This is a genomic window from Methanoculleus sp. UBA374 (genome assembly GCA_002508705.1).
GTDB classification, from domain to species: domain Archaea; phylum Halobacteriota; class Methanomicrobia; order Methanomicrobiales; family Methanoculleaceae; genus Methanoculleus; species Methanoculleus palmolei.
Genome location: DAYL01000024.1, coordinates 8,802 through 65,661, shown reverse-complemented (window position 1 = coordinate 65,661; position 56,860 = coordinate 8,802). Strand labels below are relative to the sequence as shown.

The 56,860-nt window shown below is 61.8% G+C and carries 53 protein-coding genes and 1 pseudogene (1 of these 54 running past the window's edge); 36 read left to right on the top strand and 18 right to left on the bottom strand.

Features of this window, described 5'->3' with window-relative positions:
* Positions 1-1,692 carry the 5' portion of an ATP-binding protein gene (locus tag BRA42_RS07980; protein ID WP_292408413.1) on the bottom strand. 708 nt of this gene lie to the left of the window's left edge, so 1,692 of the gene's 2,400 nt are visible here — the first part of the coding sequence; its start codon is at positions 1,690-1,692; its stop codon lies beyond the left edge, outside the window.
* Positions 1,693-2,115: 423 nt separating this feature from the next.
* On the opposite strand from BRA42_RS07980, the pseudogene BRA42_RS07975 reads away from it, so the two are divergent.
* Positions 2,116-3,429 (top strand): annotated as a pseudogene (locus tag BRA42_RS07975) (PAS domain-containing sensor histidine kinase); the annotation flags it as partial.
* Between the two features lie 78 nt (positions 3,430-3,507).
* On the opposite strand, the gene BRA42_RS07970 reads toward BRA42_RS07975, so the two are convergent.
* Positions 3,508-3,963 (bottom strand): DUF2124 family protein, encoded by a 456-nt coding sequence (locus BRA42_RS07970; protein WP_342770816.1) that lies wholly within the window; start codon positions 3,961-3,963, stop codon positions 3,508-3,510.
* 80 nt (positions 3,964-4,043) lie between these two features.
* Complete coding sequence (locus BRA42_RS07965) at positions 4,044-4,391, bottom strand: hypothetical protein (RefSeq protein ID WP_292393851.1); 348 nt, start codon at positions 4,389-4,391, stop codon at positions 4,044-4,046.
* 667 nt (positions 4,392-5,058) lie between these two features.
* On the opposite strand from BRA42_RS07965, the gene BRA42_RS07960 reads away from it, so the two are divergent.
* A complete protein-coding gene (locus BRA42_RS07960) occupies positions 5,059-5,991 on the top strand; it encodes a phosphotransferase (protein WP_292393849.1) in 933 nt (310 codons plus the stop codon).
* 50 nt (positions 5,992-6,041) lie between these two features.
* Here the strand turns inward: BRA42_RS07960 and BRA42_RS07955 are convergent, their stop codons facing one another.
* Both BRA42_RS07955 and BRA42_RS07950 read right to left on the bottom strand, forming a co-directional pair.
* The gene (locus tag BRA42_RS07955; protein ID WP_292393847.1) at positions 6,042-6,866 is read right to left on the bottom strand and encodes a hypothetical protein; all 825 of its coding nucleotides are present in this window, start codon (positions 6,864-6,866) and stop codon (positions 6,042-6,044) included.
* A gap of 42 nt (positions 6,867-6,908) precedes the next feature.
* Positions 6,909-7,394: a GTP-binding protein gene (locus BRA42_RS07950; protein WP_292393845.1), complete on the bottom strand. Its 486-nt coding sequence runs from the start codon at positions 7,392-7,394 to the stop codon at positions 6,909-6,911.
* A 292-nt stretch (positions 7,395-7,686) separates the two neighbouring features.
* On the opposite strand from BRA42_RS07950, the gene BRA42_RS07945 reads away from it, so the two are divergent.
* The 3 genes from BRA42_RS07945 (at position 7,687) to BRA42_RS07935 (ending at position 11,540) form a co-directional block, all read left to right on the top strand.
* Positions 7,687-8,040, top strand: coding sequence for a hypothetical protein (locus tag BRA42_RS07945; protein ID WP_292393843.1), 354 nt, complete (start codon positions 7,687-7,689; stop codon positions 8,038-8,040).
* 108 nt (positions 8,041-8,148) lie between these two features.
* Entirely contained in the window at positions 8,149-8,682 is a 534-nt protein-coding gene (locus BRA42_RS07940) for a HEAT repeat domain-containing protein (protein WP_292393841.1), read from the top strand.
* Positions 8,679-11,540 (top strand): M1 family metallopeptidase, encoded by a 2,862-nt coding sequence (locus BRA42_RS07935; RefSeq protein ID WP_292408410.1) that lies wholly within the window; start codon positions 8,679-8,681, stop codon positions 11,538-11,540. Before BRA42_RS07940 ends, BRA42_RS07935 begins: the two co-directional genes overlap by 4 nt.
* A 1-nt stretch (position 11,541) precedes the next feature.
* Here BRA42_RS07935 and BRA42_RS07930 read toward each other — a convergent pair whose 3' ends face one another.
* The 7 genes from BRA42_RS07930 to BRA42_RS07900 form a co-directional block, all read right to left on the bottom strand.
* Entirely contained in the window at positions 11,542-12,381 is an 840-nt protein-coding gene (locus BRA42_RS07930) for an MBL fold metallo-hydrolase (RefSeq protein WP_292393837.1), read from the bottom strand.
* Positions 12,382-12,647: 266 nt separating this feature from the next.
* On the bottom strand, positions 12,648-13,436 hold the full coding sequence (locus BRA42_RS07925) for a glycosyltransferase (protein ID WP_342770484.1): 789 nt from the start codon (positions 13,434-13,436) through the stop codon (positions 12,648-12,650).
* A gap of 5 nt (positions 13,437-13,441) precedes the next feature.
* On the bottom strand, positions 13,442-14,254 hold the full coding sequence (locus BRA42_RS07920) for a UbiA prenyltransferase family protein (RefSeq protein WP_292393835.1): 813 nt from the start codon (positions 14,252-14,254) through the stop codon (positions 13,442-13,444).
* 149 nt (positions 14,255-14,403) lie between these two features.
* Positions 14,404-15,015 (bottom strand): TetR/AcrR family transcriptional regulator, encoded by a 612-nt coding sequence (locus BRA42_RS07915; RefSeq protein ID WP_292393831.1) that lies wholly within the window; start codon positions 15,013-15,015, stop codon positions 14,404-14,406.
* A gap of 216 nt (positions 15,016-15,231) precedes the next feature.
* Positions 15,232-15,708 (bottom strand): SRPBCC domain-containing protein, encoded by a 477-nt coding sequence (locus BRA42_RS07910; protein WP_292393830.1) that lies wholly within the window; start codon positions 15,706-15,708, stop codon positions 15,232-15,234.
* Between the two features lie 93 nt (positions 15,709-15,801).
* Positions 15,802-16,464: a hypothetical protein gene (locus BRA42_RS07905; RefSeq protein WP_292393829.1), complete on the bottom strand. Its 663-nt coding sequence runs from the start codon at positions 16,462-16,464 to the stop codon at positions 15,802-15,804.
* Between the two features lie 73 nt (positions 16,465-16,537).
* Positions 16,538-16,738 carry a hypothetical protein gene (locus BRA42_RS07900; protein ID WP_292393828.1) on the bottom strand — a complete coding sequence of 67 codons (201 nt, stop codon included), beginning with the start codon at positions 16,736-16,738 and terminating at the stop codon, positions 16,538-16,540.
* Between the two features lie 435 nt (positions 16,739-17,173).
* Between BRA42_RS07900 and BRA42_RS07895 the strand changes: the two genes are divergently transcribed.
* The 4 genes from BRA42_RS07895 to BRA42_RS07880 all read left to right on the top strand — a co-directional run bounded on the left by BRA42_RS07895 (position 17,174) and on the right by BRA42_RS07880 (position 20,990).
* The gene (locus tag BRA42_RS07895; RefSeq protein ID WP_342772117.1) at positions 17,174-18,454 is read left to right on the top strand and encodes a COG1361 S-layer family protein; all 1,281 of its coding nucleotides are present in this window, start codon (positions 17,174-17,176) and stop codon (positions 18,452-18,454) included.
* Positions 18,451-19,662 (top strand): ABC transporter permease, encoded by a 1,212-nt coding sequence (locus tag BRA42_RS07890; RefSeq protein WP_342770487.1) that lies wholly within the window; start codon positions 18,451-18,453, stop codon positions 19,660-19,662. Before BRA42_RS07895 ends, BRA42_RS07890 begins: the two co-directional genes overlap by 4 nt.
* A gap of 5 nt (positions 19,663-19,667) precedes the next feature.
* Complete coding sequence (locus tag BRA42_RS07885; protein WP_292393823.1) at positions 19,668-20,354, top strand: ABC transporter ATP-binding protein; 687 nt, start codon at positions 19,668-19,670, stop codon at positions 20,352-20,354.
* Positions 20,355-20,456: 102 nt separating this feature from the next.
* Complete coding sequence (locus BRA42_RS07880) at positions 20,457-20,990, top strand: protease inhibitor I42 family protein (protein WP_292393820.1); 534 nt, start codon at positions 20,457-20,459, stop codon at positions 20,988-20,990.
* Positions 20,991-21,038: 48 nt separating this feature from the next.
* Here the strand turns inward: BRA42_RS07880 and ppcA are convergent, their stop codons facing one another.
* Entirely contained in the window at positions 21,039-22,496 is a 1,458-nt protein-coding gene (gene ppcA, locus BRA42_RS07875) for a phosphoenolpyruvate carboxylase (protein WP_292408403.1), read from the bottom strand.
* Between the two features lie 528 nt (positions 22,497-23,024).
* On the opposite strand from ppcA, the gene BRA42_RS07870 reads away from it, so the two are divergent.
* Positions 23,025-23,585, top strand: a complete 561-nt coding sequence (locus BRA42_RS07870) for a hypothetical protein (protein WP_292393816.1) — start codon at positions 23,025-23,027, stop codon at positions 23,583-23,585.
* A 501-nt stretch (positions 23,586-24,086) separates the two neighbouring features.
* Here BRA42_RS07870 and BRA42_RS07865 read toward each other — a convergent pair.
* Genes BRA42_RS07865 through BRA42_RS07855 form a run of 3 tightly spaced genes read right to left on the bottom strand, consistent with a single transcriptional unit; the run spans position 24,087 to position 27,352 of the window.
* Positions 24,087-26,279, bottom strand: a complete 2,193-nt coding sequence (locus BRA42_RS07865; RefSeq protein ID WP_292393814.1) for an elongation factor EF-2 — start codon at positions 26,277-26,279, stop codon at positions 24,087-24,089.
* A 31-nt stretch (positions 26,280-26,310) separates the two neighbouring features.
* Positions 26,311-26,916, bottom strand: coding sequence for a 30S ribosomal protein S7 (locus tag BRA42_RS07860; RefSeq protein ID WP_292393812.1), 606 nt, complete (start codon positions 26,914-26,916; stop codon positions 26,311-26,313).
* A gap of 7 nt (positions 26,917-26,923) precedes the next feature.
* A complete protein-coding gene (locus BRA42_RS07855) occupies positions 26,924-27,352 on the bottom strand; it encodes a 30S ribosomal protein S12 (protein WP_292393810.1) in 429 nt (142 codons plus the stop codon).
* 173 nt (positions 27,353-27,525) lie between these two features.
* Here BRA42_RS07855 and BRA42_RS07850 point away from each other — a divergent pair, with 173 nt between their 5' ends.
* The 8 genes from BRA42_RS07850 (at position 27,526) to sepS (ending at position 35,200) form a co-directional block, all read left to right on the top strand.
* Positions 27,526-27,939 carry a 6-pyruvoyl trahydropterin synthase family protein gene (locus BRA42_RS07850; RefSeq protein ID WP_292393808.1) on the top strand — a complete coding sequence of 138 codons (414 nt, stop codon included), beginning with the start codon at positions 27,526-27,528 and terminating at the stop codon, positions 27,937-27,939.
* A complete protein-coding gene (locus tag BRA42_RS07845; protein ID WP_292393804.1) occupies positions 27,926-28,534 on the top strand; it encodes a 7-carboxy-7-deazaguanine synthase QueE in 609 nt (202 codons plus the stop codon). The genes BRA42_RS07850 and BRA42_RS07845 overlap by 14 nt, the downstream gene beginning before the upstream one ends.
* Positions 28,534-29,199: a 7-cyano-7-deazaguanine synthase QueC gene (queC, locus tag BRA42_RS07840; protein ID WP_292393934.1), complete on the top strand. Its 666-nt coding sequence runs from the start codon at positions 28,534-28,536 to the stop codon at positions 29,197-29,199. The genes BRA42_RS07845 and queC overlap by 1 nt, the downstream gene beginning before the upstream one ends.
* Before the next feature lie 2 nt (positions 29,200-29,201).
* A complete protein-coding gene (locus tag BRA42_RS07835; protein ID WP_292393802.1) occupies positions 29,202-29,696 on the top strand; it encodes an NUDIX hydrolase in 495 nt (164 codons plus the stop codon).
* 105 nt (positions 29,697-29,801) lie between these two features.
* Positions 29,802-31,073, top strand: a complete 1,272-nt coding sequence (gene prf1, locus BRA42_RS07830; protein ID WP_292408400.1) for a peptide chain release factor aRF-1 — start codon at positions 29,802-29,804, stop codon at positions 31,071-31,073.
* Positions 31,073-32,737, top strand: a complete 1,665-nt coding sequence (gene argS / locus BRA42_RS07825; protein ID WP_342772116.1) for an arginine--tRNA ligase — start codon at positions 31,073-31,075, stop codon at positions 32,735-32,737. Before prf1 ends, argS begins: the two co-directional genes overlap by 1 nt.
* Positions 32,718-33,611, top strand: a complete 894-nt coding sequence (twy1, locus tag BRA42_RS07820) for a 4-demethylwyosine synthase TYW1 (RefSeq protein WP_342685825.1) — start codon at positions 32,718-32,720, stop codon at positions 33,609-33,611. The genes argS and twy1 overlap by 20 nt, the downstream gene beginning before the upstream one ends.
* Positions 33,608-35,200, top strand: a complete 1,593-nt coding sequence (sepS, locus tag BRA42_RS07815; protein ID WP_292408391.1) for an O-phosphoserine--tRNA ligase — start codon at positions 33,608-33,610, stop codon at positions 35,198-35,200. Before twy1 ends, sepS begins: the two co-directional genes overlap by 4 nt.
* On the opposite strand, the gene BRA42_RS07810 is transcribed toward sepS, so the two are convergent.
* Positions 35,178-37,436 (bottom strand): bifunctional alpha,alpha-trehalose-phosphate synthase (UDP-forming)/trehalose-phosphatase, encoded by a 2,259-nt coding sequence (locus tag BRA42_RS07810; RefSeq protein WP_342770490.1) that lies wholly within the window; start codon positions 37,434-37,436, stop codon positions 35,178-35,180. The two genes, sepS and BRA42_RS07810, sit on opposite strands and share 23 nt — an antisense overlap.
* 413 nt (positions 37,437-37,849) lie before the next feature.
* Here BRA42_RS07810 and BRA42_RS07805 point away from each other — a divergent pair, with 413 nt between their 5' ends.
* Positions 37,850-38,233, top strand: a complete 384-nt coding sequence (locus BRA42_RS07805) for a hypothetical protein (protein ID WP_292408387.1) — start codon at positions 37,850-37,852, stop codon at positions 38,231-38,233.
* A 52-nt stretch (positions 38,234-38,285) separates the two neighbouring features.
* Positions 38,286-38,492, top strand: a complete 207-nt coding sequence (locus tag BRA42_RS07800; protein WP_292408384.1) for a helix-turn-helix transcriptional regulator — start codon at positions 38,286-38,288, stop codon at positions 38,490-38,492.
* 315 nt (positions 38,493-38,807) lie between these two features.
* On the opposite strand, the gene BRA42_RS07795 is transcribed toward BRA42_RS07800, so the two are convergent.
* Positions 38,808-39,818, bottom strand: a complete 1,011-nt coding sequence (locus BRA42_RS07795) for a ribonuclease H-like domain-containing protein (protein WP_342771015.1) — start codon at positions 39,816-39,818, stop codon at positions 38,808-38,810.
* Between the two features lie 128 nt (positions 39,819-39,946).
* Between BRA42_RS07795 and BRA42_RS07790 the strand changes: the two genes are divergently transcribed.
* The 16 genes from BRA42_RS07790 (at position 39,947) to BRA42_RS07715 (ending at position 56,852) form a co-directional block, all read left to right on the top strand.
* Entirely contained in the window at positions 39,947-40,714 is a 768-nt protein-coding gene (locus BRA42_RS07790) for a TIGR01458 family HAD-type hydrolase (RefSeq protein ID WP_342771016.1), read from the top strand.
* Between the two features lie 4 nt (positions 40,715-40,718).
* Positions 40,719-41,822, top strand: a complete 1,104-nt coding sequence (locus tag BRA42_RS07785) for a hypothetical protein (protein ID WP_342771017.1) — start codon at positions 40,719-40,721, stop codon at positions 41,820-41,822.
* Between the two features lie 402 nt (positions 41,823-42,224).
* The gene (locus tag BRA42_RS07780; RefSeq protein ID WP_292408374.1) at positions 42,225-42,956 is read left to right on the top strand and encodes an ABC transporter ATP-binding protein; all 732 of its coding nucleotides are present in this window, start codon (positions 42,225-42,227) and stop codon (positions 42,954-42,956) included.
* 5 nt (positions 42,957-42,961) lie between these two features.
* On the top strand, positions 42,962-44,050 hold the full coding sequence (locus tag BRA42_RS07775) for a SufB/SufD family protein (RefSeq protein ID WP_292408371.1): 1,089 nt from the start codon (positions 42,962-42,964) through the stop codon (positions 44,048-44,050).
* Between the two features lie 12 nt (positions 44,051-44,062).
* The gene (locus tag BRA42_RS07770; RefSeq protein ID WP_292408368.1) at positions 44,063-44,728 is read left to right on the top strand and encodes a protein-L-isoaspartate(D-aspartate) O-methyltransferase; all 666 of its coding nucleotides are present in this window, start codon (positions 44,063-44,065) and stop codon (positions 44,726-44,728) included.
* Positions 44,725-45,345 carry a cyclase family protein gene (locus BRA42_RS07765; RefSeq protein WP_292408363.1) on the top strand — a complete coding sequence of 207 codons (621 nt, stop codon included), beginning with the start codon at positions 44,725-44,727 and terminating at the stop codon, positions 45,343-45,345. Before BRA42_RS07770 ends, BRA42_RS07765 begins: the two co-directional genes overlap by 4 nt.
* Complete coding sequence (locus BRA42_RS07760; protein ID WP_292408360.1) at positions 45,342-45,947, top strand: hypothetical protein; 606 nt, start codon at positions 45,342-45,344, stop codon at positions 45,945-45,947. Before BRA42_RS07765 ends, BRA42_RS07760 begins: the two co-directional genes overlap by 4 nt.
* A gap of 35 nt (positions 45,948-45,982) precedes the next feature.
* The gene (locus BRA42_RS07755) at positions 45,983-47,239 is read left to right on the top strand and encodes a phosphopentomutase/phosphoglucosamine mutase (protein ID WP_292408358.1); all 1,257 of its coding nucleotides are present in this window, start codon (positions 45,983-45,985) and stop codon (positions 47,237-47,239) included.
* Positions 47,240-47,246: 7 nt separating this feature from the next.
* A complete protein-coding gene (gene glmU, locus BRA42_RS07750) occupies positions 47,247-48,446 on the top strand; it encodes a bifunctional sugar-1-phosphate nucleotidylyltransferase/acetyltransferase (protein ID WP_342770712.1) in 1,200 nt (399 codons plus the stop codon).
* A gap of 4 nt (positions 48,447-48,450) precedes the next feature.
* Positions 48,451-49,602 carry a bifunctional sugar-1-phosphate nucleotidylyltransferase/acetyltransferase gene (gene glmU / locus BRA42_RS07745; protein WP_292408352.1) on the top strand — a complete coding sequence of 384 codons (1,152 nt, stop codon included), beginning with the start codon at positions 48,451-48,453 and terminating at the stop codon, positions 49,600-49,602.
* Positions 49,603-51,342: a glutamine--fructose-6-phosphate transaminase (isomerizing) gene (gene glmS / locus BRA42_RS07740; RefSeq protein WP_292408348.1), complete on the top strand. Its 1,740-nt coding sequence runs from the start codon at positions 49,603-49,605 to the stop codon at positions 51,340-51,342. It abuts the gene before it with no gap.
* On the top strand, positions 51,339-51,938 hold the full coding sequence (locus tag BRA42_RS07735; RefSeq protein WP_292408345.1) for an acyltransferase: 600 nt from the start codon (positions 51,339-51,341) through the stop codon (positions 51,936-51,938). Before glmS ends, BRA42_RS07735 begins: the two co-directional genes overlap by 4 nt.
* A complete protein-coding gene (locus tag BRA42_RS07730; RefSeq protein ID WP_292408342.1) occupies positions 51,935-53,023 on the top strand; it encodes a DegT/DnrJ/EryC1/StrS family aminotransferase in 1,089 nt (362 codons plus the stop codon). Before BRA42_RS07735 ends, BRA42_RS07730 begins: the two co-directional genes overlap by 4 nt.
* A gap of 112 nt (positions 53,024-53,135) precedes the next feature.
* Positions 53,136-54,065, top strand: a complete 930-nt coding sequence (locus BRA42_RS07725; RefSeq protein WP_292408339.1) for an SDR family oxidoreductase — start codon at positions 53,136-53,138, stop codon at positions 54,063-54,065.
* A 283-nt stretch (positions 54,066-54,348) separates the two neighbouring features.
* Positions 54,349-55,608 carry a nucleotide sugar dehydrogenase gene (locus BRA42_RS07720; protein ID WP_292408336.1) on the top strand — a complete coding sequence of 420 codons (1,260 nt, stop codon included), beginning with the start codon at positions 54,349-54,351 and terminating at the stop codon, positions 55,606-55,608.
* 122 nt (positions 55,609-55,730) lie between these two features.
* Positions 55,731-56,852 (top strand): glycosyltransferase, encoded by a 1,122-nt coding sequence (locus BRA42_RS07715; RefSeq protein WP_292408333.1) that lies wholly within the window; start codon positions 55,731-55,733, stop codon positions 56,850-56,852.
* Positions 56,853-56,860: the final 8 nt, after the last annotated feature.

Sequence of the window (56,860 nt, the reverse complement as noted above, 5' to 3'; positions counted from 1 at the left end):
CTGCTGGATACCGAGCGTCGGGAAGTTGATGGAGATGGCGTCGACGAAGTCCGAGGTGGCCCGGAGCGGGGTGATCTCGTCGATCTCCGGGTCGAGTTCCAGCGGGTTGAAGTAATACTGCCCGCCCTCGCGGATCTTGTAGGACCGGACATTCCCCGTGCTCGCGGCCATGTCGCCGTGGAAGTCGATCAGGACGACCGGCATCGCCTGTGCCGCCAGTTCCGCGGCGATGCATCGGATCGTCTCGGTCTTGCCGGCGCCCGAGCCGCCGAGGATGATCATGTGGCCGTTGTTGAGCCTTCCCGGCGACCAGTTGACCCGTCGCCCATCCTGAGCGTGGCCGAGAAAGACGTCGAGCCCTCCGGGGCGGGGAACAACTGTCGGAACATGCGACGGTTCGTCAGAACGCCGCTCCTCTGGAACGGCGTTCGAGCCCCGGAGGTGCGATTGACGATGTTCCGGAAGGACGGAACTGGAGAAGCCCGAAGGTGAGACCGACGGCGGTTCGTCGGCGTCTGATGAGGCAGGGGCGACCGGCTCATCCTCTTCTTCCTTCTCTTCTCCTTCATCGGCAAAGAGGGCGTCGTCCCATTCGTCAACCGCCTCTTTTGCCGGAGGCACGGGCGCTGCGATCGTGTCCTCTTTCGGGACAGGGGGCACCGCTTCTTTTGGGAAGGGCGACTCCACCACCGGTTCCGGTGCCGGCCGCTCGATGACGATCTTCGCGGCAACGTCGGTCATCAGCGTCCGCCCGAGGTCGCGGAGGTGTACATCGTAGAGATTACGGTCCTTGACGATGAACCGGGCGAGGTTAACCCCGTCGTCCTCGCGCACCCCTTCAAGGATGTAGATGGCATCGGTAAGCAGGGAAAGCACTCGTGAGAGTTCGCGACGGTGAGCCGGTAATGCCCGGATACGGTCGTAGTCTTCGCCGCAGGCGAGGTAACGCAGAACGGTGAACGTCGAGTAAAACGACTCGATGAGCATATCGTAGTGCTCCCGGACGCCGGGGTCGATCGTCTCGAGCATCTCCTTGAGGATGTACGCAAACTCCGGCGGGAAGGTATAGACGACACCGTCGGCCCCGCGTCCGTCGAGGTCGTAGGCGTAGGCGAGGACTGCGCACCCCGCAGCCTTGAGCCGGGCAGCGAACCGCTCGCACTCCGAAAACAGGCCGGGGGTGTTATTGAGGAGGAAACCGACGAACGTCTCTTCGGTGCGGGGGAGTGCCGATGGGAAGGTCTTGTTGACGTAGGACCCTTTCACCGTCCCTGCGAGGAGGACCGGGACGACTTCGTTGATCTCGTGAGCCAGGGCCGGGATGTCCAGCGCCCGGATCCGTGCCTCCACAAGCGGCCGGGCGATCGCTTCACCGGCGGGAGTTGCCCGGATCACCGTCGTTCCCTGCCAGGAGACGGACCTGATCAGGTCGACCTGCGCGAGGGCAAAGAGAGGCCCTGAGGTATAGGCGTAGCAACTCTGTTCGACCACGCCCTCCCCTTCTCCCCGGGACGATGCACTATTCTGGGCGATATAGATGTAGAGGAGGGTCTCGACGATGTCGCGGACCTCCTGCACCCTGAAGTCTCGCAGGGATTCGGTGACTGCGGGGGGAAATGATCTCACCAGAGCCGGGGTCTCTGTATCCGCATAGCCCATCGCTTTGAGTGCTTCGACAAGATCTGTTGACACGGGTTCACCAGTGGATGCGTTCTTGCGGCGCCGGGGCCGCTCCCGGGCAGGCACCTGCCGCGTGACGCTCGACAGTACCGCATCGCCCGACACGGGCCAGGGTGGGCAGCCGCTCCGGCGAAGCAGGCAGTGGGAATAGTTTTGCTGTGTGAACTATTAAAATAGGCTGTTTTGCATAAAATCGCCCGCATCCCGAAGAATACTCACATAGCAGAGAGACACCGCCCCCCGTCTCTGATTTCATGCCCTGCGCCCCATCTCCAATGGGACCATCTATTTTCTCCCGAAATTACCAAAAGATCTCTTTAAATCGGCAGATAACTATTATGGTTATAATTTTATATTATGTATATTATATATATCTGTAGTTGAGGTGGGCACCCCGTGACTACCCTTACCGAACAACAGCGCACGATCGTCATCATGATCCTCCTGGGGATATCGGTCTTCCTGACCTACTACTTCCACGCCGTCCTGACGCTCGGGACCGTCTTTTCACATTTCTTCTACATCCCGATCATCCTGACCGCGCTCTGGTGGGAGAAACGGAGTATATTGGTCGCTATCTTCCTCGGGGGGCTTGTCGTCGCGAGCAGCTTCCTCTACAGGCCGGACCTCCTGACCCTGAACGATTACGCACGGGTCCTGATGTTCGTTGTCATCGCCTTCGTCGTCGCCACCCTCTCCGAACAGCTCAAAGGACGGGAACGCGAGGTGAAGAAACAGAGGGACCTCGCGCAACGTTATCTGGATGTAGCAGGCGTCCTGTTTGTCGTTATCAACGCCGACCATACCATCCGGCTCATCAACCGGCACGGCTGCGAACTGCTCGGCTATCAGGAGGAGGAACTGCTCGGGAAGGACTGGTTTACGACCGTCGTTCCGGAAGCGGTCCGGGAGACGCGGCGGCAGATCTTTGACACCGCGCTCGCCGCCGGCACACCCCTGCCCGACCGGCGAGAGAGCCCGGTCATCACGCGGAACGGCGATGAGCTGGTCCTCGCGTGGCAGGACACCGTCTTTGCCGGCGACGACGGCCGGCCGGTCGCGATGATCGGTTCGGGAGCCGATATCACCGACCGGATCCGGGCGGAGGAAGCGTTGCGGGCGGCCCATAACGAGGCAAACCTCTACCTCGATATCATGGTGCACGACATTAACAACGCGAATGCCGTCGCTCTCGGTTACGCCGACCTGCTCTCCGAGCTCCTGGGAGAAAAAGAGAAGCAGATGGTTTGGAAACTTCGCAAAGGCATCAGCCGGAGCATCGAAATCATCCAGAACGTCACGACGATCCGGCGGCTGCATTCCAGCGAGACCGCGACGAGACCCGTCGACCTCGACACCGTCATCCAGGCGGAGATCGCCCACCACCCGGATGCCGGGATCGTCTATACGGGAAAGCCGGTCCAGGTCATGGCCGACGACCTCCTTCCGGAGGTCTTCTCGAACCTCATCGGCAACAGCATCAAGTTCGGGGAGCCCGGGGTCGAGGTCGCCGTCCGGGTCGAAGAGGACGATGAGACGGTCGAGGTCTCGATCGAGGATACCGGACCGGGGGTGCCAGATGAGGTCAAGCCCTCTCTCTTCACCCGGTTTATGCGGGGCACGAATGCCCGGAGCGGGAAGGGACTCGGCCTCTACATCACGAAGATGCTCATTGAGCGTTACGGCGGGAGCATCAGGGTCGATGACCGGGTGCCGGGGCATTCCGGATACGGTGCGGCGTTCCGGTTCACCCTCCGCCGCTACGACCGGCCGTGGGAGCCGCCGACATCCCCCGCTGCACCCGCGGCGGCCGGGCCGATCAGCTGGTCACCGCCAGACCCTGACCGGGTTGAGGGTGGCGTCGATGATCAGGTCAAAGTCGAATGCGTCGAGCCAGCCGGCCCTCTCAAACATCTGCATGAAGCAGATGCCCACGACCTTCGCCCCGGGATGAGCGCCGACGGTCGCCTGCAGCATCTCCTTCACGCCGGGGACACCCGGGACGCCCGGCATCGCAAGCCCGCCCATCAGGACGATCACCTTCGGGTCGACGCGGATCGCATCGCCGGAGACCTGCATCCCGACACCCGCGACCTGGCGGATCACCCTTGCCCTTTCTTCGTCCGCCTCGGGCACATAGACCTGCTCGATGGGGAGGTCCCGGACGGCAAACCCCAGGAGTTCGATAAAGGGGGTGCAGGCGCCGGGGCAGCCGTAATAGACGACCTGGTCGCCCGGGGAGAGCCCCGCCTCGCGGAGGTATGCCTTGAACGGCCGGAGCATCCCCGGGACGCCGGAGAGTTGCTCTTTTAAGTCCATAAGGTCAGGTTATCGTCGCAGCATATACCGTTTCCGGATGTGGTCTACAGCACCCCGCATCCGGAGAGGTGATAGAGCCTGCGGACCCGTTCGGCCGCCTCTTCCGATACCGCCTTCTGGATATGGATGAGGGCGGTATCGAGGTCTTCTTCCGGCATGCATCCGAGGTCTTCCCGACCGGAGAGGATCTGGTCGGTGAGGTAGCGCCAGTCTTCGTCCGAGAGGCGGCCGGCCCGTTCCGCAAAGTCTTTTTCGTCGACGGCGATGTGATTAGAGACCGGCGGGAGGATCGAGTGGAACTCGTGTCCCGCCTCCGGGCAGAGGATGCCGCTGTATTCGGGGGCCAATTTCCGCAGGATGGCGAAGTCCTTCTCGTCAAGTTTGCGCGTCATGATTCCGTTCACCCCAACCGGCCTTGCAAAAACATTCGTTTATTGCCGGCTCCGAAAGAGGGCAGGCATTTGTTTCTGCTCAAGCGCCCGTCCCTCGCCGTACGAATGGTTGCGACCGGCATGATGTCCCGGGAGAATGTGGGGGTGAGCGGTATTTATCTTGCGGGGGTGAAGGGGGTGGAGCGGGAAGACCCCACCCTTCAGGGTGGGGATGGCACGGCACAACCCAAAGGGTTGTGCCTGTCAGGAAGATGCGGAGCATCTTCCGTGAAGCGGAACCGCCCTTCCTGTAATCAATTTCGATACGATAATTCTTCTATCAATCCATCCAATAATGCTCTATCTGTGTTGCGATAACCAAGCAACCTGGTATCAGGCGCGGAACGCGCCGTTGAGCCTGTGGACCTGCCTCAATGGAGGAAGAATGAAGCAGGAAGCCGCGCCCAAAAGGCGCGGGGTAGTTCACCGTTGTGGGAAGGCGTCCGGAGAGAAAAAGCCGGACCACCTGCCCGAAGGTCTCGCACACCTCCAGACGTCATTGCTGTTCCTCAAAAGAAGCATGAGGACATCGGGGTCGACCCTGCAACAGGGGATACCTTCATTGTTCCCGGAGACTCCCGGGTCTTTCATAACGTCATGCCGGAGAGGCCGGGAGAAGAGGGGTCGGGTGAGCATCGAAAGAGCGGTCGGACGTCTGGAGGCCGGCGATGTGTTCAGGGACTGGCTGGCTGGCGTCCTTTGGGACCGGCTTCCGGAGCCGGACGACGAGGCCCGGGTCTACCGGATAGAGCCGGCGTCGCACGTCGTCTGCCGCTACGAATTTATTGATGCGGGCATCAGCGTGATCGGCAAGTTTTTCGGCGCGCCGACGGGCGCGAAGACCCGCTATGACGCGAATGCGGCGATGATGAACGAGTTTCACCTGCTCCGCAGCATAGCACGGTGGGTCCGCGTTCCCGGCGCACTCGCGACGAACAGCCGGTTTCATGCGGTCCTCGTGACCGAGTATGTTCCTGGCAGAACCCTGCGGGAACTCCTCGCGGCGGGTGAGTCCCTCTACGAACCCCTGACCGGCGTAGCGCACCTGCTCCGTCGGCTCCACGAGAGTACGCAGACCTCCTGCGACCGGGAGCGCGATTTTGCCTACTTTCACGCGTTGCTCGATCAGAACGGCCTTCCGGCACCGGGGAGAGAGAGGTTCGGCCGTCTTCTCGGGGCGTGGCGGCACAGCCCGCGGATCTGCCCCGACGCAGGCTGCGTGGTCCACGGCGACGCCACGCCCGGCAACTACCTCTTCGACGGCGGCACCTGCGCGGTCGACTTCGAGGGCTCCAGAGACCACGCGCACCCGATCCGCGACCTCGGCATTCTCGCTTCCGAGATCAAGGCCTCGCCCGGGTCCGCCCGGGCGGAGGACTATATCGGCCACCTGCTCTGGCACTACAGCAACGGCGAAGAAGAGTTCCGCCGCAATACCGCGCAGCTTCCCTTCTTCATGGCGCTCGGCTATCTCAGGATCGCACGGCTGCCCTGGCGGGCGGCAGAACGTGACTGGCTGCTCGGGGAGGCAGAGGCGTGTCTCGCCGCGGGCCCCGGGTAGCGAGAGTCCTCCATCGATATCCCGATACGATAGAGGCCCTGCAGGCGCTTTTACGCCATCTGCGCCCGGATGTGCTGCACCGTCTCCGGATACCGCTTTCCAAGCCGGCCCTCTTTGAGGTTTTCCTGGATAATCCACCGGATATCTGCGTCATCGAGAGTCGCAAGCTGCCGCAGGTACTCAAAGCCGATCCCGGGGAGGGCGGCGATGACCGGACTGAGTGTGTAGCCGAGCGCTTCCCGAAGCGCTCTGAATGCCTCGGACTCCCTCTCCTTTGCCATATATACGCGGATCAGAGTCTTGCGGTGGAACCGGAACGCGGCCTCCGCGAAGTCCGGCTCGGCCAGCAGGTCCGGTTCGGCAACCCCGGTGATCACGGCCCGCATGGCAGGCCAGGACCCCCCTTCCACCCAGTCCTCCAGTCCCGGGACTGTCGTCTCCCGCTGGAGGGAGAGGAGGTCCCGGATCGCCATTGCCGCCGCCTCCCGGACCCGCCGCCGCGGGTCGACCGCCGCCTCCGCAAGGTGCGCGAGCGCCGCCTCAACGCATTCCGGTGAGAGGGACCCGATCGCTCCGATGCCCCGGACACCGCAGAACGGAAGGAACTCGTGGGGGTCGTCTGTCGGCGCATCTTCCGGGGAGATGCAGGATAACTCGACGCAGAGGGTCCACAGGACCTGGTTATCGTCGGCGTCGGCACCTGCGAACTCCCGCACGGTCTCGCTGAATGCTCCTGCAAGTTCCAGGTTTGCCCGGGGCCCCGGCAGGTTGCTCCCCGCGACAAGGTAGGTGAGAAGATCCTCGGCATTCCCGCCTGTAAGGAAACTCGAGAGGAGCCGGGCAATCTCCCTGATATAAGACTCTTTGCGGGTCATTGTCTGCAGAGATCAATGACTCACAGGCAGTAAAAATGATCGCTACCCGGCGACCAGGGTTGCAACAAAGGCATCAAGTGCCGCGTAGACGTTCTCGCCGTTCCGCGCAGAGATAGGGTGCACCGTCTCTCCGGGAAGGTCCCGGCGGACGGCTTCGGGCACCGCGCCCGGGCAGTCGCACTTGTTCGCCATGAACACGAGCGGCACGTTGAGCGCTTTGAGGTAACTGTAGAGGTGCTGCGTCATCGCGTCTACCCCGGTGGTGGCGTCAACGACGATGATCGCGCCGTCCATTCCCCGCGAGAGGATCTGCCGGACGAACTCGAACCGCTCCTGCCCCGGCGTCCCGAAGAGGTAAACCGCTTTATCCCTCACCTGTAACCTGCCGAAATCGAATGCCACCGTCGTGGGACCCTCGTTTGAGGTCGCTTCGATGTGGCGGCTCCGGGGATCGAGAGCCTGGATGAAACTGGACTTTCCTGCATTGAACGACCCGAATACGACGATCTTGAGCCTGTCTTCTGCCATCACCCTTGTATCTGCACGGAGGCGTTTTAGGGTTTCGTTATGATAACGCCGTAATGAGGGTAAAGACGCCTCCGGACCACTCTTTCGCGAATTGTTTTTCCCATGAACACGATGAGCGAAATAATCACTCGACAGCGCCGTGACTCCACAGAGCACCGCTACGTGATTGTCCGCACCTCTTCCGGTCGTCCTCCCGGCGCTCTCCCGACCGTCGTCACTCAAAACCTTTCGGGTCTCTCAAACTCCGGTTATTGCTGAAAAAAGATATACTGCTAACCCCAAAGTACCGGGTATGGGGTCGGAGGAGACGGACGTCGTCGCACAGGAAGTCATGACCGCCCTGGATACTCTCTTCCTTGCAGAGAGGCGGGCAAAACTCCAGGTTGCTGCTCTTGAAGAGCGGCAGTATCCTCTCGCCGCGACGTTCGGGATGGTCCGGGAGATGGAGGCCGAGAGCGCCATCGAAGAAGCTCTCGCCGGATTTGGTTTCGAGTATTACACCGTCGGCGACGATGCCGAACTCTGGATCTCGGACGAGCACGGGCTGATGGTCTTCCTCTCCTTCACCACCACGGACGGGCGGTATTACAACTACAGGATCGTCGCGTTCGACGTCATCGGCGAGGACAGGGAAGAGGATGCATGACGTTCAGGCGGCGGGGCACTCCGTCGCCCGCCGTGCGCATATCGTGCCGGGTGCTTATATACCGTAAACGACATCTGGTCTGCAGCAGAAAGTAGTGGTGGGATCACAATGGAACGTTCGATAAAACGCCTCATGGAAGATCGAGAGAAGCGATGTGAGGAGAATCTCGGCAAATACATCGAGCAGCTCGGGCACGAGAGCACTCCCTACCGGTTACGGGCGGTCGAGGCGCTGGGGAATTGTGCCGATGCGCGGGCGGTCGAGCCGCTGATCTCCGCCCTCTCCGACAGCGAGAACGAGGTTCGCTGGGTCGCGGCGCAGGCGCTCGGGAAACTCCGCGACGTGCGTGCAGTCGACCCGCTGCTCCCCCTTCTCGCCGACGCGGACCGATGGGCGCGGCGCGGCGCCGCCTGGTCGCTCGGCGAGCTCGGCGACCCTCGCGCGGTCGACCCGCTCCTCCCCCTCCTTGCAGACAGGAAAAAAGACGTCAGGCTGACCGCCGCCGATGCGCTCGGCAAACTGCGTGATCCCCGGGCGATCTCCGCCCTCTCCGCCGCTATCGAGGGCGAGGAGGAGCCCGAAGTCCGGACGGCGATCCGCCGTGCACTCCGCGAGATAACCGGCGAGGCGATGGTTCTTTGACCGGAGGAAACGGGCGGGAGAGGCTCTTTCGCTACTACCCGGAAGATTTCGGTGCGCTCCCCGTGAAGGTCGTCCACATGGACCTCACCTTCGACGTCTACGACGGCCACACCCGGGTCGTCTCCGCCCTCACCGCCGAGACCCTTGCGTCGCCGCTTGCATCCCTCCCCCTGAACGCCCGGGACCTGGATATCCTCAACGTATCCGCCGACGGCTACACCGTCGCCCATACCTACGACCGCGGCGCCGCGATCCTCACCGTCACCTTTGATCCCCCCGTCCCGCCCCGGACCCGGTTCACCCTCAACACCGGGACGGTCTGCCGTCCGAGCAGTCACGTCCTCGAAGGGCTCTACTACGACGGGTCGTGCCCCGGAGGAGCGCCCACTCAGATCACCCAGTGCCAGCAGTGGGGGTTCCAGCGCCTGGTCCCCTGCCTCGACGACATGACCGCGAAATGCACCTACACGACGACGATCATCGCCGATGACGAGTATACGAATACCATCTCAAACGGCGACCCGGCGGGGCCGCGGCTTCCCGGCGCTCCCGGCCGCTCCGTCCAGCGGTACGAGAACGTCAAAACCCCGATGGCCCCCTACCTCTTCTTCCTCGGGGTGGGGTGCTACGACACCTGCCGGCGGGAGTTCGAGTATCCCGACGGGCGGACGTTCACCCTCGAACTCCTCGCAAAACCCGGTTCCGACCCGGGTGCGGCCGGGCGTGCGCTTGATATCCTTGCAGACGCGGTGATGTGGGTGCACCTCTTCACCGGCCCCGCACAGTACCGCGACAGAGAAACCCGGAACGAGATCTGGCGCCGGGTGCGGGTCCGGGACGAAGCGAAACGCTCCGGGGACCGGGCAGCCCTCGAAAGATCCCGGGAGGCTCTCTCCCGGCTAATCGCGACCGTAACGCCGGGATATGCCTACACGGGCGCGGTCTACCGGGAGATCGCCATGCAGAACTCGGACTTCGGCGGGATGGAGAACGTCGGGAACACGACCATCGCTGCAAACCGGATCATGCCCGGTTCGGACGTGACCGACCCGGCCTTCGAGTACATGGTCCGGGTGAAGGTCCACGAGTACTACCACAATGAGAACGGCTCCGAGGTGACGGGGAGGAGCCCGTTCGAGATCTGGTTGAACGAGGCGGTGACGGTCCATATCGAGAACCAGTATCACGCCTTCCTCTTCGGCGAAGCCTACTCACGCCTCCAGACCGTGCTCGACCTCCTTGAACCCGAAGCCGGAACGCTCGTCCTCGACCGTGGTGCAGGCTCGATGCCGATCGAGCCGGACGGCTTCAACGATCCAAACGACCTCATCACGGGCGTCACCTACGTGAAAGCTCCCGAGTTCGTCAGGATGATCGAGACGCTGATGGGAAAGGAGACGTTTGCGGAAGGGCTCGGCCTCTACCACGACCGGTTCCGGCATGCGAACGCTTCCCGCGACGACTGGATACGCTGCATGGAAGAAGTCTCGGGACAGGACTTTTCGGGGATGGCGGCGGCCTGGCTGAAGGAGACGGAGTACCCCGTCCTCACCGTGACCCCTGCCTACGATCCCGCAGCCCGGCGGTTCGTCCTCGCCTATCGCCAGAGCCGTTCGCCGGGCGGCCGGACCTGGGAATTCCCGTTCCGGTTTGCACTCGCCGATGCCGACGGCCGGGACCTTGCGGACCGGACCGTCCGGATCGCGGATGAGACGGGGGAGATCCGCCTCGACGATGTCGACAGCCCGGCGTTCCTCTCGCTCAACCGCGGCTACTCCTTCTACGGCAGAGTGGCGTACCGGCCCCCGGAAGACGAACTCTACCTTCAGGTGCAGAGAGACGCCGACCTTATCGGCCGGTTCACCGCGTTTTGTGCGCTCGCCGACCGGGAGATGGTCCGCCTCCTCGAAGACCCGGATGCCGTGGTTTCCGGCCGGTTTACCGACCTCTGCCTCGGTCTCCTCGCCGACGACCGCCTCATGGAAGAAGCGGGCGGCCAATTCCTGACCATCTTCCCGTCGGTCGAAGACGAACGGTTCAGCCACCACTACCGGGCGCTTCACGACGCCAAAAGGAAGATCCTCGCCGCCATAGCCGCACGCGGCCGGGACACCCTCCTTCGCGTCTACCGGCGGGCGGCGGCGGGTGTGCCCGGCGGGTCGGACACCCTGGAGGAAGAAGCCCGGGCAATCCGGCGGCGGCAGAGGAAGAACGTCAGTCTCGCGATCCTCGCCACCCTGGACACCCCCGAAGTCCACCGGCTGATAGCCCGGCAGTTCCGGGACCGGGAGGCGACGGCTGCAACCGACCGGCTCGTCGCGTTTCGGCTGCTCCTCGAGAGCAGCGCACCCGAGCGGCTGGAGACCCTCGCGGCGTTCTCCACCGAATCGGCCAGAAACCCGGTCGCATGGGAGTCGTTCCTCTCCGCGGTCGCCGGGAGCGACTGCGACGACCTGGTCGCCGTCCTCCGCGGGATCGAGCCCTCCCCCGCCTTCTCGATCGAGCAGGCCGACCAGCAGCGGGCGCTCTACGGGCGGTTCGCGCTGAACAGGAAACGGTCGCTTGAGACCGAAGAAGGACGGGCTTACCTTTCCGGGGTGCTCCGGCGGCTCGCCCCGGTCAACGAGTACAGCACCGTCCGGGCCCTGGATGCATTCGCGTTCATCGACGGAATGGAGCCCCGCTATCGGGTGCCGGTCGTCGCGGTGCTCGCGGACCTCCTCTCCTCCTTCGACCCGGGAGCATACCCGTCGGTCTACAACAACGCCCGCCGTTTCCTCCTCAGGGCCCCGGAGGCCGTCCGGGCCTATGAGGCGGAGTACGGGGAGATCCCGGCGCTCCGGGGATTCAGACCCTGAATCATCCGTATTCGAGGTGCAGCCCGACCCCCGTCTCGCGGACATCGGCGACCCGGGCAAGCGCAATCTTCGCCGCAAGGCCGGTGCAGTGACAGGGGTGGAGGGCCGCCGGCCGCACTTCCGAGAAGTAGTCAAGGATTCCCTGCATCTGCTCCGGCGGTGCGTTAAGGAGGTGGAACCCGCCGATGATGTCGGCGATCCGGTCGTCACCGCAGACCTCGCGCGCTTGCTCGACGATCGAGCAGATGCCAGAGTGAGAACAGCCGGTTATGATAACAAGCCCCTCCGGCGTCTTGCAGGCGAGCGCCGTATCGTCGGCGACGGTGTCGTTACGGATACCGTCGGGCGTGTAGATGTAGCCCTTCGGCGGGACCTGCTCGAACTCGAACCGCCGCTCGATCTCGCCGAGGAAGACCAGGTCTTCGGTCAGCCAGAGGGGAGCCTGAGTGAGGAGGACCTTGCCGTGCCGAAAGAGTTCCTCGACCGAGAGGTGGCACCCGACCTCTCCCGCACCGTCGAGGCTCCGGGTGAGGAACGCATCGGGATGGGCAAAGAACGTAGGCTCGACACGCGCGTGCCCTTCGCGGATCGCCTCGGTATGGAGCCTGAGCAGCGCATCGAGACCCCAGGTGTGGTCGAGATGGCCGTGGGAGAGGACGATCTCATCGACACGGAGGAGATCGATCCCCATCTTCAGAGCGTTGGTGACAAGGATGCCCGAGTAGCCGGTATCAAAGAGGACGCGCGTTGTGCCGTCCTCGATGTAGATCGAGAGCCCGGGTTCTGCGAGGAAGTAGTGACCGGTGAGGGTGGTGTTATCCACGAGGACCGTCAGTCTCATGCGTACCACTCCGCAAGAGGGGGCCGGGCCCGGGAGACGGCCGGTATCGTCGCCGTCCCCGGGGCGACGGAGAGGAAGGGCCTCCGGAACGCAGTTCCGACCGTGATCGGGTCCATGCAGATACTGGGATCGTCGTAGTTAAGAAAGTTTCCCGACGGCGAGCCGCTTCACCCGCTCCCTGAGTGCCCGGTTCATTCCGGACAACCGCGCCCAAACGCCGTCATCGTTCAGAAAAAAATGTCTTCGGTATACCAACCAGATTCTCCTTATCCGTATCCGATGACCTTACCCCAGGCATTGTTGATCTTCTTTAGGGCTGATTTCAGGTCATTGGATAGTGCAGACCGCCGAAGGGCGATGGTACCCGAATACGGATACTTCAGGAGACCTTCAGCGCGCCCGGTGACGTGGTAATGATAATACCCGGTGAGGTAGAGTTCTGCATATCCGAGGATACTCTTCATCCGACGCGCAGAGGTAAGGGCCACAATGCGGCGATCATAGATGCATTCGGCGTGAGCATCGAAGAGGCGCAGAGAGAGATCGTAATCCTCCAGGATTGATATATCCCGGTGACCGCCCGCCCTGATGTACACATCTTTTTTTACTGCAAAATTGGACCCTATAAGCCAGTAGAAACCAAATGGATGGAGCAGAAGGTAGTATTGCCGCCATCCCCGTATGAGGCACGAACGAAAAGTCGGGTCATAAAATCTGACCGGCCCCGTGCAGACATCGTATCCGCCGACCGTAAGTACTTCCTGTATCGTCTCCAGCCAGGCAGGGGGATGGCGCGTATCTGCGTCCGTGAACACCAGGATATCACCGTTCCCCGCTTCAGCCCCGTCTCCGCGGGCACCGCCGATCCCGGCTCGCTTCTGGGAGATAACCCGGTCGGCAACAGGTTTAGCGTACTCACGGGTGCGGTCCGACGATCCCCCGTCGACAACGATGATCTCATAGGTCCCTCGCGGAATGCTCTGGGCTACAAGCGACTCCAGACAGTCGAGAATGGTCGCCTCTTCATTGAGTGCAGGAACGATTACCGATATCATAGCGATCAACGGGTGCGAGACAGGTGGTTGTTCATGAGCGTACGGTAGCCCCTTCCAGCGGCCGGAATCAGTAATGTTCGGCAGCCGTAGATCGGATAACCGATGAGGAAGGTAACCATGACGGCAGTTGCGCCAACGTCGATCGCAAACCACCATGAGATCAACTCAAACGCCACAACGGAGAGTACGGCGGTAATGCCGAGGAGGAAAACTCCGTTTCTCAGGCCGATGCCGACAATAGTGGTGCGGGTAGTCCCCAGGTCGTCATGATAGTCCAGAATTTCGTGGATAATCAGCGCTTCGCAACAGAGTAAGGTGCAGACAAGGGCCGATGCTATGGGGAGGGAGAGAAATTCGGCGATTGCGCCTCCTGCAAGGGTATATCCCGCGAGAAACGGCAGTCCGCCGAACATCACGCCGTGGCAGACGATATCCGCTGCAAACCGATCCTTGAACCTGATAGGTGGTGCCGAATAGAGCGTCAGGGCAATCAGACAGAGAAGGATGAAGATGAATCCGGTGCCCGATATGGTGAGGGAGGCAAGAAGCGGTATTCCTACGAGTGCCGCGCACATGCCGACGACCTCTCTCTTCGATATCGATCCGTCGGCAAACGGATTTTTCCCCTGCTTTGTCTTCCCTGGATGGCGTTTGTCAATCTCTGCATCGTACAGATTATTGATCACGAATCCATATGCGGTGACGCAGAAGAAGAGGGCAAAAACCGCGATGAGGCCGGATGAGAGGCCTGCGGCGATGAAAGCCCCGGCAAGCGGAAAGAGCGGATAAAACTTGACCCAGTCTCCTATGCGGAGCATTCTCCTGTATCCCTGTAGTTTGTCCATAGCCGTATGTCTCCTCGTGTAAACGATTACGATCGGGTAGTACGCCGGGTATCCTGCTCTGTCAATCCCGGAAAACCGGTTGACGCCGGCGGATGACCGTGGAGCCGCTCTCGATTGCGATTCTATGTTCCCTGCCGGACCCTGCAGTCTCCCTCCTTCTGCGCCATTCCGGACCACATTGAGGCAACCGCCTGTTCAATAGTCTCTTCGACGCCGCTCTGCAATCTGCCGAAGAGATACAGGTGAATGAGCATGAAGTTCGGGCACCAGAAGTTCGCCAGAAACACCTCTCTGTTGATTCCTGTCAGTATTCCCCGGGAGATACCTCTCTGGTAGAGTTCATCGAGGGCAGAGAGATGGAAGGATATCTTCTCTTTTGCCTTGTTTGTGATATTCGGGGAGGAGGCGAACCGTTCGAAGAAGAGGGCCTGTTTCGGATGTTCAAACATCCAGTGAAGCACCTGTCGTTTGACATTTTTGATCTGTTCTTCCACAGGGGTTCCCGGACGAATAGCCTCGTCCACCACATCGGCGAGTGCCCGGTGGATGGAGGAGTAGAGTGCATCGATCAGATCTTCTTTCGTCCGGAAGTACCGGAAGAGGGTTCCTGCCGAGACTCCGGCACGGTCCGAGATCTGCTGGGTCGGTGTTGCATGAAATCCCTGGATCGAGAAGAGATCGATCGCTGCCTCCATCAACGCCTTCCGTTTTTCTTCCGATACGGGCCGGCTCATACGGTTGTCTCCGTCTCCCCGATATTTCAGGGAACCCAATACTATCTTCACTTCCCCACTTAAATAAGTGACTACTCAGTCAATTGACGCCGCAATCTCCAGCCGAAAAAAATGTACTGCAATATGGGTTCCATAAGGAAACCGTGAGCGATGAGGGCCGCGTTGTCCCCGGAGACCATCAACCTCATGGGCGGCACCCGCCCGGGGATGTCGCGGTTACGACGGTCTCCCGGAGGCGGCTCGCTCTGCTCGCTCCTTGAGTGCCTGATTCATGAGCAGAAAACCCTGACCGGTCGCCCGGAAGCTGCCGGTGAGGTCGAAGACGGGCACCAGCAGCCCGGTGAAGACTTCGGCCTGGATGAACCGGGACCCGTCACCCTCCCGGACAATGGTGAACCGGTGTTCGCCGTCAAAAAGCCCCGCGATCAGGACCCGGCCGATCCATCGGAGTTCTCGGTCTTTTGCGACCCGCAGCACCGTCGGCCGAAACCGCATGCTCCCCCGTTCCGGAGGCCGGATCTCGACCGAGAGGCGCGTTCCCACCCAGGGTTTCCCCTCAATCGACCGGATGAACGGGTTCCACGCGGGGTAAGAGGCAAAGTCGGTCAGTACACGCCAGACGACCGCGGGCGGTGCGGCAATGACGGTCTCGGCCCGAACTTCCCGGACCAGGACCCTGGAGGGGGCGGTCATGCTCTCTCCTGATCCCCGGGAGAAAGAAAAGCCTTTCCTCCCCGGGATCAACCAGAAACAGGGAGTGCTCCGGGAGGCGCCGTAACACACCGTCTAGCGGCGGATCGCCCCGCCGCGGACGGCGGGCGCCCGGGCCCCGAGACTGAATTCAGCGAGAACTCGTCGGCAGGTGCAGTGGCCGCCGAGATGGCAGACGGCGGCCCGCGTCACCTTGAACCGGACCGGGAAGTCGATCCCGGGGATCATCTCCGGGAGGTCGCCGAACCCCACCGTGATATGCGGAGAGTAGCGCTCGTACGCGGCGGTCTTCGGGAACCGAAGGAAGCAGTCAACAGATAGTGCAGACACCTCCTCTGCAAACATCGGAGGCCCGGCCGGAGGCGCCGAACGGGACGTTACGGTGTTCATCACGGTCTTATGAAAGAGCTGGAGGACTTCCGTCCGGAGGATGTGAAACGTGGAGACCGTCTTCCCCGTCTTCGTCCGGTGTTTTGCGACCGTATCGGCGGCCAGGGCCATGGGGGAGCATTGCCGGGTAATCCGACCGATCTTCGCGGTTATCTCCGGGAGGTCCTCCCGCCTCGCCGGGAACATCGCGACCGAGATGTGCGGGAGAGAGTTCTCCCGGTCGAGGCGTATGCCCCCGCCGGGGTTGCCGGCGAGCAGGGTCCGGTTGGCGCCGATCGCCATATCCATGACCGGTCCCGGCGGCAGGAGAACGACATCGAGGGCGACTGTATCGGGAAGTTCATGCATAAGGGGCCGATCTGGCGGCAGGGGTAAAAAAGGGTTTCCTCCGGAGACCGACACCCCGGTGCCGACTTTTCACTCACCACTTTATACCGAAGACCGGCTCTTCCTCGACCAGGTTCGTGATCCGTCGGACACTCGCCTCCATCGGGATGTCTTCCCCGCTGCAGAGTTCCTGCTTGAGTTGCTCCAGTCCTACCGCCACCGAATCGTCCTTCGACCGAACACCGCTTACCGTCACCCGGAACGTCAGCGTCACCAGCCATTGGGTCGTCTCCATCTCTTCTCCCCCTCGTAACGTGGCCGGGTATACCGCCGGGGAGCATAAAGACAGCTCACGACCGGAAGGCTGTTCCAGGTCGCCTCCGGATAACCGTGCGGTCCCCTCCCGCCGGGAGTGGCTATGCAACAGCAAAAAAACGCAATAGACGGATTGGTGAGAACGGAGAGGCAGCAGCACGACGCTATGAAACCCAGGTTATAAGACGTATAGAGCGTTGCACCTTGAATGGAGGCATGGTGCCGACTCGTCCGGTCAACCGATCCTGCTGACCCCCCATATCTCAATGACAATATACTATATCTGTAATAAAAATGGTTTCGGCCATACCGTCCCATCGTGCCGCCCGGGTTCGAGGTTTGATCGGGCACAATGGATAAATATAAGCATCGGGATTCTTGAGTTCCAGAGGGTCTGGTCCGGGAGAGAAACGAGATGGTCTCAAAGTCCGGGGCTTGCGTCCGGGGGGGCATGGTAAAGAGGCGGGCAGGCGGTGTTGTCGCAAGCGCACTCATTGTCGTCCTGGTGCTCGTCCCGGCAATAGCAACTGCACAGGCCCCAACGGTGTTCGTCTCCAACTACACCGTCACCCCCGCTGTCCTGATGCCCGGAGACGAAGGGACGATCACGGTGGTCCTGTCGAGTACCGTTCCTGCCGCCGCTGGGTCGCCGGTCGATATCCGGGTGGACCCCGGGACCGGTGAGACGAACAGATCGCCGGAGACGCCGGAAAACGCCTACATCGAGAACGCGCTCCTCGTGAGTGAAGGGATCGATGTCCTGACCGGGAGCTTCCAGGATATCGGCGAGATCGGTCCCGGCCAGTCTTTTCCGCTCACCTTCCGGATACGCGCCCCGGGAGAGGAGGGGATCTACTTCCCCGAGGTCTGGGTCCGGGTGCGGGATGGAGCCGGCGTGCGCTACCCGATACCGGTGAACGTCAACTCGGCGTACGCCCTGGCCAAAAAGCCCGCGCTCAGGGTGGAGAGGACCGTCCCGGAATCCGTCGATCCCGGTTCCCCCTTCAACGTCACGCTCACGCTTCATAACGACGGCCGGGCGAGCGCACGAGACGTCGCCGTCAACATCAACGTAACCTCCGGGGCGATCACCCCGAAAAACTCGGAGAACTACTACATCCCCGAACTTGAAGCAGGGGGAGCGGCGGTGCTGAACCTGACCTTCGATACCGACACCAACGCCCCGCTCGGACTTACGCCGATCCCGGTCATCGTCGACTACCGGAGTGCCGACATGGCGGCGTTCCGGCAGGCGGCGACGATAGGTGTCCCCATCGTCGGCCGCGCCGAGATAGGTCTCGCCTCCATCAGGACCGAACCCTCCCGGATCGTCGCCGGAGATCCGGTAGACCTGACGATCCGGCTGGAGAACACGGGGACGGCGGACGCAGAGTCGGTCCGGGCAACCGTCGAGAACCTCTCGCTCCCGGGTTCAAAAGAGGCGTTCCTCGGGACGATTGAACCCGGAAACGACGGTCCCGCTGTCTTCACCCTGCAGACCGATGAAGCGGGGGTATTCGACTACACCCTCATTGTTCAGTATACCGACGACTACGGGGCGCACACAATCCGCCAGGCCCTGCAGGTTGTTGTTGCAGAATCAAACCCCTTTTCGGTGATCGCTGTCGCGGCAGCCGCCCTCATTGCCGTCGTTGCAGTCACGGTCCTCTGGTACCGTAGGCGAAAGGAGGAATGACCGCTGTGTTTGCAGGCCTCAAGGTTTCTGCATTCCTGGCGTGGAAAACCATAGAGCGCGGGAACACGGGGACCCTCGCCCTCACCATCATGATCATAGCCCTCATCTTCGTGAACCTGATTTTCCTTCCCTCCATCATCTCCGGGGTCGTCGAGACCTTCAACACCCAGTCGATCGACTTCGATCTCGGCAACATCGTTGTCGAACCCCGGGAGGGCAGTCAATACATCGGCGGCGTGACCGGTCTCCAGAAGAAGATCGAGCGGGTCCCGGGGATCATCGGCACGTCGCCCCGGATAGCCGTCGGAGTAACCCTCTTCTACCGGGGCAGCAACACCGCAAGCACGCTCTACGGCATAACCCCGGAAGACGAGCGGTCGACGACGAGGATCGCCGACTTCATGACCGAGGGGGAGTTTCTCGCAAACGGGGATACCGACGCCATCGTCATGGGTGCGATCCTCGCGGGAAGGGAGGGGGAAGAGGGCGGAGGTCTCCCATCGCTTGAAGGAGTGATGGTCGGGGACTCGGTGGAGGTGGCCTACCCGAACGACGAGACGCGGACCTACCGGGTGAAGGGGATCTTCGAAACGCAATCTTTTGGCGTCGACACGGCGGCCTTCGTTACCGGGGACGAGGCGAGCGAGGTGCTCGGGCTTCATGACCAGGCGTCCGTGATCCTGGTGAAGACCGAAGTGGACGGCAGAGAGGAGGGCTACAAGAGGGAACTCCTCTCCTACGGCATCCAGGAGGAGGTATGGACGTTCCGGGAGAAGACCGGGGGGGTTCTCGACCAGGCGATCCAGAGTTTCAACATCATCAACACCATCTCGACACTTGTCAGTCTGATCATCGCCGTCGTGGTGGTCTTCATCGTGATCTTCATCAACACCGTGAACCGGCGGCGGCAGATCGGGATCTTGAAGGCGATCGGCATCGACCAGCAGATCATCATCAATTCCTATGTCCTCCAGGTGCTCTTCATCACCGCTGTCGGGGCTCTGGCCGGGATCGTTCTCGCCGCCGGCATGACGGCCTATCTGACCGCATACCCGCTCGTCTTCCCCGGCGGTCCGGTCTACCCGGTCGTGGAAACCTCGGCCGTCCTCCGGAGCATAGCAAGCCTCTTTGCGGTCTCGGTGCTGGCCGGCTATATCCCTGCCTGGCAGATCGCCCGGGAAGACATCCTTTCCGCAATCAGGGGGTAAAAAAGGTGATCGTCGCAGAGGACCTCACCCGGGTCTACACTATGGGGAGAGTGAAGGTCCGCGCCCTCGGAGGAGTCTCGCTCACAGTCGCCAGAGGAGAGTTCGTCGGGATTATGGGGGCGAGCGGCAGCGGCAAGTCGACGCTCCTCCACATCCTCGGACTCCTCGACCGCCCCGACTCCGGCAGCGTCACCATCGACGGGACCGACGTCCTCGCCCTCTCCGATCACCGGCGGACCCTGTTCCGGCTGAACCGGCTCGGCTACGTCTTCCAGGACTACGCCCTCATCGGCGAACTCACGGCACTCGAGAACGTTTACCTGACGTCGCTTGTCCGGGGGGACCAGAAAGAGGAGTATCTCGGGAAGAGCACCGAGATCCTTCGCCGGGTCGGTCTCGGCGACCGGATAAACCACCGGCAGAGCGAACTCTCGGGCGGGGAGCAGCAGCGAGTGGCGATAGCCCGGGCGCTCGTGAACAACCCGAGCATCCTGCTCGCCGACGAGCCCTGTGCGAACCTTGACAGCCAGACGTCGAAGAGCATTCTTGACCTCTTTGCCCGGTTAAACGAGGAACTGGACCAGACGATCGTGATGGTCTCGCACGAGGACTGGCATAAGGAGTACTTCTGTCGGGTCGTCACCCTGCGGGACGGGCTGATCGAAGAGGTGACGGAGTGCAGGAGGGCCTGAGGTGCGCCACGACGCCGGAACAGTCAACAATCCGGTACTACGGCAGATGCATCTTTTGAGGATTATAGGAATGCTTTTATCGTAATTACACGACCTTATCATATGGTTCAGGAAAAGAACATCTACGGCATCCTGATTGCAGGATTCCTGGCAATCTGCATGCTCATGGCCGGCTGCACATCGCAGCCGACGGAACCGGGGAACACGACCGCAACACCCACGCCGTCAACGACCGCGACAACAGCGGCAACGACCGCAACACCCACACCGGCGACAACCACGGCAACAGCAACTTCGACCGCGACACCCACGCCCGCTCCGGCGGAGTACGCCTTTAATGAGACGAACAACAACGAGACCGTCACTCTCCCGGCCGGAAGCGCTGTCACCATCAGCCTCGCCGAGAACCCGACGACCGGATATGCGTGGAACGTTACCTCGTCGCGCGGTCTCTCGTACGTGAACGATACGTACAACGCACCGGAGACCGAACTCGTGGGCGCCGGCGGCGTGCATGTATGGGAGTACATCGCGTCCGAAGCGGGTTCCGCTGAGTTCTCCGCGGTCTATAAGCGGCCCTGGGAGAACGAGACCGGAAACGAGACCACTTTCTCGATGGCATTCACCATCGAGTAATCTCGCAACCCTCTTTTTCTCTCATCCCTTCAGCACGCCGGGTTTTCGTCACCCGAGGAACTTTCGTCGATGCGCCGCCTGCAGGACGAGCGAGGTCAACGTCCCGGTCTCGTTCGCGCGAAGCGCCCGGGCGATTGCGGTCGTGACCCTGGTATGCTCCTCGTCCGGCCCGACGTCCACCAGGTCGGCAACCCGGGCCGCAAGTTCCGGGGGGACGAAACCGGTCTCTGCGTTGAGGAAACGGGAAGCAGCCCGCAGGTCTTCATCGAAGTTGACGTAGGTCTTCCTGATGAACGCGAGATCCGCGTCGTCCAGAGCATCCAGACCGAGGACCTCGGGAGGAAGGCCGATGGAGTAGAGGGCGGCGGTGAACTTGATTGCCCTCGGCAGGGTGATCCCGCCGGTGCTCCGCGCGTACCCGAAGAGACCGATATGCAATTTTCGTTTCCGCCGCTCGGGAACATACCGGGCAACCCGGTTGATCAGGGAGGCGAGCGGTCCGAGCCGGCGCTCGTATGCCAGCGTATACCGCTCTATCAGGTCCAGCGCCGCCTCTTCGTCGACCGGCCGGGGCTTTTCGGGGTTTCGCTCCTCGAGTCTCCTGACCGCGTTCCGGGCCTCTTCGAGTGGATAATCATACTTGAACGCCGACTGAACGGTAAATGTGTGGACGCTCGGATACTCGGCGATAACCCGGTCGACGGTCAGGGGAGAGAGGCCGCCCCTGAAGGGAGCCGAACCGACACCGATTATCGGGTATATCCGGGTTTCCGTCTCTTCCGAGACCTCCCAGAGATGCCGGAGCGCGATCTTGTTCAGGAGAACCGCACTGACGAGCCCGTAGTTCATCGCCGGGTCGGACCGGGCAAGAAAGACACGCTGGTCGGCGATATCCTTGTCTTCGAGGTAGCGCCGAACCACGTTGTGCGCGTCCAGCATGTGGTCCATCTCCTCAAAGAGCGGGATCACGTTGATCCGATCCGGTCGGAACCTCCCGATCCAGTCTGCGATGGTCATGTTCCCTTCTCCGAGGCGTCTCTCCTGTTTTCCGACGACGATATCCGTATAATAACGGTAGATATTATCGATGGCGACGTGAGACGCCGTCATCGGCAGAATCACCTCAAATATCGGGGGACACTCGTCCCCATAGAAGAGGCAGGCCGTATCAAACGACCGCGGGATGCTTTCCAGTGTTTCGAGGAGAATTTTTGCCTCGGCCGTCTCCACTTCGGGGTTCGGGACCCGCATCGTCAGGAAGATGTCTCGTCCGAGTTTCTTCTCCCGGAAGAACGTATCATACCGGGTCAGCAATTTCCTGACTACAAAGTTGTCGACCTCTTTTCCTTCACAGTCCCACATCTGCTCGCTGCATCCCAGGTGGGAATAAGCGTAGTACGCCTCCTGGACTTCGTCTTCTCCGCCAAGGTCCGGACTCTCGGCGAAGAATGGCAGGTTGACGTTGTCAGGATGCTGGGTGCTCATGCACTGCGGTATCCGTATCATCTCTTCATCTTCCCTTGGGCGATTCCTTCCCTCATAATCATTTTGGAGTCCAAAGTCGATAGCCCCGCGGACAGATGTCCGCATACCTCGTTTGAGGGGTCCACTCCCGGAACGCCGGGAGAAATATGGCTGAAGTTGCGGGCCATATACGTCCGCAGGCTGCCGTCAACCCGCCGGCATTTCGGTGTCGGATCGTTCCAGGTCAGGTTCGGTCGGATGTGACATGGGGCCCTCCCGGGGAGGGGTAGTTGACGTCCCCCTGTCAACCCCATCTCATTCTACGGTTGACAAGAAAGGTCTTCCGGAACGCCTCTCTCCCTCCCGGGAACCCCGTGCGCCCCGTTCGGAGGTCATCACGGCACCCCGCCGCGAGATATCCGCTCTCCATTCGCATCGATGATGCGGTCGGGGATGGGGGACGGGATCGACCACGGCCCTCCGGCAATTCCGGCAGGCTCAACCGGAGAAAGACCCCGTTACCCGGGGCGTTTCAACACGTATATATATTCCGGGAACAAGGGTGAACGTATGATGTATGAGGGAACAGTACCCAGGCATCTCCTCATTATCCTGACGCTCCTTGTTCTGGCGCTCGTCGCCCCGGCAGCCGCACAGGGTGCGGTAACCCGGGCGGTACAGCCCGGTGAGACGATTGAGGTGGGAACCGAACCGCTTATCCTTGATCTCGTCAACCTCCGCAACCAGGATACGTTCAACCCCGTCACGGAGCTCAGGCACTACCAGAGTGATGACACCACAAAGAAGATTGTACGGGTCGTCGGCGTGCCGAACGACGGTTACTTTACGATCAACGCCCATACGCTCGGGGGAAAATACGGGCGTTATTTCGCGTTCAGCAGCAAAGACGGCTTAATTCAGCAGCACAGCATCAAATTCGCCCCCGCACCGACGGTTACGGCCACGGAGTCGGAGACCACCGCTACGGTCACCACCACAAAGACACCGGCTGAGACGACACCGGAGACGACAACAGCGGCTCCGACAGCGACGCGGGCATCACTCCCGGGATTGATCGCGATCGTCGCGATCGGCATCTGCGGACTGTTCGTGGCGGTGCTGAGACGATAGATCGGCCCGGATCGCGCCCTGATTTCGTGACGGCGCCGTATTGAACACGAACCCACTGATGCCGTGACTGTTTTATAGCGGTTGGACGTTCCTCACTACAGGCACGTCCACTCCGCCTCGATTTTTCCGGAAGGGCACGTGATAAGCAGCAACGAAGAGACTTCCCGGCCTTCGGCTCGATCATATGCCCGACGCCACGGAGGGCCGCCGGCGATCGCCGGTTGCCGGAGAACCGGACGGGATCGTCTGGAACGACGCCCGGAACGGGACCCGGGACATCCATGCCGGCACCCCCGACAAAACGGCACCCTCCGCACCGGAAGGACCCGCCGGGACTTTTGCCCCATCCACCCCGGGGCCCGTCACGACGCCGATAATCCTGCGGTCAAAGCCGGACCCGATGATGAAACCCTCCAGAAGGACTTCCGCCGGAACCGGAGGCCCCGGCAAGCGCATCCGCTCGCGCGGGAAAACCAAAAAAAGAGGGTATATCGGGATTTATTACGCCAGGTAGTCGTCCGGCCGCGGGATCTGCTCCTTCAATCCCTTGCGCCGCCGGATGCTCTTGACCACTTCGCCTACGATACCGGCGGGAACCAGCTCGAACCCGGCAAATTCCGTGCTCCACATCGCACGTCCTTCAGTAGCGGATCGGACGTCTCCGGCAAACCCGAAGAGTTCGGCGACCGGTGCCTTGCCGATGATGGTCATCGTGTCGCCTTCGCTCTGCATATCGAAGACCTGGCCGCGCCGGCCCTGGATCTGCGAAGTTGCCGCACCCATCTGCTCGCTCGGGACCGTGATCTGGATCTTCTGGATTGGCTCAAGGAGCGAGTCGCCGCCCAGCAGCAGGCCCGCCTTGACGGCGCTCCTGACCGCCGGAATGACCTGGGCAGGACCGCGGTGGATGGCGTCCTCGTGAAGTTTCACGTCCACCAGCCGAATCTTCAGGTTCTGGACCTGCTCATCGGCGAGCGGGCCGCCGCGGAGCGCTTCACGCCAGCCGTCGAGGATCAGTTCCATCGTCTCGTTGAGGTACTGAATACCCTTCGTCATGTCGATGAACATGTTGGTGCCCTCGATTGCCTTGACGTTCTTGGCCTCTTCTTTGTCCATACCGGCGGCAACGAGGATATCACGCCGCTCGACCGCCTGCTGGTTCATCGTGACCTCGCCGTCCAGGATAAGCTTCACGATCGCCGGGTCCATCGGCTCGAGTTCGAGGTAAAACCGGTTGTGGCGGTTCGGCGACTTTCCTTCGACCGGGCCAGCCCGACCCGTGATCGTCTCGCGGTAGACGACGATCGGCGGGGAGGTGAGGATATCGACGCCTTTGTCGCGCCTGATGCGGCCGGTGATGATCTCGAGGTGAAGCTCGCCCATGCCGCTGATCAGGTGCTCGCCGGTCTCCTCGTTGATCGAGACCCGCACCGTCGGGTCTTCCTTCGCGACCTGGCGGAGGACCTCGACGAGCTTCGGAAGATCCTTCATGCTCTTCGCCTCGACGGCGACGGTCATGACCGGCTCGGAGTAGTGCTGCAGCGACTCGAAAGGCGTCATCTCAAGGAGCGTCGTAACGGTCGAACCGACGATGGCGTCTTTCAAACCCGTCACAGCGGCAATGTTGCCGGCGGCAAGTTCTTCCACCTCGACCCGCTCGGCACCCATAAAGATGCTGACCTGAGCAAGACGGTTTGCACGCTTTGCCGCACCTATAATATAGCATTCGGTACCCCGGCGGAGCGTCCCCGAGAAGAGACGGCCGGTGGCGACCTCGCCTGCATGCGGGTCGAACGAGATATCGGTGACCATCAGGCAGATGGGCCCGTTCGGGTCGCAACCGAGCATCGCTTTCCCCTCGGGCGAGGTGTAGTCGCCGTGCCAGATGATATGAATACGCCGCTCCTGGGCCTGAATCGGATTTGGCAGGTGCTTGACCACCATGTCGAGGAGCACGGCGTGCAGGGGGCTGTGCTTCGCCAGCCACTTCATGTCGCCGGCGTTGCACTTCTCATAGACGTCCTTGAACGAGACCCCGCTCTTCTTCATGTAGGGAACGGAGACGGCCCAGTTGTAGAGCGCGGAACCAAAAGCAACGGTGCCCTTTGCGGCATCCAGCTTCCAGCCTGCGTTGTACATCTTCTCGTTCATGCCCTTGATCAACTTGTTGACCTTGTCGATCACCTTCGCAAGGCGGATCTGCATCTCCTGCTCGTTCACCTTCAACTCGTTGACCAGCCGGTCAACCTTGTTGATGAAGAGAACCGGGCGGACACCCTCCTTCAAGGCCTGCCGGAGCACCGTCTCCGTCTGAGGCATGGTACCCTCGACCGCGTCCACAACAACGACGGCACCGTCCACCGCACGCATGGCGCGCGTCACGTCGCCGCCGAAGTCCACGTGGCCGGGGGTATCGATCATGTTGATCAGGTACTCCTCACCGCCGTACTCGTGGACCATCGAGACGTTGCTCGCGTCGATGGTGATGCCGCGGGCCTGTTCTTCCTCGTCGGAGTCCATGAAGAGTTGTTTGCCGGCGAGTTCCTCGCTGATCATGCCTGCCCCTGCAAGCAGGTTGTCTGAGAGCGTTGTCTTTCCGTGATCAATGTGGGCGACGATACCGATGTTCCGGATGTGCTCCGGCTTGTCCATCAGTTCCGTCACCCGCTCTACCATCTTCTTTCGTCGGGTCATAGAGTACACCAAAAAAAATAATCCGGGATTTTTAGCGGGCAGCCTTTGCGATACGTTCTCTTTCTTCTTTCTTCGAAACGGCGTAGGAACGGGCGTCGCCGTTTGCGGCTGCGATCAGCTCTTCGGCAAGCGCCTCGCTCACGCTCTTCTTCTTTTTGTGGCTCGCCTGCTGGACGCCGTCGGTGATGAACCGCAGGGCGGTATCGACACGCCGCTGGGGCGCGGTGTCGACCGACTTGGGGACATTGATGCCGCCGTACTTCAGCCGGACGGTCTCCTCGCGGGGCCCGGCGTTCGCAACTGCATCCACCAGCACCTGGACCGGGTTCTTCTTGGTCTTCTTATTGACGATCTCGAAAGCATCCCGGACGATGCGGATGGCAAGTTCCTTCTTGCCGGTGTTCTTCTCGGTCTGCATCAGTTTGTTGATCAGGCGCTCGACGATCAGCATGTTGCTCTTGTTGAACTGCTGACCGACAAGCTTGCCGCAGGAGTGCGGCACGATCATCGTATGCAGGTTCACGTAACGGGCAAGGCTCGGGTCCTGGATCTCCACCTCGCTCATATCCCAGCGGTTAAAGAGGAGCTGCCGAGTCTGCATTTCGGTGTCGGTTCCTGCTTCTGCTGCTTCTGCCATTGCTCACTTACCTCCGCGGCTTCTCCTTCCTTCCGATGACCATTTCATTCAGACTGACATTGTTCACTTTGGTCACGACGAACCGGACACCGGGGATATCACCCATCGACCGGCCCAGCCTGCCGCCGATCCCCTCGATCTCGACCTCATCGTGCTCGTCGATGAAGTTGATGGCACCGTCGCCGACGGCGAATGCGGTCACCTGACGACCGTTCTTGATCAACTGCACGCGGACGCACTTGCGGATAGCGGAGTTCGGCTGCTTCGCCTCGACACCCACCTTCTCAAGAACGATCCCGCGGCCCTGCGGAGCCCCTTCAAGGGGATCAGATTTCACGTCGAGCCCGAGCTGGCGCCGTGCGTAGACGGTGTCGTGCCACCGGTTCGCCTTTGCGTCGCGCTTCAGTTTTCGGGCTGCAAATTTTCCATTTCCCATCGAATACCCTCGTACCGGTTGAATTTGTAGATAGGAGCAACTCCTGGTGTGCTATAAAGCAACGCGCGTTACGGATTTATATATTGTGGAACCCGTTTGCACGCCGATCTTTCGCCGTAGATATTTGATCGGGAGCTGATATAATATTATATCCTGGCAGGCAACCTTCATTGATGATAATCCGGATATACAAGGAGGTTTTTTTCGAGGCAACCCATCGCCTGATCCACTATCAGGGGAAGTGTTTCCGGCTGCACGGCCACCAGTGGCGCGTAGAAGTCTGGATAGAAGGGACGGCCGATGAGCGCACCGGGATCGTCCTTGACTACAACTGTATCAAAGAAGTCGTCGGGCGGTTCGACCACCAGGTGATCTTAAACAAAGACGACCCGATGGCGGCGAGCATCGAAGCGTTCCACCCGGTCGTCACCACCCCCGGCGACCCGACGAGCGAGCTCCTCGCCGGCCTCATCGCAGAGATGATCGACGCCGAAGCCGCACGGCAGGGGCGCGATGCCCGCGTAGCAAAGATCCGGGTCTGGGAGTCGACGACCTGTTACGCAGAGCGCACCTATGCTCGTCAGTGAAATTTTCCGGAGCCTTCAGGGGGAGGGACCAAACCAGGGACGGCCCTGTACGTTCATCCGGCTCTCCGGGTGCAACCTCCGGTGCGCCTGGTGCGACACCGCCTATGCCAGGGAAGACGGAGAAGAGATGAGCGTCGGGGAGGTCCTCGACCGGGTATGGCTGCTGAACGGAAAACGCATCTGCATCACCGGCGGAGAGCCCCTCCTGCAGAAGGAGGAGGTCCTCGAACTCCTCCGGAAGTTCGGTCTTCACGGGTATGCCGTCGAGATCGAGACAAACGGCACCCTGGATTTCAGGGACCTGCAGCCCTACGCCGCCGTCTGTATGGATGTCAAGTGCCCCTCATCGGGGGAGAGGAGCGATCTCGCGCTCCTCCCCTTCATCACTCCCCGCGACTGCGTCAAGTTTGTGGTGGCGGACGAGGACGATCTTCTCTATGCACGGGCGGTGACGGCACAATGTGAAATCCGGGGCGAGATCATCATCTCGCCGGTGGAAGGGGCCGACTATCGCGCCGTCGCGGACTACATCGTCAAAGAGAATCTTCCGGTGAGGTTTCAAATGCAACTCCACAAGATCCTGGGGATGAAATGATGAAAGCGGTCTGTCTTCTCTCGGGCGGCATGGACTCCTCCACGCTCGCCTACGTCGCAAAGGATATGGGTTACGATATCATCGCTCTCCACTTTACCTACGGTCAGAGGACCGAGGCAAAGGAGCGCGAGTGCGCCCGGACCATTGCCCGGGCGCTTGATGCACAGGAATTCGTCGAGATCAGCCTCGAGCATTTCAAAAAGATCGGGGCATCGAGCCTGACGGATGCCGCAATTCCGGTCGAGAAGTATTCCGGCGAAGAGGAAGGGATACCCAGCACCTACGTTCCTTTCCGAAACGGGAACCTGCTTGCCATCGCAACCAGCCTCGCGGAGGCCCGGCGTGCGGCGGCGGTCTTCATCGGCGTCCAGACCGGAGACTATCCCGGGTACCCCGACTGCCGGCCGGAGTTCATCGAGGCGTTCCAGCGGGTGGTCGACCTTGGTACGGCGGCAGACCCACGGATCACCCTGATGACGCCCTTTGTCCGGATGACGAAGACGGAGATCATCCAAAGAGGCATGGCGCTCGGTGTCCCCTACGAGCATACCTGGTCCTGTTACCAGAACAACGACCGTGCATGCGGGGTCTGCTCGTCCTGCCACTACAGGAGGGAAGCGTTCCGCGACCTCGGGTTGGAGGACCCGATCGAATACGAGAGGTAACTATGGAGATCTACCGCGGAAAACGACTCTCCGTCGAGAAGAGGGAAGTAACCCTCCCGAACGGGGAGATGATGGAGCGGGTGATCGTTCACCCCGGCGGAGCGGTTGCCATCCTTCCGGTTGAGGGAGACGATTGCTATCTCATCAGGCAGTACCGGTTCGCCATCGACGACTACATCCTTGAGGCTCCTGCAGGCACCATCGAAGAGGGCGAGAAGCCGCACGAGACCGCATACCGGGAACTGATCGAGGAGACCGGGATGAAGGCGTCGTCGTTCGTCCCGAAAGGCTGCATTTACTCCTCCCCGGGATATACCGACGAACGGATCTGGCTTTACCTGGCGCAGGACCTCTCCCCCTGCTCGGACTTTCGGATGGACGAGGACGAGGTGATCGAAGTCGTCCGCGTCCCGATCAAAGACCTCGACGCCATGATCGCGGACGGAAGAATTGCCGATGCAAAAACAATCTCTCTCATCTGCCGGTGCCTCCGGTAACGCGCCGGCGGACATCGGCGAATGTGCGCATATTTAATGCCATCTCCAGAGAAACATATAGTACTTCGACCAGTGAACAGTTTCCCCCAGGCTTGGTGAACTCCAATGGAAGAGACGCAAGGAATTGACACCGCGCGAAAGCGCTATGAATTTAAAAAGACGCTTGAGAGGCTTGCGGAGAAGGAGGGGAGCGGTACCGAGCTGATCACACTGTATATACCTCCGGATAAGCAGATCTACGACGTGACCGCCCAGCTCCGCGACGAGTTCGGGCAGTGCTCGAATATCAAGAGTAAACAGACCCGGACAAACGTCCAGAGCGCCATATCCTCCATCCTCTCCCGCCTCAAATACTATAAGCGCCCGCCGGAGAACGGCATAGCCATCTTCTGCGGCACCATCAATATCGGCGGCGACCGCACCGACCTCGATTGCGAGATCCTCGAGCCGCCCGAGCCGCTCGGCACCTACATGTACCGATGCAGCTCTTCGTTTGAACTCGAACCGCTGCAGCAGATGCTCGGCGAGAAGGAGATCTACGGCCTGATCGTCATCGACCGGCGTGAGGCTTACATCGGCTTCCTTCGCGGCAACCGGATTGAACCGGTTAACGGCGTCACCTCGACGGTCCCCGGCAAACAGCGAAAGGGCGGGCAGTCGAGCGTCCGGTTCCAGCGGCTGCGGCTGATCGCCATCAATGAGTTCTACAAGAAGGTCGGCGACCGGGCGAGCGATATCTTTCTCGCCGAGAAGGATTTCTTCGAGAAGTTTAAAGGCGTGCTGATCGGCGGCCCGACCCCGACGAAGGAGGAGTTCGAGGCGGGCGGCTACCTCCACCACGAACTCCAGAAGCGGATCATCGGGCTCTTCGACGTTTCTTACACGAACGAGTCCGGGCTTGCCGAACTCGTCGAGAGTGCGTCGGATGCCTTGAAGGGCCTCGACGTCATCAAGGAGAAGAACGTGATGAACCGGTTCCTTCAGGAACTGGTAAAGGACAACGGAGCAGCCGCTTATGGGGAGGAGAGCGTCCGAAAGAATCTGGAACTCGGCGCCGTCGACATGCTCCTCCTCTCCGACAAGCTCAGGAGAGCCCGGCTGAAACTCGCCTGTCCGAACAGCGACTACACCGAGGAGCGGACAGTCAGCCTCGAGCCGGGAAAACATATCAAGGACCTCGACCTCGGCACCTGCCCGAACGACGGTGCATCGCTCTACGTGGCGGAAGAGACCGATATCATCGACGAACTGACCGCTGCCGCCGACCAGAGCAGCACGGCGGTCAGGATCATATCAGACGATTTTGAAGAGGGTTCAATGCTCTACAACGCGTTCGGCGGGATCGCAGCGATCCTGCGTTACAGGACCGGATACTGATGTTTCAGGAAAAATACCACCAGATTGAGCGCATGCTCCGGGCATGCACCGGTGAGGAGGACGTCCTCCTCACAACCGGGGGAGATCACGCCGATCTCGCCTCGACCGTAGCGTTTAAACTGGCAAAGAGCGAGAAGCGCCCACCCCGGGAGATTGCCGCCGAGATCGCCGAAAGGATCTCGGCAGACCCCGAACTCGGCGATATCCGGGTCGAAGCGACGGGCCCCTACATCAACTTCGTGTTCGGGCCGTCGCTCCTCGCGGAAGCGGTCAGGGAGGCGCTCGAGCCCGACTACGGGAACCATCCCCGCCGCCCGGAAAGGGTGGTGCTCGAGCACACGAGTGCGAACCCGAACGGCCCCCTCCATGTCGGCCACATACGAAACACCGTCATCGGGGACACCCTCGCCCGGGCGTTCCGGAAGGCAGGGTATCCGCTTGAGGTGCAGTATTACTTAAACGACATGGGCCGCCAGATCGCCATCGTCTCGTGGGGGTTCGACCACCTCGGTCTTGCCCGCGAGGACGGCGAGAAGGGAGACCACTACGTCGCCCGGGTCTACATCGCAGCGAACCGCGAGATCGAGAAGAACCTCGCTATCACGGAAGAGATCGATCACCTCATGCAGAAGGTGGAGCGCGGCGACGCGGAGACCGTCAGGAAGTTCCGGGCGGCCGTCTCCCTCTGTGCGGAGGGGATCAAGACAACCCTCGCCGCTTTAGGCGCCCGCCACGACCGGTTCGTCTGGGAGAGCGACTTCGTCCGGATCGGCGACGTGGACCGGATCTTCGAGCGGGTCCGCCGCCTGCCGCAGGCCCACGAGGACGAGACGCTCTGGGTCGACCTCTCGGGAGAGGGTTTCGAGAAGAAGTACATCCTCCGGCGGAGCGACGGCACGTCGGTCTACAGCACGCGGGACCTCGCCTACCATACCTGGAAAGGGCACAACTACGACCGGGTGATCGACGTCCTCGGGGCGGACCACAAATTGATCGGCGCCCAGCTCCAGGCCACCCTCACCCTCCTCGGCGAAAAAGCGCCCGAGATCGTCTTCTTCGAGTTCGTCTCCCTCCCCGAGGGCTCCATGAGCACCCGGGCGGGAAAGTTCGTCTCGGCGGACGACCTCCTCGATGAGGTGACCGCAAAGGCATTCGACGAGGTGACCGTCCGCCGCCCGGAGCTCCCCGAAGACGAACGGCGCTCAATCGCGAGATCGGTCGCCGTCGCCGCCATCCGCTACGATATCGTGAAGGTCTCTCCCGAGAAGAGCACGGTCTTTAACTGGAAGGAAGCGCTGGATTTCGAGCGTCAGAGCGGCCCCTACATCCAGTACGCCCACGCCCGCGCCTGCAGTATCCTGGAGAAGGCCGGGGAGTTCACGCGGGCGTACCGCTACGAGACCGAACATGAGGTTGCGCTCGCCCGGCACCTCGCGAAGTTCCCGGCCGTCGTCGACGAGACCGTGGAGGAACTCCGTCCGCACCTGCTCGCCGCATACGCCCGCGAGCTCGCGGACCTCTTCAACGCCTTCTATCACTACGACCCGGTGTTGAAGAGCGGGGGCGAGACCCGGAACAGCCGCCTTGCGCTTGTGGACGCGGTCAGGAACACATTGCAGGAGTCTCTTCTGACCCTTGGGATCGATGCACTCAGAAACATGTAAGGCCCTCCGAAAGCAGGGCTACCAGTTCGTCAGCTCTGCCTCGTCGGCGGCCGTCAAGCCCTGCATGTGGAACAAGCGGGCGCTCAAGGGCGGGGAGATGTGCTACAAGGCGCAGTTCTACGGCATCGAGAGTCACCGTTGCGTCCAGATGACGCCGACCCTCCGGTGCAACCAGCACTGCCTCTTCTGCTGGCGGTCGTTCGAGCACGAGGTGACGCAGGAGGAGGAGTGCCCGCCGGACGTGATCATCGGAAGCCTCAAGCGCCTCCAGAAGAAGGCGCTCTCGGGCTACAAGGTCTCCCCTTACGTCACGCCGGAGCGGTTCGCGGAGGCCCTCGACCCGACGATGGTCGCGATATCGCTCTCGGGGGAGCCGACCTGCTACTCCCGTCTCCCGGAGTTGATCGACGGCCTCAACGCCGGGGGGTATACAACGTTTCTCGTCTCGAACGGGACCAACCCCGACGTCCTCGCCCGGTGCCGACCCTACCAGGTCTACGTCTCCCTGGACGCTCCCGACCGGGAGACCTACCTCCGCCTCTGCCGACCGAGGGAAGACTACTGGGACCGGGTGCAGGAGAGCCTCACCGGACTTTCCGGCCGCAGGTCCGCCATCCGCACCACGGTGGTGCGCGGCTACAACGATCTCTCGCCCGAGAAGTACGCGGCGGCCTATCAGGACTCCGGGGCCCGGTTCGTGGAGGTAAAGGGTTATATGTATCTGGGATACAGTAGAAATCGACTGGAAAAGGACCAGATGCCCGAACACCGTGAGGTGCGGGCGTTCGCGGAGAGCATCGTGGAGCATTGCGACTATGTCGTCAGGGACGAGAGCCCGGTGAGTCGGGTGGTCTGTCTGGAGCGGAACGTATGAAATTTGACGTGGAAGAGTTCAAGAAAAAGGCGAGAGAGGATTTCGAGCATGCCTGGCATGAAGGCCCGTCGGTACTGACCCCGCCGGGGGTTTCGGGCCGCTACCCCCGGTTGAAGTACACCCGGGCCACCCCGCACCCGATCTTTGAGATCGTGCAGCGGCTCCGGGAGACCTACCTCTCGATGGGGTTCGACGAGGCGATGAACCCTCTGATAGTTGAGGAGTCCGATATTTACCGGCAGTTCGGCCCTGAAGCGATGGCCGTCCTCGACCGGGTCTTCTACCTCGGCGGCCTGCCCCGTCCGAACGTCGGGATAGCAAAGAAGCAGATAGAGGAGATCGAGGCGATCCTCGGGCGGGCGGTCTCGCCCGCGACCGAGGAGAATCTCCGCGTGACCCTCCACGGCTACAAGAAGGGAACGATCGACGGCGACGACCTGGCGCACGAACTCGCGGGCGTCCTCGAGGCCGACGACGCGACCGTGGTGCACATCCTTGACGCGGTCTTCCCAGAATTCCGGGCGCTCGCTCCCGAGTCGTCGCGCAACACCCTCCGGAGCCACATGACGAGCGGCTGGTTCCTGACGCTCTCTTCCCTCTGGGAGAGACGCCACCTCCCGATCCGGCTCTTCTCGGTGGACCGCTGTTTCCGGCGGGAGCAGGAAGAGGGCCCCACCCGCCTGATGGCCTATCACTCGGCCTCCTGCGTCGTCGCGGGGGAGGACGTCACCCTCGAAGAGGGAAAGGCCGTCAGCGAGGCCCTCCTCTCGGCGTTCGGGTTTACCGAGTTCCGGTTCCAGCCCGACGAAAAACGGTCGAAGTACTACATGCCGGACACCCAGACGGAGGTCTACGCCCGGCACCCGGTCCTCGGCTGGGTTGAGGTCGCCACATTCGGCATCTACTCGCCTTCGGCGCTTGCGGAGTACGGGATCGGCGTGCCGGTGATGAACCTCGGCCTCGGCGTGGAGCGGCTCGCGATGATCGCCTACCAGTCCAACGACATCCGTGAGCTCACCTACCCGCAGTTCTTCCCGCAGGAGATCACCGACCGCGAGATTGCAGGCGCCGTCCACCTCCGCGAAGAGCCGGCATCCGCGACCGGAAAGCGTATGGCGGAGGCGATCCGGGCCACGGCCGCCGAACACGCCGCCGCGCCGGGACCGTGCGCATTCACCGCGTGGAAAGGCGAGGTCGCAGGGAGAACGGTGGAGGTCGTCGTCGAGGAGCCCGAGTCCAACACAAAACTGTGCGGACCCGCCTATGCGAACGAGGTCTTCGTGCACAACGGTTCGGTGCTCGGGGTGCCGGATATCGAGAAGTGGGCGCTCGTCCGGCGGGAAGGGGTCTCCACCGGCATCACCTACCTCGATGCCGCGGCAAACCTCGCCGCCGCCCGGATCGAGGAGGCGGCGCGGTGCGGGGAGGAAACCCGCGTCCAGGTAAAGATGGCGAAACTCCCCTCGGATATCAACCTGCGTATCGAAGAGTATGCAATGCGCTACGTCACCGACCACAACCGGAAGGTGGACCTCCGTGGGCCGGTCTTCCTGACGGTCCGGTCCGTCATCCCGGAGCCGCAGATCTAATAAAGCCCTTTCCTCGCCTCGGTTTCTCTTTTTTTCCGGCCGTCACCTCTCGATCGCACTCGATGCACCTCCGGAGCAGGGGCACCACGTCCCGCTGGGCGACCAGGTTAAAGCGGGCCCTGCTCGGGGCGAGCCCGACCTTGATCGAGTAGGCCCCGGGCGGCATCACCGCAAAGAGGTCCTCGTCGGTCCGGTCGTCCCCGACGGCAAGGACGAAGTCCCAGGCACGTCGAGAAACCCAGGTTAACGCCGCCCTCCCTTTGTTGACGACGTTGTTCTTGATCTCGATGACCTTGCTCCCCTCCATGACGCCGACGTCGAGGTTCGACGTCAGGTGCAGCAGGTCGTCCTTGAGATCTTTTGCCCGCTGGGCCCCGAGTATCGGCTCGGTTCGGCGGTAATGCCAGACGAGGGAGTAATCTTTCTCCTCGATGAAGGCGCCGGGTGTGCGGTCGGTGTAGAGTTCGAGGAGCGGCGTGATCTCCCCTTTCCATTCGTCCGAGAGCGCTTCTGGCATCCGCCACTCCCCGGAACGCTCCTTTATCCAGACGCCGTGCTCGGCGATGATCCCGATATCCATCTCCCCGAACCAGGCGTCCAGCGTATACCGGTCCCTGCCGCTGATCACCACCACCTCGTTGCCCGGTATACGGGCAAGGGACGCGAGCACCGCCAGCGTGGCTTCGCCCGGGACCGCCTTCTGCGGTTTTGCGGCGAACGGCACCAGCGTGCCGTCGTAGTCGAGAAGGAGCAGCCGGTTCTTGCCGGAGGCATAGTCTGCAACCAGTTCGTCCCTGATGGCGGGAGTGACGACCTGCTCGGAGCGTTCGACCTGGACCGCCCGGGCATCGCCCAGGCGGGTGAGGAAGTCGCTGACCCAGTGCTCGATGTCGTAGCGCATCAATCTTTTCTGCATGGTCCGGTTCCGCTCGATCTGTTCTTTCTCCGGCATGGCAAGCGCCGTCTCGATAGCCTCGAGCACCGCGTCCCGGTCGTTGGGGTTGACAATGATCGATTCGCCAAGTTCTTCGGCCGCCCCCGCCATCTCGGAGAGGATGAGCACCCCGGTGCCGTCGGTCCGGGTGGCGACGTACTCCTTCGCCATCAGGTTCATGCCGTCGCGGAGCGGCGTCACCAGGGCGACGTCGGCGGCGCTGTAGAACGCCACCAGCGTCTCGAACGGGAGGAAGTTGTAGAAGTAGCGGACCGGGACCCAGTCGGTCGTCCCGTATTTTCCGTTGATGCGACCGACGAGTTCGTCGATCCGCTTCTTTAACGCCCGGTAACTGTTGACGCTGGTCCGGGACGGGACCGCTACGAGAACGAGGGAGACTTTTCCCTGATACTCCGGCTTTTTTGCAAGGAGCGCGTCGAAAGCCTCGAGCCGAAGCGGGATTCCCTTTGTGTAGTCCAGGCGGTCGAATGAGAGGATGATCTTGCGTTTTCCGTACTTCTGCCGGATCCGGGCGATCTCTTTCTGGACCGGGGTGCTGCCCGCAGCGTCGGCGAACCGGTGGTAATCGATGCCCATCGGGAAGAGGTCGGTCCGCACCACCCGTGTGCCGGTCCGGACCTCCCCGAAGGTATGCTCGTACCCGAGGAGCCGCCGGACACTGGAGAGGAAGTGGCGGACGTAGCCGTAGGTATGAAAGCCGATGAGGTCAGCGCCGAGGAGACCGGAGAGGATCTCCTTCCTCCAGGGCAGGTTCCGGAATACCTCGTACGACGGGAAGGGGATGTGGTGGAAATAGCCGATCTCTGCATCGGGCAGGCGCTCCCGGAGCATCTGGGGCAGGAGCATCAGGTGATAGTCGTGAACCCAGATGATGTCGCCGGGCTGGACCACTTCCATCACGGCGTCGCAGAACTTCTCGTTCACCCGCTGATAAACGTGCCATGTCTTCGGGTTGTAGTCCACGAAGTGGTTGAAGTAGTGGAGGAGCGGCCAGAGGGTGTTGTTGCAGAATCCGTCGTAGTAGTGCTTGATGTCGTACGGCGTGAGAAAGACCGGGTGGCACTGCTCCCGATTTAAGGCATCGACAATCTGTTCTTTCTCCTCTTCCTGCTTCCTCTGGGGGTTTATGCCGGGCCAGCCGATCCAGAGGCTCTCGTAGGACTTGTAAAATGAGCCGACCCCGGTGGCAAGACCGCCGACGCTCCGTTGCAGGTGGAGGTCGCCGTTCTTTTTTGAGACGCCGACCGGAAGTCTGTTCGATACTATCAGTAACCTGTTCATGGTTCGACCCTTGTGTGATCGGGAAAATGATCAGCACCACAAAGAATCTCAACTAAAATTAATTTTTTGGAGAAATCTCAAAGAAATGCGAATATCGCGCCTCCGACGAGCCCTTCATCTCCCCGGCTCCCCGCCGCCTGCCAGCGTCTCGCACTCCGCAGAGATCGTATCACGGCGGTGCGGACGGGGCATCTTCGGCAACGGTTGCCAGACGGACAGGGAATATTCCTGGCACCGGGGCGGATCGGAGATCCACGGCCGGATCGCCGCACCCGTATCCTCCCGGTAGGGAAGTCGACCGGGGTTTCCCGAAAGGAAGGTCAACGCGTACCTACGCAAGATTTAGATATCTGAACGTTATACATTTCTAACATAGTGTTAGAAATATCAAACGCGATGTGATGACAATGCGGTTGAAACAGTCCGTACTTCTGGTCTTCGGCATCCTGCTCGTTCTTGCAGGCATCGCCCTTCAGTCTACCGGCATCGCTGTCGAAAGCACCGCTGTGGTCGCGCTCGTCTCGGCGGGTGTCGTTATGGTAATCGTGGCGGTTATCACCGGCTTTAGCAGACAGGGCGAAGTCCTCTCCGACGAAAGGACGAAGAGAATCGGCGCTTACGGCGCCGCCTACTCCTGGGCGCTCACGTCGGTACTGATACTGGCCTTTTTATGGCTGGACTTCCTCGGTCTGGCGTCGTTTGATCTTCAGGGAACGCTCCTGGTCTTGCTGTTTACCATGCTCCTCTCGGCCAGAATATTCCAGTGGTACCTCTTCCGGCAGGGGGACGGGGCATGAGACCGGCGGTGCAGGCCGCCGAATGGCACCTGCTCCGGAAGGGGGACGCCGGGTGAAGACCAGAATCCGGGAACTCCGGGCGAAGACGGGGCTCACCCAGGAGGAACTGGCGCGGCAGGTCGGGGTCCGGCGGGAGACGATCGTCTTCCTCGAGAAGGGGAAATACAACCCCTCCCTGAAGCTCGCTTACAAAGTGGCCCGGACGCTCGGCTCCACCATCGAAGAAGTCTTCACGTTCGAGGAGGAAGACCTGGCGTGACCGGATACACCGGTTGACAGGGCGTGATGGATGAACGGGAGGAGCGTGCCTTGAAAACACAATACAGAAGAATCGCAAAAAAAAGATATTGGGGGCAATATCTAGGGTTGGAATGAAAAGTTAAAAATGTTATTATTTTTATCAGACCAAAAATATTGGCTGGATTGTTTATTTAAACACATATCGGCTGTGTATCGGGTGAGTGCTTATTATCTCGGTTAAAATATAATTCACACAGATGCATCGAACGTTCGGGATGGGCGCGGCACCGGGGAACTATTCCTCCGTTCTTTGAACGGTTTGTCTCGATTCTTTCTATCTTTTCACCCCGGTTCCCGTCGGGGAGCCGTCGTCCCCTCTCAGGAGGCCGAAGAGCCGTGCGAGCGAGATGAGGTCCTGCCGGTTGTGTTCCACCACCGGAACGAGCGGACCGGGGTTCCCGGTCCTCCGGTAGATATTGTAGAACTCCGGGACCATCCAGCCAGGAACATCGTTCTCCCGGGCTACGCCGAGAACCCCGGCCTCGAGCGCACAGAGCCGGCAGGTCCCGAGCGAAGCCCGCCAGCGCCGGCGTGCAGGGTAGAGGATATCGAAGTGAGGCGCGGAAAGGTCTGCCGGGATGCCGTAGCGGGTGAGCCGGTCGCGGAGATAGGGGAGGTCGAACGCCCTGCCGTTGAAGGTGACGTAGACCGTTCCCTCCGCTTCCAGGTCCGGAAGGACAGCGGTGAGTGCCGCCTCCTCCTCTTCGACGGACCGGAGCAGGTACTGGCGGACGACGATCGACCCGCCGTGAACCCGGGCAAGGCCGATGAGGATGATCGGCCGGGACGCGAGCCCCAGCGTCTCGATGTCGAGGAAGAGAAACTCCTCGGCGGCATAATACCGGCTGATATCGAGGAGGAGGGGGTCGCTTCGTCGGTGGTGCCGCCGCTCGATCCAGGTTGCAAGACCGCGGGTGTCCTCCCGCGCCACCGCCGTAAGGAGCCGTTCGGCCTCCGGGCGGTAGAGGGGGTGCCGGACAAGGTCGGCAACCGTCCGGTAGCCCATCCGCCGCAGTCTTTGCCCGGTCGCCTCGCCGATACCGCGGACCAGGGTGAGGTCGGCGAGGACGGCCGAAGCCGCCCGGTCGGGGCTTCTGCCGTCAAGATCCACGGCACTCCGGGATTCAAGGACGTAGCACGTCCCGGAGGAGCAGGAGACTTCCCGGCCGCAGAAGACATCCTCGACCGTCCGGCCCCGATACTCTCTGACGAGGTCGCTTGAGGATACGGTGCCCTCCCCCACGGCTCGCCACGGTCTTCCTGCCTGCCTGAACGGGTACGTCATTCTCCCGACAGAGGATTAGGCGCTTCCGGCATTCAAAAGTAACCGCCGCGTGGTGAAAGTGAACGGGGTCGGTCTCTCTCCCGCCTGCCGGGCACCGCATAAATACTCCCGCGAACAAAAGAAGAGGTATGCAGATCGGAGCAGTCCTGATCGACATCGACGGCGTCCTCTACATCGGCGACCGGCCGGTCGCTGGGGCGAACCGGGCGCTCCGGGAACTCGACCGGCGAGGAATACCCTATCGGTTCGTCTCGAACACCACCCGCCGGTCCCGCCGTTCGATTGCCCGCCGCCTGGAGGCGCTCGGCTACGCCATCCCGGAGCCGTGGATCATCACCGCCCCGGTCGCCGCAGCCGCGCACCTGCGGGAGGGAGGACGCACCCGGTGCTACCTTCTCACCACTCCCGATGCGCGGACCGACTTTGAGGAAGCGGGCCTCCTCGCCGTCGATGAGGAAGCCGACGTGGTCGTGGTCGCCGATGCGGCCGACGACTTCACCTACGAGACGCTGAACCGGGCGTTCCGTCTCCTCCTCGCCGGAGCGGACCTCGTCGCGCTTGAGAAGGACCGGTACTGGATGGGGTCGGACGGACTGATGCTCTCGGCCGGTCCGTTCGTGGCTGCACTCGAATACGCCGCCGGAAAGAAGGCAGAGGTGATCGGGAAGCCTTCCCCGGCGTTCTTCCTCCGGGCGCTCCGGGATATCGGGGCGCGCCCCGGGGAGGCGGCGATGGTCGGCGACGACATCGTCACCGATATCGGCGGCGCCCGGGCTTGCGGAATGAAGGGGGTCCTGGTCAGGACCGGGAAGTACCGGGAAGAAGCGGTCCGCCGATCTGGCGTGACGCCCGACCTCGTCATCGACTCTCTGGCAGACCTCCCCGATTACCTCTGATACCATGTGGAAACGAATCTTCGTCGTGCTCGTCCTTGTCGCCGCGACCCTCGGGGCCGGGTGCCTGGGCGACTTCCTGAACCCGCCGGCCGTCCCGCCGGCGATTGTGCCGGTCGAAGGAGCGGCCCTCGATTCGGTGCCGGTCTACACCTTCGCCTTCGAGGACGGGGAGGAGACGATCCGGATCGATCCCGACCCGGCGGTCTATGCCGGTGCCAAGAACGCGGACCGGCGGCTTTACCTCTATGAAGACCTTTCGAAAGAGGAATGGGTACCCATCTACTACCAGGCGTTCGTCAACGACTCCCACCAGGAACCCTTCTACACGGACCTGCTCGCGGCCTTTCGTGAGATCCGGGAGAGGGAAAGGCTCGACGACGACCGTTACCTGGAACTGATCGCCGCATTCGTCCAGTCCATCCCCTACAGGACCGACACCTCGATCGTCGAGCCGAAGTTTCCCATCGAGACCTACGTCGACGGAGAGGGCGACTGCGACGACAAAAGCCTCCTCCTCGCGGGCCTGCTGGCCCGGGAAGGCTACGGTGTCGCACTCTTCTACTTCGAGGACGAAGCCCACATGGCCGTCGGCGTCAGAAGCGCCGGGTCTCTCTACCGCAACACCACCTACGCCTACATCGAGACCACGAGCGCAAGTTACGTTGGCCTCCCGCCTGAGACGCTCGTGAACGGAACGGTCCTGTCCACCGACCCCCTCGTGATCCCGGTCGGCGACGGGCCCCGGTCCTACACGGGGTGCGACCAGGTCCGGGTGATCGAACGCGCCCTCGCCGCATCGCGTGACCGGGTCGAGGAACTTGCACCGGAACTTGAAGCACGCACCCGGGAACTTGGGGCAGAGGAAGAAGCCCTCGAATCCCTCGACGCACGGTTGAAGGCTCTCGCCCGGGCCGGCGAGAACCGGGAGTATAACCGCCTCGTCCCGGAGTATAACCGGCAGGTCCGGGACTACAACAACGCGGCAGGGTCCTACAACGCCCTGCTCGAAGAATCAAGGGCTGCCGTAGACCTCCACAACTACCTCGTCACCCATGCCCACGACCGGCCGGGGTCATACCTTCATGCCCGGGCATACCTCGCAGAGTGAGCGTGAGGAGATAGCGGCACTCCTTAAAGGCCCTCCGGTCACAAAGAGGTGCGGTTTGCCGGGGCAATGGTGCTGGTATACGCCACTTTACGCATCTGGTTTCTTCGAACAACGCTCGGATACCGGGCGGCCCGCTCGGCAATGTAAGCAAACGTGGTAGCTGTCGATCTCTCCATATATGAACCGGGGCGGGATCACTACTTAACCGTAGGCCGTGTGCAGGGTGAAAGTGAAAGATTGGAGTTCCCGGTGAACCCGGACGTGAGTTCTGCATCAAGACGGCTGGATGATTCGCCCGCAGAACCGATATCCATCTTCGCCTTCCCTGCCGGCTGAAACGGCAGTTGCTCTGTTGGCAAGTGTTAATGTATCCCCTGACAAATACATGGAACGGAGTGCCGTATGCTGGATATCAGTGATTTGCACGTGAGCGTGGATAACACCGAAGTGCTCCACGACATCAACCTCCACATCGGACCGGGAGAGACCCACATCCTGATGGGCCCGAACGGCTCGGGAAAGAGCACGCTGCTCAAATCAATCATGGGGTTCGACGCTTATACGATCACATCGGGGTCCATCACGTTTAAAGGAAAAGACCTCACCGATATGCCGATCAACGAGCGGGCCCATCTCGGGATCGGCATGATGTTTCAGCAACCTCCTGCGGTATCCGGGCTGAAACTCGGGAAATTGCTCGCCGCCACATCCCACAGGGGAGAGGACGCGATAGAGGCGCTCGCACAGTCGGTCAACATGGAGCACTTTCTCTCCCGGGACGTCAACGTCGGGTTCTCCGGCGGCGAACTCAAGCGGAGCGAGGTCCTGCAGCTGAAGGTCCAGCAGCCCGATTTCCTCATGCTGGACGAGCCGGAGAGCGGCGTCGACCTTGAGAACATGAGCCTGATGGGAAAGGAGATCGCAGGCCTGCTTGAAAAAGACGTTCGGATCGTCAACAGGCGGAAGAGCGGGCTGATCATCACCCATACCGGCTACATCCTCGATTACCTCAATGCCGACCAGGGTCATGTCATGATAAACGGCCAGATCCGGTGCCACGGCAACCCCCGCGAGATTCTGCGCGTGGTCAAAGAGAAGGGATACGGAGAGTGCCTGCGTTGCAAACAGATATAACCGATATGAAGCAGATCCCGGAGAAAGACCGGGAACGCCTCGCCCTGACCGGCCTTGAAGTCGAGATGCACAACCGGTGCGGAAGTTTCTTCCAGATCGACCAGAACGTGATCCAGACCACCTGCGGGGCCGAAGACGTCGAGATGCTCCCCATCAAGGCCGCCCTTGAGAAGTACGACTGGTTGAAGGACCACTACTGGAAAGCCGTCCCGAAAGACAAGGACAAGTATACCCAATATGTAGCGAAGCAGGAGCCGCAGGGCCTCGTCGTCATCGCTCAGCCAGGCGCGAAGGTTGCCATGCCCATTCAGGCCTGCCTCTTCCTCCGCGAAGAGCCGGTGCAGCACGTGCACAATATCTTCATCGCAAAAGAGGGTGCGGAGATCCACATCATCTCCGGCTGCGCCAGCTCATGGCAGAAGAAACAGGGCGCGCACATCGGGGTGACCGAGATCTACGTCGGCAAAGGCGCCAGAGTCACGTCCACGATGATCCACAACTGGAACCCGGGAATCAGCGTCTTTCCGCGGAGCGCCACCATCGTTGAGGAGGACGGGACCTTTCTCTCGAACTACATCTGCATGCAGCCGGTCCGCCAGGTCAATATGTACCCGACGGCGCACCTTATCGGAAAGAACGCCGTGGCCCGTTTCTCAAGCATCGCCGTCGCAACGCCCGGGTCGCTCCTCGACCTCGGCTCCCGGGCCATCCTCGGTGCCGAGCATACAAGCGCCGAACTCATTACCCGGGCCATCACCACCGGCGGCACCGTCATCTCCCGGGGCCATATCCGCGGCGAACGGGATAACACGCGGGGTCACATCGAGTGTAAAGGCCTGATCTTAAAAGACGGTGTCATCCACGCCATTCCCGAGATCGAAGGAACGCTGACCGGCACCGAGCTCTCCCACGAGGCCGCGGTCGGCAAGATCGCCCGCCACGAGATCGAGTACCTTATGGCGAGAGGGCTCTCCGAGGAGGAGGCCACCGCAACCATTATACGCGGGTTCCTGGATGTAAAGATCAGCGGCCTGCCTGCAGTCCTGCAGGCGCATATCGATGCCGTGATCGATAAGGCGGAATCCGGGTTCTAGTCGGGAGAAGAGATGACGGAGAGCGACCCCTGCCAGAGGGAGCGCGAGGAGATGGTGGAGTTCCAGGTCCGGGCCCGGGGGGTCAGGGACCAGAGAGTGCTTGCTGCGATGCGACGCGTTCCGCGCCACCTCTTCGTGCCGAAGGGCTTGGAGCGTGCGGCCTATGAGGACCGGCCGCTCCCCATCGGGAAGGATCAAACCATCTCCCAGCCCTACATCGTCGCCGTCATGACCGAACAACTTGAACTTACGCCGCACGACCGGGTGCTCGAAGTCGGGACCGGCAGCGGCTACCAGGCTGCACTCCTCGCCGACCTCGCCGGCACGGTCATCTCCGTCGAACGCCTGCAGGACCTCGCCGACAGCGCACGGGAGAACCTCGCCCGGGCCGGGATCGCCGGTGTCCGGGTGATCGTCGGCGACGGCACGAAGGGGTATCCCCCGGAGGCCCCGTACGATGCCATCGTCGTCACGGCGGCTTCGCCTGACGTTCCGCAGCCCCTGATCGATCAGCTCGCGGAAGGCGGACGGCTGGTCGCCCCCATCGGAGCGCGGGACTGCCAGAGCCTGATCAAACTCGTGAAGCGGGGGGGCAGGGTGGAGGAGATCCCGCTCGGCGGCGTCTGTTTCGTGCCGTTGATCGGGCAGTTCGGATGGCGGGAGGAGGGCTCTCTGTGAAAATTTACGACATCACCCGGGACCTCTCCGAGGACGTCGTCGTCTACCCGGGGGACATCCGTCCCCGGTTCCGTGAGATCGATAACGGACAGTACCGCGTGACCGAGATGGCCCTCGGGAGCCACACCGGGACGCACATCGACGCCCCGTCCCACTACGTGAGGGGGGGCCGGACGGTCGACCGGGTTCCGCCCGGAGTGCTGATGGGCCCCGCCCGGGTGCTCGACTGCAGCGATGTAGACGGGGCCGTCGATGCAGAGCGCTTCGCCGACTGCCTCTCCGGCACCCGGACGCTCCTCCTGAAGACCTGGTTTTCGGGACGGCAGCGGTTCGAGCCCGGGTACCCCGCACTCTCCCTTGAGGCGGCGGGTCTCATCGCCGACGCCGGGATTACCTGCCTCGGGACCGATACACCGTCGATCGAGGCATACGACGGGGACGGCTCGGTCCATCGCCGGTTGCTTGAGAGCGACATGGTCATCCTCGAACTGCTCGACCTTGCAGCCGTGCCGGAAGGCGATTATTACCTGGTAGCGTTGCCGTTGCGCCTTAAAGGCGCGGATGGGTCGCCCGTGCGGGCGGTCCTCTACGAACGAGACGCGGAGGATCAACCATGAGTCTTTTACACGATGCAATCGGAAAAATCGAGAAGATCCTGGAGAACAGCGGGTGCGAACACGGGATCGTGGCCCTCGCGGTGAACCACGACGCGGATACCTGCCAGTATCCGAAAGGGGTCTGCATGGAGGGGCATTTCGGCGGGCGAATCGGACAGTTCGTCACGAGCGCTCCTGTCCGGGCCAACACCCGGATATCTTTCATGTTCGGTGCACCGCTCGTAAATCAGGAGCAGCGCGGAGCGGCGAGCGCGATCATCAACGCCGTCTCGGCGTTCCTCTGCCTGACACGGAAACTCCGTCCCTGCACCCCCGACTGCTACGGCCCCTGCCTTGCGGAACTCTCCCGTGAAATTGCCGGGAAGCGCGTCTATCTTGTCGGCCCGATGCCGGTGCTCGAACGGGCTCTCGAACACCAGAGGGTCGACTCGCCGGAAACGGCCGAGCTCTTTCTCATCGCCGGAGACGGCATGACGACGGACGCAGGGGTGGCCTGCCTCGACGAATACCGGGGAAAGAAACGGATGATCTTTCTCGGCCCGTCGACCGCCGGAGTCAGCGGTCTGATAAACCTCGAACACTGGTGTCCCTACGGACGATGAATACCTTTTTTAGGAAAAAAAGGATTACAACAACTATGCTTTTCGGCTCTTCCGGAATTCGACGGGAGTTCGGTCCCGACCTCGTCGATCTCGCGCTTCGTGTAGGAGCAGCCACCGCAGACGGCGCGCCACGCGTTGTCGTGGGCAGGGATACCCGCACAACGAGCGAACTGCTGGAACATGCCGTCGTTGCCGGGATGCTCTCGGCCGGCGCAACCGTCTATTCCTGCGGCATCGCACCCACCCCGACGGTCGCGCATGCGACCGGAAACGTGGACGCAGGCTGCATGATCACCGCCTCGCATAACCCCGAGTCCTACAACGGCGTGAAACTGCTTAACCCCGACGGGTCGTCGTTCACCCTCCGGCAGCAGACGGAGATCGAGGAAGCAATCGGAGGGTCGCACGGGAAGACCTGGGCAGAGCAGGGACGCACCTCTCACATCGATGCGGTGGACGCGCATCGGGAGGCAATCCTCGACCGGGTCAGCCTCTCGCGGCCCGTCACGGCCGTGCTTGACTGCGGCAACGGCGCGGGCAGCGTCATCACCCCCGATCTCCTTGCCGGAGCCGGAGCAACCGTCGTCGGGCTGAACTGCAACGTCATGGGCCGGTTCGCCCGGCCGTCGGAACCGCTCGAAGCAAACCTCCCCTACATCGGTGAGATCGTCCGAAAGCGGGGTGCCGCGTGCGCGGTGATCCACGACGGCGACGCCGACCGGATGATGGCGTTCGACGAGCGGGGCCGGTATATCGACGGAGACCACCTCCTCATGCTCTTTGCAAGTTACCTCGACCGGAAGCATGTGGTCACCACCGTCGACGCCTCGATGGCTATCGAAGAGGTCGCAGAGGTCCGCCGCACCCCCGTCGGGGACAGTTTCGTCTCCGAAGAACTCCTCTCCTGGGGAGATTTCGGCGGGGAGGCGTCGGGGAGCTGGATCTTCCCCGAGTACTCCTACTGCCCCGACGGGATCTACGCTGCGGCCCTGCTCTGCGAGATCGCGTCGGAGTGGTCGATCGCCGGGGAACTGGACCGGATGCCCCGGTATACCCTCCTCCGGGAGTCTTACCGCATCGGAACGCCGCGGGAAGTCGTGACGGCAATGGGTGCCGACGAGCCGACGCACGGCATCCGGGTCGAGGATGAAGACGGCTGGTATCTGGTCCGCGCAAGCGGCACCGAACCGAAAGTCCGGATCACGGCCGAGGGAAAGACGCCCAAAAAAGCAAAAGAAATGCTCGATATGGGGCGTGCCGCCCTTGAACGGGCAAAATGTAGTCAGGAGTAAAAAGTCTATGCAATGTGTCGTACTTGCTGCGGGGGAGGGAAAACGGATGCGTCCCCTGACCGCCCGGCGTCCGAAGGTGATGCTTCCCATAGCCAACCGCCCGATGATGGAACACCTCGTCCTCGCGGCCCGGGATGCAGGGATCACCGACTTCATCTTCGTCGTCGGTTACTGTGAGCGTGAGATCCGGAACCACTTCGGGGACGGCAGCGACTTTGGCGTGAGGATCGCCTACGTGACCCAGCGCCACCAGCTCGGCACCGCGGACGCCCTGCGGGCGACGGCAGGGCTGGTCGGCGACCGGTTCCTCCTCTTAAACGGCGATATGGTCCTCAAACGGGACGATATCAGGGAACTCTGCAGGAAGGACGCCCCCTGCGTCGGGATCCACGGGACCGACCACCCGCAGGACTACGGCGTGGTGACCGTGGAGGAGGACCGCATCACGGGTCTGGAGGAGAAATCGGAGCATCCGAAGAGCAGTCTGATCAACGCGGGCGCCTACCTCTTCAACCCCGACATCTTCGACCTTCTCTCCGGGATCACGGTCTCCGGCCGGGGGGAGTTCGAACTGACCGACGCCCTCGACTCCTACATTCGGGAGGGGACGCTTTCTGCATGCCCGCTGAACTACTGGCTCGATGTCGGGCAGCCGTGGGACCTCCTCGACGCAAACGAGGCGCTCATCGCGTCGATGGACCACGAACGGTGCGGCACCGTCGAGAACGGGTGCACCGTCCCGGAGACGGTCGGCATCGGGAGGGGGACCGTTATCCGGGCCGGGACCTATATCGAGGGCCCCTGCGTCATCGGCGAGAACTGCATCATCGGCCCCCACGCCTATATCCGGGGATCGACCGCCATCGGCGATGACTGCCATATCGGGCACGCAACCGAGGTCAAGAACTCCATCATCATGCCGGGCACCAAAGTCCCGCACTTCAACTACATCGGCGACAGCGTCGTCGGGAGCGGGTGCAACTTCGGGGCCGGCACCAAGGTTGCAAACCTCAGGCACGACAACGGAACGGTGAAGGTTTGCGGGAAGACCACCGGAAGGCGGAAGTTCGGCGCCATCATCGGGGACAACGTCCTCTTCGGCATCAACTGTTCGGTCAACGTCGGGACCCTCATCGGCAGCAACGCGAGAATCGCCCCGCACTCCCTCGTAGAGGGGTGCATTGAAGAAGGATCAATCATCAGGTGAGACGATGCAGGCAGTCATTTTAGCAGCGGGAGAGGGGAGCCGTCTCCGTCCGCTCACCCGGAGCAAGCCAAAAGCCCTGCTCCCGGTTGCAAACCGGCCGATCATCGAGTATGTCATCGACGCCCTCCTTGAGAACGGCATCCGTGATATCGTGGTTGTGGTCGGGTATCGGAAAGAAGAAGTCATCCGACACCTCAACCGGCTCGAGGCCCCGATCCAGGTCGTCGTGCAGGAGCGGCAGATCGGGACCGCGGACGCTCTCCGGGCTGCCGAATCAGAGATCACGGACGATTTCCTCGTTCTTCCCGGTGACAACTACATCAACGCAGAGTCGATAGCCCGGATCAGGAAGGAGCGAAACGCCATGCTCGTGGCCGAGCACCCGAACCCGTCGAACTTCGGGGTCGTGGTGATCCGGAACGGCATCGTCCGCGAGATCATCGAGAAGCCCGAGGACGCCCCGACGTTCACGGTCTCGACGGGGGTCTACTCGTTTTCACCCGATGTCTTCTCCTACCTCACGACGACCGAGATCCCCGATGCTCTCTCCGCTATGATTGCGGCGGGACGGCGGATACGGGCGATCCCGGCAGACGACTGGCAGGATGCCATCTATCCCTGGGACCTCTTGAAGATGAACAGCCGGATGCTCAGGGAGATCACGCCTGAGATCCGCGGGACGGTCGACGCATCCGTCATCCGCCGGGGCACCGTGCGCATCGGGGCCGGGACGACCATCGGCCCGAACACCGTGATCTGCGGCCCCGTCGCCATCGGGAGCAACTGCAATATCGGCCCGAGCTGTGTGATCATGCCCGATGTGAGCATCGGCGACGGGGCGGTGCTTGAACCGTTCACCTACGTCGCCGACTCGCTCCTCATGGACGACGTCACGATCGGGTCCCACTCGAGGATTGTCTCGGCGGTTTTCGGCCGGGGGTGCCTCCTTGCCGACCATGCCACCACTCACCCGGCGGCTAATTTCATCGAAATCGGGAGCCGGGTCCTGAAAACGAAATTCGGCGCGGTCCTCGGGGAGGGAGTCCAGGCGGCACCTTTCACAACATTTAAGAACTGTATTGCAGGTAATAATGTCACCATTGAGGAGGGGAAGACCGTGACAGGTCTCATCGAGGATGGTACCCGGGTGATGTAGATGTGCGGGATTGTCGGCTACGTCGGCAGGCGGGACGCAACCCCTGTCCTGATCCAGGGGCTGAAGCGGCTTGAGTACCGGGGCTATGACTCGTTCGGGATCGCGACGGTCGGGAGTGCGATCGAGGTCTATAAGAAGGCAGGCCGTATCTCGGCCGGCGAGGGGGGGGTGGTCGGCCTTCACGGGTGCACCGGGATCGGGCATACCCGCTGGGCCACGCACGGCGAACCAAACGATATCAACGCCCACCCGCATACAGACTGCAGGGGGAGGATCGCCGTGGTCCACAACGGGGTCATCGAGAACTACCGCGAACTGAAGCGGCACCTCCTGGAGCGCGGCCACATCTTCCGTTCGGAGACCGATACGGAGGTGATCGCCCATCTCATCGAGGAGCACTACGACGGGGACCTCCTCGCGGCAGTCAACGCAACCCTTCCTCTCCTCAAAGGCTCGTATGCCGTCCTCGCGATCGCGAAGGATACCCAGAGAATCGTCGCTGCACGCGACGCAAGCCCGCTCGTCCTCGGCATCGGCGATGCCGAGGTCTTTGCCGCCTCGGATATGACGCCGCTCCTCGAGTACACGGAGCGCGTGATCTTCCTTGAAGACGGCGACGTTGCCGACATCACGCCCGAACATCTTGATTTCTACCATGGGGGCCTGAAGACGGAGCGCCCGGTCGAACTGATCAACTGGTGCGTCGAGGACACCCGGAAGGGCGGGTTTCCTCATTACATGTTAAAGGAGATCTACGAGCAGCCCCAGTCCTTCTATGAGACCAGCAGGGCGGGCATCGACGAGGCGGTGCGGCGGATGATCCTGGAGGCTGACGAGATCACTCTGGTTGCATGCGGGACGTCGTATCATACCGCTCTGGTCTTCAAGTACCTGGCCGAATCGCTCTGCAACATACCGGTGCGGGTCGAGATGGGATCGGAGTTCAAGTACTTCATCCCGCCCCTCCACGGCCTCGTGATCGCGGTCTCGCAATCGGGGGAGACCGCTGATACGATCGCCGCCTTAAAGATGGCAAAAGCCCGCAACTGCCCCACTCTTGCCATCACCAACATGCAGGGGAGCACGGTCACCCGGGTTGCCGATAAGACCCTGCTCATGCGGGCCGGCCCTGAGATCGGCGTTGCCGCGACGAAGTCTTACACGGCCCAGCTTGCGGCGCTGATGCAGATCGTCAATCTGCGATGCGAGGGGGCGTTCGACGACGTCCTCTCGCACGCGCACCTGGCCATCGGAGAGGTCCTCCTTTTAGATCTCAAGGAGGCGGTCGCCCTCTGTTCAAAGGCCGAGCATGTTTTTTTTGTGGGAAGAGGGCCGTTTTACCCGGTCTCGATGGAGGGCGCCCTGAAGATGAAGGAGATCAGTTACGTCCACGCCGAGGGGTATGCGGCGGGGGAACTCAAACACGGGCCGTTTGCCCTGCTCACGGCGGAGACGCCGGTGGTCGCCATCTGCACCCCCGGGCCGACCTACGACGTGATGACCTCGAACATCAAGGAGATGAAGGCCCGCAAAGCACCGATCATCGCTCTCGGCGCTGCCGGCGACACGGAGCTTGCCGAGATCGTGGACATCTTCATCCCTCTCCCGAACACACACTTTCTCGTGCAGGTGCTGACTGCATCGGTCGTCCTCCAGCTGCTTGCCTACCATACCGCATGCACCCTGCAGCGGGACGTCGACAAACCGCGAAATCTGGCAAAGAGCGTGACGGTTGAATGATTGAGTATGGACGTAACGCCCTCGGCGAGGGGGCGGTGATATTTGAGCCGGTGACCGTCGGGTTTCCCTCCCGCGAGAGGATGGGGGAGGGTAGTTACCCGGGCGCCACTATCGGGAAGAACGCGATTCTCCGCTCGGGAACTATCATCTACTGCGACGTGACGATCGGCGACGCTTTCCAGACCGGCCATAACGTACTGATCCGTGAAAAGACCGCTATCGGCGACCGCGTGGCGGTCGGGACGGCGGCGGTGATCGAGGGGGACTGCACGATCGGCGACGACGTCCGTCTCCAGAGCCTGGTTTACGTCCCCACCGGCGCCCGGATCGGCGACCGGGTCTTCGTCGGTCCGAACGCCGTGCTGACGAACGACCGCTACCCTCCGGGGCCTCGCGAATCCCTCCGGGGCCCGGTGATCGGGGATGGCGCCGTCATCGGCGCGAACGCGACGATCCTTCCCGGCGTCGTCGTCGGCGAGGGAGCGTTCGTCGCCGCCGGCGCGGTGGTGACGAAGGACGTCCCGCCGGGGATGCTCGCGGTGGGGGCACCGGCACGGTTCCGTGTGCTCCCGGCGGAGGCGAGGCGGGGCCGATGAAGATCCCCATCGCCCGGCCGCTCGTCGGGGAGGAGGAGGTCGGGGCCGTCTCCCGCGTGCTGCGGTCGGGGATGCTGGCCCAGGGGTCGGTCGTCACGGAGTTCGAGTCTCGTTTCGCGGACTACTGCGGCGCGGCGTATGCCGTCGGTGTCAACTCCGGAACGGCGGCGCTCCATGCGGCCCTCCTTGCCGCGGGCGTCGGACCGGGGGACTCGGTCGTCGTCCCGGCGTTCACGTTTTTTGCAACGGCGTCAAGCGTCTCGATGTGCGGGGCGACGCCGCTCTTTGCCGATGTCGATCCCCGGACGTTCAACATCGACCCGGACTCGGTCAGGGCCCTCATCAGGCCGGATACCCGGGCGGTTATCGGAGTCCATCTCTTCGGGCAGCCGTTCGACGTCGACGCCGTCCGCGCCCTCTGCGACGACCATGGCCTTGTCCTCATCGAGGACGCGGCCCAGGCGCACGGCGCGGAGTACCGCGGGAAGCGGGTCGGGAGCCTTGCCGACCTCGCCTGCTTCTCGTTCTACCCGACGAAGAACATGACCACTGGAGAAGGGGGCATGGTCACGACCGACGACGACGCCCTTGCAGCACGGGTCAGACTCCTCAGCAACCACGGGCAGAGTGAGAAATACCTTCACTCCGCCATCGGCTACAACTACCGGATGACGAACATCGCTGCCGCCATCGGCCTCGTACAGCTCGACCGGCTCGAGGGGTTCAACGAACGCCGGATAGAGAACGCTCGTTACCTCGACCGCAACCTCGCGGGAACGGGGCTCGTCACGCCCTACGCGGCGCCGGGCGTCCGGCACGTCTATCATCAGTACGTGGTGAGGCTCCCGGCCGGCTACCTGCTTGCGAGGGACGCGTTCATGAGCGCTCTCGCGGAGGCGGGGATCGGGACCGCCGTTCACTACCCCATCCCGGTCAACCGGCAGCCGGTCTACCAGAGCGGGAGCACCTCCTCCTGCCCGGTGGCGGACGACCTCGCGGCGTCGGTCGTGAGCCTGCCCGTCCACCCGTCGGTGACGGGTGAAGAACTGGCGTACATCTGCGACACGGTCCGGGGGCTGCAGTGAACCGGTGAACCCGGCAACGCCGGAACCTCCGTTCGAACCGACAGAATCATCACGCGTATCTCGGACGACGATATAAAAAGGCTAAAGCGGGTCCCCGGTAAACTTCACATCTATGCGCTACATCGTCACCGGCGGGGCCGGGTTCATCGGCTCGAACCTGGCAGATGTCCTGGCACGCGACCATGACGTCGTCATCATCGACAACCTCGCCACCGGGCGGCGGGAGAACATCGAGCACCTCCTCGGTCATCCCCGGGTGACCTTCGTCGAGGGGAGCATCACCGACTTCGACCTTCTTCTGGAGACCTTCCCGGGTGCTGACGGCATCTTCCACCAGGCGGCCATCCCGTCCGTGCCCCGGTCGGTCAAGGACCCGCTCGCCTCGAACGAGGCGAACGTGACCGGCACCGTGAACGTTCTTGTGGCGGCGAAGGACTGCGGGGTGCCCGCCGTCGTTGCCGCTTCCTCCTCATCGGTCTACGGCGACACCCCGGTCCTCCCCAAGCACGAAGGCATGGTCCCGAACCCCCTCTCCCCGTATGCAGTCTCAAAACTCGCGGACGAGTGCTACGGGAAGGTCTTTACCGACCTCTACGGCATCCGGACGGTCTTCCTCCGCTACTTCAACGTCTTCGGCCCCCGACAGGACCCCAAATCCGAGTACGCGGCGGTGATCCCGAAGTTCGTCACCCGTCTCCTTGCCGGCGAGCCCCCGGTCATCTACGGCGACGGGGAGCAGACCCGCGACTTCACCTTCGTCGTCGACGTGGTGCAGGCGAACATCAAAGCGATGGAGAGCGACGCCCGGGGAGTCTTCAACATCGCCGGCGGCCGCCGGATCAGTTTGAACCAGCTCGTGTCCATTCTCTCGGAGATCACCGGCGCGCAGTGCGACCCGATCTACGAGGCGCCGCGCGCGGGCGACATCCGTGACTCGCTTGCCGACATCGCGCGCGCACAGGATGCCTTCGGCTACGACCCGCAGTACCCGGTCGAGGAGGGCCTCCGACAGGCGGTGGCCTGGTTCCGGGAACGGGCGTAACGAGCGCTTACCGCAGGAAACTGTTTCACCTGTTTTGCGCACCGGATCGCCGCGATGTGTCTCACCCTCGCCTCTCCCGCGCCGCCGGACAGGGCCGGCCGATCGGCACCCGAACATGCCGTTTGCTGCCAAATTCATTCCGATTGGTCCGGTTCCCCTTAATATCGCATTCGAATGCCCAATTCTCTCTCGCCCCCTCCAGGACCCCTGTGAGAAGTCATAGGTTTCAAGTGCAAGACCGGGGAATATTCTATACAACTAAAATCCTCGGGAGACCGTCAGTATGGTTCAGGGATCACTGCAGAATACAACCGTCTGCGTTGTCGGCCTCGGATACGTCGGCTACCCCCTTGCCGATGCGTTCTCGCGGCATCTCAAAACGATCGGCTACGACCTCGACGCGAAGAAGATCGCCCGGATCAACGCCGAGCCCGGAAACAAAGTCATCGCCACTGCGGACCCGGCCATGATCCGCGAGGCCGACGTCGTGATCATTGCGGTCCCGACGCCGGTGACGAAGGCGAAAGACCCCGACATCTCCTACGTGGTCTCGGCTGCCGAGACCGTCGGCCGTCACCTCAAGGACGGCGTCATCGTCGTCCTCGAGTCGACCGTCTACCCCGGCCTCACCGAGGAGGTCATGGTGCCGACCCTCGAGCGAGTCTCCGGCAGGGTTTGCGGGAAGGACTTCTTCGTCGGCTACTCGCCCGAGCGGATCAATCCGGGCGACGCCGAACACACACTGGAGCGGATCACGAAGATTGTCGCCGGCATGGACAAAGAGACAACCGAGCGCCTCGCCGCACTCTACGGCCTCGTAACGAACGTCTATATCGCCCGCGACATCCGGACCGCCGAGGCGGCGAAGGTGATCGAGAACGTTCAGCGGGACTTGAACATCGCCCTGATGAACGAACTCTCGCTCATCTTCCGGAAGATGGGGATCGACACAAAGGCGGTGCTCGAGGCCGCCGGGACCAAGTGGAACTTCCACAACTATCGTCCCGGCCTCGTCGGCGGCCACTGCATCCCGGTCGACCCCTACTACCTGGTCTACAAGGCCGAAGAACTCGGCTATCACCCGCAGGTGATCCTCGCCGGCCGTGCGATCAACGACGCCATGCCCAAGCACGTCGCTGAGATGGCGATCAAGGAGTTGAACCGGGCCGGCAAGGTGATCCGGGACTCAAAGGTCCTCATTCTCGGCCTGACCTACAAGGAGAACGTCCCCGATACGAGGGAGAGCCCGGCCGGAGAGATGGTCCATGAGCTCAAGGAGTTCGATATCGATGTCTACGGCTACGACCCGCTCCTCCGCCCCGTAGAGATCGAGCGGTTCGGGGCAAAGCCGGTCGCTTCGCTTCAGGGGCTCGACGGCCCGGTGGACTGTATCATCATCAACTCGCCGCACAGTGTCTTTGCGGCGCTGACGCTTGATGCGGTGCTTTCGATCTGCAACGGAAAGCCGATCGTCGTGGACGTGACGGGGATGCTCCGGAGGAACGACGGGGTCCGGGAAGGGTGCGTGTATTGTACTCTTTAAATATTTTTGCCTGAATAAAGAAGAAAAGATATTATTTGCAGTTGAAATCGGGCAATGGAATGGGGGTACTATTCCCTATCTCTGCCCCAAAACGATAAATATCAACCGGTTAGAGTAATCTCATGCTTCTCTGGATCGGCCTGGGGCTCATCGTGGCTGCTATCATCCCCTATATTATATTCTTCATCGGGATCAGCGTTGGAAAGAGACCCGGAGAGCCGCCGGCACTCAAGGAGTATCCGTCGATAAGCATCATCATATCGGCCTATAACGAAGAGGCCGTAATCCAGAAGCGGGTCGATAACATCCTCGCATCCTCATACCCGGTGGATCGGTACGAGGTAATCTTTGTGGACGACTGCTCCTCCGACAACACCCGGGCGCTTTCCGAGGAAGCCTTCCAGAGGGCGGGCATCACTCACCGTATCATTGCAAATACGGAGCGTATGGGAACGAATCGGTCCTATAACAAAGCGATGCAGGTAGCACGTTTTCCAATCATCGTAACCACGGATGCGGACGTCTTCTTCGAGCGCGAAGCTCTCGCGCGCCTCATCTCCCGGCTCGTCAGCGACGATCGCATCGCCGCAGTCTGCGGGGACCTCCACCCCCTCCCGGACGACGGGTCCCATCCGGCACAGATGGAGAGCGCCTACAGGAATTACTACGGGCGGATGTGCACCTGGGAGAGCGCCGTCGACTCCACCTACACCTTCAACGGCGCACTCGTCGCGTTCAAGCGCGACCTGGTGACCAGGATCGACGACAAACGCGGAGCAGACGATGCAAATACAGCCTTCGAAGCGATTCGGCGCGGATTCCGGACGGCTTACGAACCCTCTGCTCTGGTGTACGAGGACATCCCCCGTGACTTCCACAAGCAGTACCGGCAGAAGATCCGGCGAGCGACGCGTCTGATCGAGGCGACAACCGCAAACCTCGATCTTTTAAGGCATGCCCGCCCGTTCTCCCGATTCTTCTATCCGTTGCGGATCTACATGTATCTCGTAACGCCGGCCCTCTTCTTCGCCGGCAGCGCTCTCTTCATCGCAGGACTCGCTCTTGCATTCCCCATCCTCGCTCTCGGACTGATCTGTCTCATCGCCCTGGTCGGTTACTTCTGGAGGAGCAGTACGCTCATCTCTTTCGCCACGAACCAGGTCTATCTCGCAAAAGGGCTGCTCAACCTCGGGAAAGATATGCGGGTCTGGGAGAGTACGTCAACCAAGGCGGGGACCGGGTAATCAACCCG

What these genes read in the sequence shown, in the direction of transcription:
- BRA42_RS07970 (WP_342770816.1), bottom strand. Translation starts at nt 3,963, where the DNA reads ATGCTCCGGCCGTTCAAGGCATACCTCCGCGAGGCGGGGCTCTCCCCG.
- BRA42_RS07965 (WP_292393851.1), bottom strand. Translation starts at nt 4,391, where the DNA reads ATGACGCGCAAACTTGACGAGAAGGACTTCGCCATCCTGCGGAAATTG.
- BRA42_RS07955 (WP_292393847.1), bottom strand. Translation starts at nt 6,866, where the DNA reads ATGACCCGCAAAGAGTCTTATATCAGGGAGATTGCCCGGCTCCTCTCG.
- BRA42_RS07950 (WP_292393845.1), bottom strand. Translation starts at nt 7,394, where the DNA reads ATGGCAGAAGACAGGCTCAAGATCGTCGTATTCGGGTCGTTCAATGCA.
- BRA42_RS07945 (WP_292393843.1), top strand. Translation starts at nt 7,687, where the DNA reads ATGGGGTCGGAGGAGACGGACGTCGTCGCACAGGAAGTCATGACCGCC.
- BRA42_RS07940 (WP_292393841.1), top strand. Translation starts at nt 8,149, where the DNA reads ATGGAACGTTCGATAAAACGCCTCATGGAAGATCGAGAGAAGCGATGT.
- BRA42_RS07930 (WP_292393837.1), bottom strand. Translation starts at nt 12,381, where the DNA reads ATGAGACTGACGGTCCTCGTGGATAACACCACCCTCACCGGTCACTAC.
- BRA42_RS07925 (WP_342770484.1), bottom strand. Translation starts at nt 13,436, where the DNA reads ATGATATCGGTAATCGTTCCTGCACTCAATGAAGAGGCGACCATTCTC.
- BRA42_RS07920 (WP_292393835.1), bottom strand. Translation starts at nt 14,254, where the DNA reads ATGCTCCGCATAGGAGACTGGGTCAAGTTTTATCCGCTCTTTCCGCTT.
- BRA42_RS07915 (WP_292393831.1), bottom strand. Translation starts at nt 15,015, where the DNA reads ATGAGCCGGCCCGTATCGGAAGAAAAACGGAAGGCGTTGATGGAGGCA.
- BRA42_RS07910 (WP_292393830.1), bottom strand. Translation starts at nt 15,708, where the DNA reads ATGACCGCCCCCTCCAGGGTCCTGGTCCGGGAAGTTCGGGCCGAGACC.
- BRA42_RS07905 (WP_292393829.1), bottom strand. Translation starts at nt 16,464, where the DNA reads ATGCATGAACTTCCCGATACAGTCGCCCTCGATGTCGTTCTCCTGCCG.
- BRA42_RS07900 (WP_292393828.1), bottom strand. Translation starts at nt 16,738, where the DNA reads ATGGAGACGACCCAATGGCTGGTGACGCTGACGTTCCGGGTGACGGTA.
- BRA42_RS07895 (WP_342772117.1), top strand. Translation starts at nt 17,174, where the DNA reads ATGGTCTCAAAGTCCGGGGCTTGCGTCCGGGGGGGCATGGTAAAGAGG.
- BRA42_RS07890 (WP_342770487.1), top strand. Translation starts at nt 18,451, where the DNA reads ATGACCGCTGTGTTTGCAGGCCTCAAGGTTTCTGCATTCCTGGCGTGG.
- BRA42_RS07880 (WP_292393820.1), top strand. Translation starts at nt 20,457, where the DNA reads ATGGTTCAGGAAAAGAACATCTACGGCATCCTGATTGCAGGATTCCTG.
- ppcA (WP_292408403.1), bottom strand. Translation starts at nt 22,496, where the DNA reads ATGATACGGATACCGCAGTGCATGAGCACCCAGCATCCTGACAACGTC.
- BRA42_RS07870 (WP_292393816.1), top strand. Translation starts at nt 23,025, where the DNA reads ATGATGTATGAGGGAACAGTACCCAGGCATCTCCTCATTATCCTGACG.
- BRA42_RS07865 (WP_292393814.1), bottom strand. Translation starts at nt 26,279, where the DNA reads ATGACCCGACGAAAGAAGATGGTAGAGCGGGTGACGGAACTGATGGAC.
- BRA42_RS07860 (WP_292393812.1), bottom strand. Translation starts at nt 26,916, where the DNA reads ATGGCAGAAGCAGCAGAAGCAGGAACCGACACCGAAATGCAGACTCGG.
- BRA42_RS07855 (WP_292393810.1), bottom strand. Translation starts at nt 27,352, where the DNA reads ATGGGAAATGGAAAATTTGCAGCCCGAAAACTGAAGCGCGACGCAAAG.
- BRA42_RS07850 (WP_292393808.1), top strand. Translation starts at nt 27,526, where the DNA reads ATGATAATCCGGATATACAAGGAGGTTTTTTTCGAGGCAACCCATCGC.
- BRA42_RS07845 (WP_292393804.1), top strand. Translation starts at nt 27,926, where the DNA reads ATGCTCGTCAGTGAAATTTTCCGGAGCCTTCAGGGGGAGGGACCAAAC.
- queC (WP_292393934.1), top strand. Translation starts at nt 28,534, where the DNA reads ATGAAAGCGGTCTGTCTTCTCTCGGGCGGCATGGACTCCTCCACGCTC.
- BRA42_RS07835 (WP_292393802.1), top strand. Translation starts at nt 29,202, where the DNA reads ATGGAGATCTACCGCGGAAAACGACTCTCCGTCGAGAAGAGGGAAGTA.
- prf1 (WP_292408400.1), top strand. Translation starts at nt 29,802, where the DNA reads ATGGAAGAGACGCAAGGAATTGACACCGCGCGAAAGCGCTATGAATTT.
- argS (WP_342772116.1), top strand. Translation starts at nt 31,073, where the DNA reads ATGTTTCAGGAAAAATACCACCAGATTGAGCGCATGCTCCGGGCATGC.
- twy1 (WP_342685825.1), top strand. Translation starts at nt 32,718, where the DNA reads ATGCACTCAGAAACATGTAAGGCCCTCCGAAAGCAGGGCTACCAGTTC.
- sepS (WP_292408391.1), top strand. Translation starts at nt 33,608, where the DNA reads ATGAAATTTGACGTGGAAGAGTTCAAGAAAAAGGCGAGAGAGGATTTC.
- BRA42_RS07810 (WP_342770490.1), bottom strand. Translation starts at nt 37,436, where the DNA reads ATGAACAGGTTACTGATAGTATCGAACAGACTTCCGGTCGGCGTCTCA.
- BRA42_RS07795 (WP_342771015.1), bottom strand. Translation starts at nt 39,818, where the DNA reads ATGACGTACCCGTTCAGGCAGGCAGGAAGACCGTGGCGAGCCGTGGGG.
- BRA42_RS07790 (WP_342771016.1), top strand. Translation starts at nt 39,947, where the DNA reads ATGCAGATCGGAGCAGTCCTGATCGACATCGACGGCGTCCTCTACATC.
- BRA42_RS07785 (WP_342771017.1), top strand. Translation starts at nt 40,719, where the DNA reads ATGTGGAAACGAATCTTCGTCGTGCTCGTCCTTGTCGCCGCGACCCTC.
- BRA42_RS07780 (WP_292408374.1), top strand. Translation starts at nt 42,225, where the DNA reads ATGCTGGATATCAGTGATTTGCACGTGAGCGTGGATAACACCGAAGTG.
- BRA42_RS07775 (WP_292408371.1), top strand. Translation starts at nt 42,962, where the DNA reads ATGAAGCAGATCCCGGAGAAAGACCGGGAACGCCTCGCCCTGACCGGC.
- BRA42_RS07770 (WP_292408368.1), top strand. Translation starts at nt 44,063, where the DNA reads ATGACGGAGAGCGACCCCTGCCAGAGGGAGCGCGAGGAGATGGTGGAG.
- BRA42_RS07760 (WP_292408360.1), top strand. Translation starts at nt 45,342, where the DNA reads ATGAGTCTTTTACACGATGCAATCGGAAAAATCGAGAAGATCCTGGAG.
- BRA42_RS07755 (WP_292408358.1), top strand. Translation starts at nt 45,983, where the DNA reads ATGCTTTTCGGCTCTTCCGGAATTCGACGGGAGTTCGGTCCCGACCTC.
- glmU (WP_342770712.1), top strand. Translation starts at nt 47,247, where the DNA reads ATGCAATGTGTCGTACTTGCTGCGGGGGAGGGAAAACGGATGCGTCCC.
- glmU (WP_292408352.1), top strand. Translation starts at nt 48,451, where the DNA reads ATGCAGGCAGTCATTTTAGCAGCGGGAGAGGGGAGCCGTCTCCGTCCG.
- glmS (WP_292408348.1), top strand. Translation starts at nt 49,603, where the DNA reads ATGTGCGGGATTGTCGGCTACGTCGGCAGGCGGGACGCAACCCCTGTC.
- BRA42_RS07735 (WP_292408345.1), top strand. Translation starts at nt 51,339, where the DNA reads ATGATTGAGTATGGACGTAACGCCCTCGGCGAGGGGGCGGTGATATTT.
- BRA42_RS07730 (WP_292408342.1), top strand. Translation starts at nt 51,935, where the DNA reads ATGAAGATCCCCATCGCCCGGCCGCTCGTCGGGGAGGAGGAGGTCGGG.
- BRA42_RS07725 (WP_292408339.1), top strand. Translation starts at nt 53,136, where the DNA reads ATGCGCTACATCGTCACCGGCGGGGCCGGGTTCATCGGCTCGAACCTG.
- BRA42_RS07720 (WP_292408336.1), top strand. Translation starts at nt 54,349, where the DNA reads ATGGTTCAGGGATCACTGCAGAATACAACCGTCTGCGTTGTCGGCCTC.
- BRA42_RS07715 (WP_292408333.1), top strand. Translation starts at nt 55,731, where the DNA reads ATGCTTCTCTGGATCGGCCTGGGGCTCATCGTGGCTGCTATCATCCCC.